At 33.2% G+C, this 41,634-nt stretch carries 40 protein-coding genes; 24 read left to right on the top strand and 16 right to left on the bottom strand.

All coding sequences use genetic code 11. The annotated features are described in order from the left end of the window. Nucleotides 1-173: 173 nt before the first annotated feature. The 9 genes from HM984_RS16165 to xrtF form a co-directional block, all read right to left on the bottom strand. Nucleotides 174-500, bottom strand: coding sequence for a DMT family transporter (locus tag HM984_RS16165; protein ID WP_179349920.1), 327 nt, complete (start codon nucleotides 498-500; stop codon nucleotides 174-176). Nucleotides 501-583: 83 nt separating this feature from the next. Beyond that, nucleotides 584-976, bottom strand: coding sequence for an ACT domain-containing protein (locus HM984_RS16160; RefSeq protein ID WP_179349919.1), 393 nt, complete (start codon nucleotides 974-976; stop codon nucleotides 584-586). Further along, nucleotides 977-1,789, bottom strand: coding sequence for a type 1 glutamine amidotransferase domain-containing protein (locus tag HM984_RS16155; RefSeq protein WP_179349918.1), 813 nt, complete (start codon nucleotides 1,787-1,789; stop codon nucleotides 977-979). Nucleotides 1,790-1,936: 147 nt separating this feature from the next. Then, nucleotides 1,937-2,500: a Crp/Fnr family transcriptional regulator gene (locus HM984_RS16150; protein WP_179349917.1), complete on the bottom strand. Its 564-nt coding sequence runs from the start codon at nucleotides 2,498-2,500 to the stop codon at nucleotides 1,937-1,939. A 172-nt stretch (nucleotides 2,501-2,672) separates the two neighbouring features. After that, on the bottom strand, nucleotides 2,673-3,044 hold the full coding sequence (locus HM984_RS16145) for a heavy-metal-associated domain-containing protein (protein WP_179349916.1): 372 nt from the start codon (nucleotides 3,042-3,044) through the stop codon (nucleotides 2,673-2,675). Nucleotides 3,045-3,150: 106 nt separating this feature from the next. Further along, the gene (locus HM984_RS16140) at nucleotides 3,151-5,388 is read right to left on the bottom strand and encodes a TonB-dependent receptor (RefSeq protein WP_179349915.1); all 2,238 of its coding nucleotides are present in this window, start codon (nucleotides 5,386-5,388) and stop codon (nucleotides 3,151-3,153) included. 72 nt (nucleotides 5,389-5,460) lie between these two features. Continuing rightward, nucleotides 5,461-5,874, bottom strand: coding sequence for an HYC_CC_PP family protein (locus tag HM984_RS16135; protein WP_179349914.1), 414 nt, complete (start codon nucleotides 5,872-5,874; stop codon nucleotides 5,461-5,463). Between the two features lie 49 nt (nucleotides 5,875-5,923). Further along, nucleotides 5,924-6,352 carry an exosortase F system-associated membrane protein gene (locus HM984_RS16130; protein ID WP_179349913.1) on the bottom strand — a complete coding sequence of 143 codons (429 nt, stop codon included), beginning with the start codon at nucleotides 6,350-6,352 and terminating at the stop codon, nucleotides 5,924-5,926. Beyond that, nucleotides 6,352-6,897, bottom strand: a complete 546-nt coding sequence (xrtF, locus tag HM984_RS16125) for an exosortase family protein XrtF (protein ID WP_179349912.1) — start codon at nucleotides 6,895-6,897, stop codon at nucleotides 6,352-6,354. Before xrtF ends, HM984_RS16130 begins: the two co-directional genes overlap by 1 nt. A gap of 93 nt (nucleotides 6,898-6,990) precedes the next feature. On the opposite strand from xrtF, the gene HM984_RS16120 reads away from it, so the two are divergent. After that, nucleotides 6,991-7,449 carry an XrtF-associated fRMsr-like GAF protein gene (locus HM984_RS16120; RefSeq protein ID WP_115807695.1) on the top strand — a complete coding sequence of 153 codons (459 nt, stop codon included), beginning with the start codon at nucleotides 6,991-6,993 and terminating at the stop codon, nucleotides 7,447-7,449. Between the two features lie 72 nt (nucleotides 7,450-7,521). On the opposite strand, the gene HM984_RS16115 is transcribed toward HM984_RS16120, so the two are convergent. Continuing rightward, nucleotides 7,522-8,775 (bottom strand): ABC transporter permease, encoded by a 1,254-nt coding sequence (locus HM984_RS16115; protein WP_179349911.1) that lies wholly within the window; start codon nucleotides 8,773-8,775, stop codon nucleotides 7,522-7,524. A 144-nt stretch (nucleotides 8,776-8,919) separates the two neighbouring features. Between HM984_RS16115 and purH the strand changes: the two genes are divergently transcribed. The 6 genes from purH to rodA all read left to right on the top strand — a co-directional run bounded on the left by purH (nucleotide 8,920) and on the right by rodA (nucleotide 16,271). After that, nucleotides 8,920-10,449, top strand: coding sequence for a bifunctional phosphoribosylaminoimidazolecarboxamide formyltransferase/IMP cyclohydrolase (gene purH, locus HM984_RS16110; RefSeq protein ID WP_179349910.1), 1,530 nt, complete (start codon nucleotides 8,920-8,922; stop codon nucleotides 10,447-10,449). A gap of 226 nt (nucleotides 10,450-10,675) precedes the next feature. Next, nucleotides 10,676-11,704, top strand: coding sequence for a rod shape-determining protein (locus tag HM984_RS16105; protein ID WP_115807697.1), 1,029 nt, complete (start codon nucleotides 10,676-10,678; stop codon nucleotides 11,702-11,704). A gap of 10 nt (nucleotides 11,705-11,714) precedes the next feature. Continuing rightward, the gene (gene mreC / locus HM984_RS16100; protein ID WP_179349909.1) at nucleotides 11,715-12,536 is read left to right on the top strand and encodes a rod shape-determining protein MreC; all 822 of its coding nucleotides are present in this window, start codon (nucleotides 11,715-11,717) and stop codon (nucleotides 12,534-12,536) included. Then, nucleotides 12,529-13,035, top strand: coding sequence for a rod shape-determining protein MreD (gene mreD / locus HM984_RS16095; protein WP_115807699.1), 507 nt, complete (start codon nucleotides 12,529-12,531; stop codon nucleotides 13,033-13,035). The genes mreC and mreD overlap by 8 nt, the downstream gene beginning before the upstream one ends. Further along, a complete protein-coding gene (gene mrdA, locus HM984_RS16090) occupies nucleotides 13,032-14,984 on the top strand; it encodes a penicillin-binding protein 2 (protein ID WP_115807700.1) in 1,953 nt (650 codons plus the stop codon). The genes mreD and mrdA overlap by 4 nt, the downstream gene beginning before the upstream one ends. A 6-nt stretch (nucleotides 14,985-14,990) precedes the next feature. Further along, nucleotides 14,991-16,271 carry a rod shape-determining protein RodA gene (gene rodA, locus HM984_RS16085; RefSeq protein WP_179349908.1) on the top strand — a complete coding sequence of 427 codons (1,281 nt, stop codon included), beginning with the start codon at nucleotides 14,991-14,993 and terminating at the stop codon, nucleotides 16,269-16,271. Nucleotides 16,272-16,360: 89 nt separating this feature from the next. Here the strand turns inward: rodA and HM984_RS16080 are convergent, their stop codons facing one another. Further along, on the bottom strand, nucleotides 16,361-18,994 hold the full coding sequence (locus HM984_RS16080) for a valine--tRNA ligase (RefSeq protein WP_179349907.1): 2,634 nt from the start codon (nucleotides 18,992-18,994) through the stop codon (nucleotides 16,361-16,363). A gap of 187 nt (nucleotides 18,995-19,181) precedes the next feature. On the opposite strand from HM984_RS16080, the gene HM984_RS16075 reads away from it, so the two are divergent. The 5 genes from HM984_RS16075 to HM984_RS16055 all read left to right on the top strand — a co-directional run bounded on the left by HM984_RS16075 (nucleotide 19,182) and on the right by HM984_RS16055 (nucleotide 23,487). Beyond that, on the top strand, nucleotides 19,182-19,607 hold the full coding sequence (locus tag HM984_RS16075; protein ID WP_020895381.1) for a DUF1573 domain-containing protein: 426 nt from the start codon (nucleotides 19,182-19,184) through the stop codon (nucleotides 19,605-19,607). Nucleotides 19,608-19,730: 123 nt separating this feature from the next. Next, the gene (locus tag HM984_RS16070; RefSeq protein ID WP_115807703.1) at nucleotides 19,731-20,921 is read left to right on the top strand and encodes a pyridoxal phosphate-dependent aminotransferase; all 1,191 of its coding nucleotides are present in this window, start codon (nucleotides 19,731-19,733) and stop codon (nucleotides 20,919-20,921) included. Then, complete coding sequence (murB, locus tag HM984_RS16065) at nucleotides 20,921-21,934, top strand: UDP-N-acetylmuramate dehydrogenase (RefSeq protein WP_179349906.1); 1,014 nt, start codon at nucleotides 20,921-20,923, stop codon at nucleotides 21,932-21,934. The genes HM984_RS16070 and murB overlap by 1 nt, the downstream gene beginning before the upstream one ends. 201 nt (nucleotides 21,935-22,135) lie before the next feature. Beyond that, nucleotides 22,136-22,669, top strand: a complete 534-nt coding sequence (locus HM984_RS16060; protein WP_020895378.1) for an RNA polymerase sigma factor — start codon at nucleotides 22,136-22,138, stop codon at nucleotides 22,667-22,669. Nucleotides 22,670-22,680: 11 nt separating this feature from the next. Then, nucleotides 22,681-23,487, top strand: a complete 807-nt coding sequence (locus HM984_RS16055; RefSeq protein WP_179349905.1) for an anti-sigma factor — start codon at nucleotides 22,681-22,683, stop codon at nucleotides 23,485-23,487. Nucleotides 23,488-23,559: 72 nt separating this feature from the next. Here the strand turns inward: HM984_RS16055 and aqpZ are convergent, their stop codons facing one another. Beyond that, nucleotides 23,560-24,246 carry an aquaporin Z gene (aqpZ, locus tag HM984_RS16050; RefSeq protein ID WP_218845066.1) on the bottom strand — a complete coding sequence of 229 codons (687 nt, stop codon included), beginning with the start codon at nucleotides 24,244-24,246 and terminating at the stop codon, nucleotides 23,560-23,562. A 222-nt stretch (nucleotides 24,247-24,468) separates the two neighbouring features. Between aqpZ and HM984_RS16045 the strand changes: the two genes are divergently transcribed. The 6 genes from HM984_RS16045 (at nucleotide 24,469) to HM984_RS16020 (ending at nucleotide 30,626) form a co-directional block, all read left to right on the top strand. Then, nucleotides 24,469-24,672, top strand: coding sequence for a hypothetical protein (locus tag HM984_RS16045; protein WP_020895375.1), 204 nt, complete (start codon nucleotides 24,469-24,471; stop codon nucleotides 24,670-24,672). Between the two features lie 6 nt (nucleotides 24,673-24,678). Next, nucleotides 24,679-25,791 carry a glycosyltransferase gene (locus HM984_RS16040; RefSeq protein ID WP_179349904.1) on the top strand — a complete coding sequence of 371 codons (1,113 nt, stop codon included), beginning with the start codon at nucleotides 24,679-24,681 and terminating at the stop codon, nucleotides 25,789-25,791. Continuing rightward, nucleotides 25,782-26,327 carry an RNA polymerase sigma factor gene (locus tag HM984_RS16035; RefSeq protein ID WP_115807708.1) on the top strand — a complete coding sequence of 182 codons (546 nt, stop codon included), beginning with the start codon at nucleotides 25,782-25,784 and terminating at the stop codon, nucleotides 26,325-26,327. Before HM984_RS16040 ends, HM984_RS16035 begins: the two co-directional genes overlap by 10 nt. A gap of 140 nt (nucleotides 26,328-26,467) precedes the next feature. Beyond that, the gene (gene lipA / locus HM984_RS16030) at nucleotides 26,468-27,340 is read left to right on the top strand and encodes a lipoyl synthase (RefSeq protein ID WP_115807709.1); all 873 of its coding nucleotides are present in this window, start codon (nucleotides 26,468-26,470) and stop codon (nucleotides 27,338-27,340) included. Continuing rightward, nucleotides 27,340-28,335 carry a type I glyceraldehyde-3-phosphate dehydrogenase gene (gene gap, locus HM984_RS16025; RefSeq protein ID WP_179349903.1) on the top strand — a complete coding sequence of 332 codons (996 nt, stop codon included), beginning with the start codon at nucleotides 27,340-27,342 and terminating at the stop codon, nucleotides 28,333-28,335. Before lipA ends, gap begins: the two co-directional genes overlap by 1 nt. A 50-nt stretch (nucleotides 28,336-28,385) precedes the next feature. Then, nucleotides 28,386-30,626 carry an ATP-binding protein gene (locus HM984_RS16020; RefSeq protein WP_179349902.1) on the top strand — a complete coding sequence of 747 codons (2,241 nt, stop codon included), beginning with the start codon at nucleotides 28,386-28,388 and terminating at the stop codon, nucleotides 30,624-30,626. Here HM984_RS16020 and lpxK read toward each other — a convergent pair. Continuing rightward, nucleotides 30,619-31,617, bottom strand: a complete 999-nt coding sequence (gene lpxK / locus HM984_RS16015) for a tetraacyldisaccharide 4'-kinase (RefSeq protein WP_179349901.1) — start codon at nucleotides 31,615-31,617, stop codon at nucleotides 30,619-30,621. The two genes, HM984_RS16020 and lpxK, sit on opposite strands and share 8 nt — an antisense overlap. A 128-nt stretch (nucleotides 31,618-31,745) precedes the next feature. Between lpxK and HM984_RS16010 the strand changes: the two genes are divergently transcribed. The 3 genes from HM984_RS16010 (at nucleotide 31,746) to msrA (ending at nucleotide 34,445) form a co-directional block, all read left to right on the top strand. Continuing rightward, nucleotides 31,746-32,840 (top strand): Nif3-like dinuclear metal center hexameric protein, encoded by a 1,095-nt coding sequence (locus HM984_RS16010; protein ID WP_179349900.1) that lies wholly within the window; start codon nucleotides 31,746-31,748, stop codon nucleotides 32,838-32,840. A gap of 2 nt (nucleotides 32,841-32,842) precedes the next feature. After that, nucleotides 32,843-33,628 (top strand): zinc ribbon domain-containing protein, encoded by a 786-nt coding sequence (locus HM984_RS16005; RefSeq protein WP_179349899.1) that lies wholly within the window; start codon nucleotides 32,843-32,845, stop codon nucleotides 33,626-33,628. A 154-nt stretch (nucleotides 33,629-33,782) separates the two neighbouring features. Then, the gene (msrA, locus tag HM984_RS16000) at nucleotides 33,783-34,445 is read left to right on the top strand and encodes a peptide-methionine (S)-S-oxide reductase MsrA (RefSeq protein ID WP_115807715.1); all 663 of its coding nucleotides are present in this window, start codon (nucleotides 33,783-33,785) and stop codon (nucleotides 34,443-34,445) included. Nucleotides 34,446-34,504: 59 nt separating this feature from the next. On the opposite strand, the gene HM984_RS15995 is transcribed toward msrA, so the two are convergent. Beyond that, the gene (locus HM984_RS15995; RefSeq protein ID WP_179349898.1) at nucleotides 34,505-35,392 is read right to left on the bottom strand and encodes a carboxypeptidase-like regulatory domain-containing protein; all 888 of its coding nucleotides are present in this window, start codon (nucleotides 35,390-35,392) and stop codon (nucleotides 34,505-34,507) included. 157 nt (nucleotides 35,393-35,549) lie between these two features. Continuing rightward, nucleotides 35,550-36,365 carry a class I SAM-dependent methyltransferase gene (locus tag HM984_RS15990; RefSeq protein ID WP_179349897.1) on the bottom strand — a complete coding sequence of 272 codons (816 nt, stop codon included), beginning with the start codon at nucleotides 36,363-36,365 and terminating at the stop codon, nucleotides 35,550-35,552. 42 nt (nucleotides 36,366-36,407) lie between these two features. Here HM984_RS15990 and HM984_RS15985 point away from each other — a divergent pair, with 42 nt between their 5' ends. After that, nucleotides 36,408-37,097, top strand: coding sequence for a hypothetical protein (locus tag HM984_RS15985; RefSeq protein ID WP_179349896.1), 690 nt, complete (start codon nucleotides 36,408-36,410; stop codon nucleotides 37,095-37,097). A gap of 171 nt (nucleotides 37,098-37,268) precedes the next feature. Here the strand turns inward: HM984_RS15985 and HM984_RS15980 are convergent, their stop codons facing one another. After that, nucleotides 37,269-38,657, bottom strand: a complete 1,389-nt coding sequence (locus HM984_RS15980) for a sensor histidine kinase (RefSeq protein WP_179349895.1) — start codon at nucleotides 38,655-38,657, stop codon at nucleotides 37,269-37,271. 153 nt (nucleotides 38,658-38,810) lie between these two features. Between HM984_RS15980 and kynU the strand changes: the two genes are divergently transcribed. Together kynU and HM984_RS15970 are read left to right on the top strand one after the other, a co-directional pair. Continuing rightward, complete coding sequence (kynU, locus tag HM984_RS15975; protein WP_179349894.1) at nucleotides 38,811-40,085, top strand: kynureninase; 1,275 nt, start codon at nucleotides 38,811-38,813, stop codon at nucleotides 40,083-40,085. 66 nt (nucleotides 40,086-40,151) lie between these two features. Then, nucleotides 40,152-41,549, top strand: coding sequence for an FAD-dependent oxidoreductase (locus tag HM984_RS15970; RefSeq protein ID WP_179349893.1), 1,398 nt, complete (start codon nucleotides 40,152-40,154; stop codon nucleotides 41,547-41,549). The last annotated feature ends 85 nt before the right edge of the window (nucleotides 41,550-41,634 follow it).

The following is a 41,634-nucleotide window of genomic DNA, read 5'->3' as shown; positions in this document are numbered from 1 at the left end:
AATCAAGTATCTTAACAATAAAACCAACATGATTAAAAATTAAAAGGTCGCCTAAATTGTTTTTAGACGACCTCTTTGTTTTAAAATAAACGGATTGGTTTTAGAAATCTTATTGACGCGATTGATGCATCTTTAAAATAAATTTAAAAGCATTAATATTCACATTAATCTGTCTAATGCGAAACCACCTTTAGCCCAACAATAGACATAATTAATGTTGAAATAAAAAACAGTCTCCACACTGTTGCTGGTTCTTTAAAAACAAAAATACCAACCAATACAGTTCCTACGGCACCAATACCTGTCCAGACGGCATATGCTGTTCCAATAGGTAATACTTGTGTCACTTTTATAAGAAGTAGCATACTTACGACTAAGCAAACCAAGAAACCAATATACCAATAGGTTGATTCATTTCCTGTGGCCTCTTTAGCTTTTCCTAAACAAGATGTAAATGCGACTTCAAAAAGTCCTGCAATTATTAATAGTATCCAATTCATTCGTTATTATTTATTTGGTGTGGTAATTTTAAATCATGTTCTTTTTAGGTCGTACAGCAAACGTTTTATCTACAGTGAATACTTTATTTAGAAAAGGCATTCAAAACCTCCATAGCTTTATCTGTATCTTTCTTATCCACAAAAATATGATCGTGATAATAAGCGGCGACAACGTTACAACTAATTCCATTGTCAGATAATGCGTTTGAAAATGCAGCCGTTAAGCCAACGGCCTCCAACGAAGAATGCACAGTAAGTGTAATCCAAGAAGCCACATAAGAATAGTCAAAATGTAATTGGTCTGCAATTCTCTTTTCTAAGATAATAGTAGTGCTTTCCTCTTCTTTAAAAGTCATTATAACTTGACTCAAATTTATTTGATCTAAATGCTCTGTTTTACAAAACACAAAATCGCCAAAATTGTGCTTTGGCTTCATTGATTTTAAAAGCATTTCTAAATTTTTCTCTCCACTCATTTACCTGTTGCTTTTAGTTAAGCGTTGTAGCTCTTTTAAGGTTGCCTGACCAACACCATGAGCAGATTGTGGATTTTGTCCCGTAACTAATCGCTGATCCGTAACCACGTGCTCAGTAAAAGGTTCTGACTTTTCGAAAATAGCTCCACGTTCTATTAATTGATCTTCTAGTAAAAACGGAACGACATCTTCTAGTTTTACTTTAACCTCTTCTTCATTGGTAAACGCATTTACTTTTTTACCATCAACAAGGTAAGATCCGTTGTTTAATTTAATATTTACAAGTCCAGCAGGACCATGACATACCGCACTAACGACACCGTTGTTTTCATAGATCTGCGCCGCGATTTTAGCTATTTCGGTATTATCGGCAAAATCCCACATCGCTCCATGACCACCTGCATAATGAATGGCAACATAATCATCTGGATTTACTTCATTCGGTGTTTTAGTGTTTTCAATTTTATTGCGGTATATATCGTTATCCCAAAATTTCTTATTGATAGAATCTGTCATATCAAAAGCATCTACAGGTGCCTTCCCTCCTTTCGGACTTACAAAATCAATATCATAGCCTGCAGTATGTAATACATCCCAAGGATGCGAAACTTCTCCTAGATAATAACCTGTTTTCTCTCCTGTGTTTCCTTTTTCACTATGACTTGTTACTACAAATAATATCTTTTTTAATGCTTTAGTTTCTGTTTTTACAGTTGAATTATCCACGTTGGTTTTACTATTATTACAGCCCACAAGAAGCGCAACAAATAAGAATAGAATAAGTGACGTTTTAACTTTTATCGTATTTGACATCTCTAAGTATATTTTAAAATTCGTTTTAGATTATTCTTTTTTACCAAAAGCTACAACTATTTTACAGCCTCCCGTGAAGAATAATAACAGAGGGCAAAATTCTTAAACATTTTGGAGAAATCATTTAACAAATGATAAAAACGACATTTATTTTAGGTTCGCTCTAATTCGGCTTAAACTAATTTGAGTTATACCTAAATAAGATGCAATATGAGATAATTGAACGCGCTGCAATAGGCTAGGATAATTATTAAGAAGTGCTAAGTACCTCTGAGTCGCATTTTCAAATTGTAAGGAAATAAGACGTTTTTCGGATTTAATAATTTCTAATTCTGCAAATTTCCGTCCCCAATTTGCAATATGACTATCTTCTAAAAAGAGTTTTTGAAGTTGTTCTGTCTTTAATTCATAGAGTTCGCAATCCTCCAGCAATTCTACATCCTCATAGCCTTTTTCATTATTGACATAACTTTGCATGGAAACAATAGGATCTCCTTCTTTACCAAACCAAAACGTGATTTGATTATCATCGGAATACGCATAGGCTCTTGCTATTCCTTTTTTAATAAAATAAATACTTTTCTCAATTTTATTGGCTTTAAATAAAATATGCCCTTTGGGAAATTTCATTTCAACTATTGATGCTTTTATTAAGTCTTTCGATATCGATGTTAGCGGGTAAATATTATCAATAATTTGGTTTATTTCCATATAGCAATACTCAATTTTTGATATTTCAAAAATAGTTAATTCTTACCTTACAAGAACTTCACGAATTTCGTTGGAAATTTCTAAACTTTCAAAAGAACAGAAAAGATTTTCATTTTTCTAAGAATGAAAAAAGAACATAAAAAAAGCCTGAATCTAAATTCAGGCTTCTAATTTATTGACCGTCTTGTTTCTCTTTTTCATGATCTTTCTTAACATCTTCATCACGGTAAAGACAGCAAGCATGTACAGAATGATATTGTTCATCAGTTGCTTTAATTTCCTTGGTATCATGCCCTACAGCAGCTACACCTTTAGAAATTTTTGTTAAGTCTGTTTTACGCTCATCGAAGATTAGTTTTAACTCATGTGTATCAACACTCCAAACTGCAGATTTTACACCTTTGGTTCTAATAGCTGCTTTTTCTATGCGCTCTTTGCACATACCACAAACACCATCGACTTCTATACTTGCTTTTTTGTTCTTGTCTTGTGCAAAAGCCAATGTCGTTACTAATAATGTAAATATTAAAATTACTTTTTTCATCTTGTTTTGTTTTTTTGTCATTCCTGCAGAAGCAGGAATCTATTCATATTAAATTTAATTTCTATTTATAATCCCGAATTTTCAGGGACACTTCTTCAGCAATTCGTTACTGTATTCTAAATCGTAAGCCTGCATAATATAGACTTCCAAAAATTGGACCATACACAAAATTACTATCAAAATTTGAACCAAATGGATTATCTGGACTTATAATAGGATTGTTTTGTCTTACATTCGTTACGTTTTCCCCTCCTAAATATACTTCAAATTTTGGAGAAAACACTTTAGTGACTTGCAAGTTTAACGTTCCTACAGTTGGTGTTTCATCTGGCAATTGATATTGCGTAGCACTTAAATCTGTACTAGGAAAACGTTGTGAACTTAACCAATTATAGGTGGCATCAAATTTCCAATGTGCACCATTAGTTTTAACTTCAGTCTCGTAAGACGTGTTTGCAAATAAGCGATGCTTTGGCACTAAAGGCTTTTCTAATTTACCAGAAGTATAATCCGTTTGAATGTCGTAATACTTGTAAGCCATTCGTAAATCGAAATGTTCAAAAACATTATAATTAAATTCAAATTGAAAACTATTAGCATAACTATCTCCTTCCAAATTATAAAAATTGACTTCATACGGATTCTCCCAATCTACAACGACTTGGTTTTGAAAATCAGTTCTATAAAAATCAAAAGTTACATCTGCCTTTCTATCAAACAGATTAAAACCTTGTAAATAGCTTACACCATAATTCCATGCGATTTCAGGATCTAATCCATAAATTTTTCCACCTGAATTTAAGATATTGATTTGTCTTGAGCTCGCGAACATATTTTGGTTTTCAGCGAAAATATTAGCACTTCGCTTCCCTCTTCCTATTGAGAATCTTAAGGCTGACTTTTCCCAAGGTGTATATCGTAAATGAAAACGCGGTGTTACAAAAAAGCCTAATCTATTGTGCTGATCCACACGCACACCAGCCGTCATGGTTAGTTTATCTAAATTATCGTATGCATACTCAAAGAAACCCCCAATAGAGTTCTCTACTCTTTCAAAATTAGTAGTGTTTACAAGCTCATCAAAATGATCATAGGTAAAACTTAATCCTGTTTTTACTTTGTGACGAGAATCCCCAATAATGGAACTATAAATTAAATTGGAATAAAAACTATTATGTTCAATATCATAAAGATTCAATCCAAAATAAGAATCTTGATTATGATGACTAAATGCCATTTGAAATCCAAGATTTTGATACGGAATTTCAGGATTCACATAACCTAATTTTGTAGTTACCTCAAAGCGTTCTGAATTAATTTCACTTCCCCAGAAATTAGTTGTTCCGCGATCTGTTTCAGGCTTAAAATTGACTTGACCAGCTTGTTTTTCATCATTTAAGTATTTCAAATTAATAAAAGAAACGAAGCCTTTTTCAGGATTGGTGTATTGCCAACGGTTCATTATATTAATCTGGTTATAGATTGGCATATCCATAAAACCATCATCATTAACATCGTGCTTTTTTTGATGTGTATTTCCGTGTAAATACAACCCTGTACTCCACTTCTCAGATACTTTGGTATTGAAATGTGTGTTAAGTTCTAAGCGTTCATTAGAACCACCATAAAGATTCACAAATAAGTTATCATCTGTTGTAGGTTTAACGAGCTCTGCATTTATTTGTCCTGCAATACTTTCAAAACCATTAACAACACTACCTGAACCTTTAGTAATTTGAATACTTTCTACCCAAGTCCCAGGAATAAAACTTAAACCATAAGCTTGAGATGCTCCTCTAATAGCCGGAATGTTCTCGGTTGCAATTAGTATGTAAGGTGAGGTTAGGCCCAACATTTTTATTTGTCGTGTACCCGTAACAGCATCCGCAAAATTCACATCAATTGATGGATTCGTTTCAAAACTTTCTGCCAAGTTACAACAGGCTGCTTTTAATAATTCTGCACTTGTAACCGTAAATGTATTTGAAGCCTCTAGATACGATTTTCGTGTCGCTTGCTTACGCGATGTAATTTCCACAGCATCTAACTCGTCACTTGCTTGTAGAACATGTTTTATATATTTGTTTTCATTTACTGTTACCGTAACTGTTTTAAAACCCACATAACTAATAACTAATTGATTATATGAAAACTTATACGGTAAAGTAAAAGTGCCGTCTTCAGCAGTAATGGCTCCTATTGAAGAATCTAACCAATATACATTTGCACCAGATAATGGCATTTCTTTTCCACTGCTTGTTTCTAAAATAACGCCTTTTAATTGATCTTGTGCAGATAACATGAGCGACAAGAACATAAATTTTATAAATAAATATTTTTTCATTTGTTTGAATTTCGGGTATAACGACTTGCACATAAGCATGTGCTTCCTTTTGTACTAAGGGTTATAACGGAATCAAATAAGGTAAACTTCATCTAAGAGATGAATATCTTCAACTAATGTTGGTGGTAAGTAATTACTATGAGGAATAACCAAGCTTGGTAGACCTTCAAAAAGATTGATATAAGAATAACTATAGGCAAATAATACCTGTTGTAGACTAAATTCTAGGTCTTCAAAAGAATTGATAGTTAAATCAGAAGGGCCTTCAATGACATCTATTTCATTTTTACAGCAGCTTTTTTCAACGACCTCTGTCTGTTCTGCTTTTGAAATATCTATGCCACAATTTTTACTTTCAGAAAAAATGGCAACATCAATTAAAACATCCCCACAAAAATGCTTATCAATAGTTAATGATAATGTAGAAAACAATACCAAAAATGATAGTGCAAAAGAAAACGCTTTATGTAGGTATGAAAATTTCACGATGCAAAGCTACAAAATTATTGAATTATAATAGGCTATAGATACATTATTAACGATTCAATTTATAGTAATAGAACGCTGGAAATAGTAGAATTAAGCCAATAGGTTGGATTAAAAAACGTCTAATATTAAAAAACAAATAGTAATCTTCTTGATTAGGATTTATTACAAAATATAAAAATGGAATCAGCAGTAAAACATAAGCCACGGCAAAAATTAATACCGAAAACTTAACGATACTTTTATCCTTAAAAATCAGACACAAAATCCCCAGTGAGATTACAGTATTTAAAACATAACGCAATGTTGTAAACAAGACTAGCTTTGCTATTTCTCGTCTTGGACTATCCAAATACAAATAATCATTTTCAAAAAAGGTTAAATAGGGATCGTAAAACAGTACGTCTTCATAAGCCCTAATTAATATTAATAACAGTAGCAATACTACTACGAAACTATAGGTGATTAATTTACGCATTAGACTTCGCTTTTTTTAGAAAATCGATTTACCCAAACCATCCAAAGTAGAAAAACAGTACCATATATTAACATTGGAAAAATAACGGTATGCAGAATTTCTCTTCTCCAAGGATAATGATATAACCCTACAGATAAAATTACAATTCGAATTAAATTGAAAGCATAAATAATGATGCTACCAGCTAATCCATACAATAAAGTGGTTTTAAACTTACCAGCAAAAGCAACTATAAAAGACAGAAATAAAATAATAATACTTATCGCATTGCAACCTTCAATAACGCGTGCTACATACTTTCCGTTGATAATAATTTTCATTGAGGGTTCATTAGGATGCGCTGTAACACTAGCCTCGTAACCCAAACCATTTAGTAAAGCATTGGTCTGTTCCGCTACCAAATTGGTTAAATAATCCGGATAAAACAAAGAACCATGAGATTCATTTAAGTACACATTATAACCGATAGTCAAAACACCATATACCGCCAGAAAAGTGACGATAAAACGGATTACAGATTTATATTTTATTAAAAGCGTCCTCAAAAAATTCCTAATGTTAGTTTGTTGTTAAATTTATAAAAACCGCATTTTAAAACAGTGTATTTTAGATACTTTTGCAAAAAGTTTTTTACACCTATGAATTTACACGACTTAAAACCTGAAATAAAATCGATTGTAGCACAAGACAACCTTAGTGTTGACGAACGCTTATTAAAGATTTGCGAAACTCTCGAAGCAAATATAAGTTATTATAATTGGGTTGGTTTTTACTTTAAAAATGGACATAAAGACGAATTAAAATTAGGACCATATGTTGGTGAACCAACGGACCACATTATAATTCCGTTTGGAAAAGGGATTTGTGGGCAAGTTGCGATAAGTAATCAAAATTTTGTGGTTCCAGACGTGGCTGCTCAAGATAATTATATTGCTTGCAGTATTACAGTTAAGGCTGAAATTGTGATTCCTATTTTCGTAAATAATGAAAATGTAGGTCAAATAGATATTGACTCTAATACACCAGACCCTTTTACTGAAGCAGACGAGCGATTTTTAGAGTTTGTTTGTAAAGAAGTTTCTTCTTTATTAAAATAAAAGCCTCATTGAAACTGTATTAGTTACAGTTTACCTCATTAATATATATTGAATATTGAGGCTGTGCGTAAATTACATTCCTGTTCGTATGGCCTCTACAGGATCTAATCGCGATGCCGCCAACGCAGGTATCACTCCAGAAATCAATCCTATTACGGAAGATATAAAAAATCCAAGTGCCATATTTTGAAGAGATAGTACAAATTCAAAGTCTTCGGTAAGATTACTTCCTATTATAGTTCCTATCCACACTAAAAACAATCCTACCAACCCTCCAACTACAGCAAGTATAACTGCTTCAAATAAAAACTGAAATAGTATAAACTTATTCTTAGCGCCTAAGGATTTCTGAATCCCGATAAGGTTAGTACGCTCCTTAACGCTTACAAACATAATATTAGCAATTCCGAAACCACCAACTAGAAGCGAAAAACCGCTAATTACCCATCCAATTAAGTTTAAACTTCCAATAATCGTATCTATAACATCTTGTAAACCAGAAATAACTCTTATAAAAAACGTGTCTATTTCATCAGGCTTTAAACCTCTTTTATTGCGCATTATTTGGGTGACTTCTGCTTTTACACCTTCAACATCAGCATCTTTTTTGGGTTTAATAATAACGATATACTTCATGAATGGATTATTATCCCCATATCTATTTCTTACATAATTTGCAGGTAGAAAAATCGAAACATCATTACTATCTCCAAATAGTCCTGAGCCTTCTTTTTTAACAACTCCAATAACTGTAAACTTCTGACCATAAAGGCGTACTTTTTTACCAATAGGTTCAAGTTCACCAAATAGTGATTTTGAAATTTCAGAACCAATAACGACAACAGGTCTTCCAGAATTAGATTCAGATTCGTTATAAAAACGACCCTTTTCAAATTCCATAACTTGAATATCGATAAACTCATGCGATACTACAACCGTATTTACACTACTTACCAATTCCGATTCGTATCTAATATTTTCGCGTTTTACATATAACTGTAAAGCCACATGCTCTGCATCTGCAATTGAAGATTTTATGGTTTTGTATTCACTGTAAGACACCTCGTCAAAGGTTTCTCTTTGCCAACGTGGCACATCTGTTGGCCCAAAAGACATATTTGCTAAATACATAGTATTGCTGTCTAACGAACTTAATTGACCTTGAATGGTTTTATCGAGAGAATCAACAGCTGCCAACACCGCTATAATAGAAAATATACCAACCGTAACTCCTAAAAGCGACAAGAATGTCCTGAGTTTATTGGTACGAAGCGCGTTTATAGCGAATGAAAAACTCTCTTTTAGTAAACGTAAATAGACCAGCATGCAGGGTTTGTTTTAAAACATTTTAAAGATAGGACGTTTTCAACACTATATTGTTACAAAAAACTTAAAGAAACTAGTTTTTCCATCGAGATTTTCTTTTTGAATATCCGTACTTTTGCAGCATCTAAACCACAACACAACATTATGAACAACAAAACCATTTCATCAGCACTAATCTCTGTATTTAGTAAAGATGGATTAGCACCAATCGTAAAAAAATTAAACGACCTCAACGTTACGATTTATTCCACAGGAGGTACTGAGAAATTCATCAAAGATTTAGGCATTAATGTCGTACCAGTCGAAGATGTAACATCTTATCCGTCTATACTTGGCGGACGTGTAAAAACATTACACCCAAAAGTTTTTGGAGGTATTTTAAATCGTCAAAATCACGAAGGTGATGTTGCTGAATTAAAAGAATTTGATATTCCGCAAATCGATGTTGTTATAGTCGATTTATATCCTTTTGAAAAAACAGTTGCTTCTGGAGCAAGCAACCAAGATATTATCGAAAAAATTGATATTGGAGGTATTTCTTTAATTAGAGCTGCTGCTAAAAATTACGCAGATGTGACTTGCGTGTCTTCGGTTGACGACTATGCTGAATTTTTAGAGTTATTAGAAACTAAAAATGGTGAAACTTCTGAAGACGACAGAAAACAATTTGCAGCAAAAGCATTTAATGTGTCTTCACATTACGATTCTGCTATTTTTAATTACTTCAACAAAAACCAAGAAATTCCAACTTTAAAAATTTCAGAAAATAACGGTAAAGTTTTACGATATGGTGAAAATCCACATCAGAAAGGCTTCTTTTTCGGTGATTTTGATGAAATCTTCACAAAATTACACGGTAAAGAATTAAGCTACAACAATCTTTTAGATGTTGATGCCGCCGTAAATTTAATGCTAGAATTTAAAAACGACGCACCAACATTTGCTGTTTTAAAACACAATAACGCATGTGGTTTAGCACAACGCGACACCTTACACCAGGCTTATGTAGATGCTTTAGCTGGCGATCCTGTTTCTGCTTTTGGTGGAGTTTTAATTAGTAATTCTGAAATTGATGTAGCCACTGCTGAAGAGATTCATAAACTATTCTGTGAAGTCGTTATCGCACCTTCTTTTTCACCTGAAGCTTTAGAAATTTTAAAAGGTAAGAAAAACAGAATCCTTTTAATTTTAAAAGATATTGAGATGCCACAAACCAACGTTAGAAGTTGTTTAAATGGTGTTTTAGTTCAAGATAGAAACAATATTACAGATACACTTGAAGGATTAAAACCGGTTACAAAAACAACGGCGACCTCAAATGAATTAGACGATTTAATATTTGCTTCAAAAATTTGCAAGCACACAAAATCTAATACAATCGTTTTAGTAAAAAACAAACAGCTATGTGCTAGTGGAACAGGTCAGACGAGTCGTGTTGATGCGTTAAACCAAGCGATTCACAAAGCACAATCATTTAAATTTGATTTAAAAGGATCGGTAATGGCGAGTGATGCCTTTTTTCCATTTCCAGATTGCGTAGAGATTGCAGACAACGCTGGTATTACTGCTGTAATTCAACCAGGAGGTTCTATAAAAGACCAATTAAGTATTGACTATTGTAATGAAAACAATGTCGCTATGGTAATGACAGGTACACGTCATTTTAAACATTAGAAAACTTCACTTTAGAACCCAAAATAGAGATGTAAACCATCTTAATTTTGGGTTCTTTTTTTTTACCAAAACCCTCAGCTCATTTATTTTACCAGTAAAGTGAAAGAAAAAACAAAAAAAGTTTAGCAATAAACATCTTTAAACATATAAATAACGTATATTTTACTACTTTTACAGATAGTCTTTAGAATAAGATACAAATAACCCAAATAATTAAGAATAGCACATGGGATTTTTTGATTTCCTAACGGAAGAAATAGCCATAGATTTAGGAACCGCAAATACACTGATAATCCACAACGACAAAGTTGTTGTTGACAATCCATCGATAGTAGCAAGAGACCGCATAAGCGGAAAAATTATAGCAGTTGGTAAAGAAGCCAACATGATGCAAGGAAAAACGCACGAAAACATTAAAACTATTCGTCCGTTAAAAGATGGCGTTATTGCAGATTTTGATGCTTCTGAGCAAATGATTAGCATGTTTATTAAAAACATCCCTGCATTAAAGAAGCGTTGGTTTAACCCTGCTTTGCGAATGGTTGTTTGTATTCCATCAGGAATTACTGAAGTAGAAATGCGTGCAGTAAAAGAATCTTGTGAACGTGTAAACGGAAAAGAAGTATACTTAATTCATGAACCAATGGCTGCGGCGATTGGTATTGGTGTAGATATTATGCAACCAAAAGGAAACATGATTGTAGATATAGGTGGTGGTACTACTGAAATTGCAGTTATTGCCCTTGGTGGTATTGTATGTGACAAATCTGTAAAAGTTGCAGGTGATGTATTTACAAACGATATCATCTATTACATGAGAACACAACATAACTTATATGTTGGAGATAGAACTGCTGAAAAAATTAAAATTCAAATTGGTGCAGCTACCGAAGATTTAGAATTACCTCCAGAAGACATGAGCGTTCAAGGTCGTGATTTATTAACAGGAAAACCAAAACAAGTTCAGATTTCATTCCGTGAAATTGCAAAGGCTTTAGATAAATCTATTTTACGTATTGAAGATTCTGTAATGGAGACCTTATCACAAACGCCTCCAGAATTAGCGGCAGATATTTATAATACCGGAATTTATTTAGCAGGTGGAGGATCTATGTTAAGAGGTTTAGATAAACGATTATCTCAAAAAACAGACTTACCTGTTTATATTGCAGAAGATCCATTAAGAGCAGTAGTAAGAGGTACAGGTATTGTGCTTAAAAACTTACCAAAATACAAAAGCGTATTGATTAAATAAGACGTAAATAATGCAACAAATTTTTAATTTTGTTATAAGAAACAAAACATTTCTGTTGTTTTTATTGCTTTTTAGTATTGCCTTAGCTTTAACCATTCAATCGCATTCTTATCATAGGAGTAAATTCATAAATTCAGCCAATTTTCTAACTGGCGGTGTTTATGGTACGATGAATTCTGTTGACCAGTATTTTGATTTAAAAACCAAAAATGATATTCTCGCTGAAGAAAATCAACGTTTAAGAGAACAATTACTTAACACTAATACTACTCTAGACTCTACATATATTGACAGCTCATATGCCAAAGAAAAATATAGAGTAACGATTGCTGATGTTTATAAAAACAGCTACTCCTCTGTCAACAATTACCTTACTTTAAACAAAGGTAAAAACGATAGTATAAAACGCGATTTTGGAGTCATTACCTCTAATGGTATTATTGGGATTATAGACAATACATCTAAAAATTATTCCACGGCATTATCTATTCTGAATGTAAAGAGTAAAATTAATGCGAAAATTAAATCTACTAATCATATTGGTTCATTAACATGGGATGGTAAATCCCCTATTTATGTACAATTAGAAGATGTATCTCAATTTGCACCTGTAAAAGTTGGCGACACAATCCAAACCGGTGGAGAATCTTCCATTTTCCCTAAAGGCATTGGCATCGGAACCATTACCAGTTTTGAAAGTGATATAAGTGGTGATACTTATAAGATACAAGTAAAATTATTTAATGACATGACTAATATTGGAACCGTTTATATAATTGAAAACATAGACCGCACCCAAATTAGTTCATTACAAAACAGTACTAATGAATAGCGTTGCAGGTATAAATATCGTTAGATTTATTCTACTACTGTTAGTACAGGTTTTGATATGTAATCATATTGATTTTTTGGGCTATATTAATCCCTACATCTATATTATATTTATTTTTCTGTTTCCTATACGAGAAGAACGATTAGCACTTTTAGTAGTCAGTTTTATGTTAGGCATGTTAGTCGATCTGTTTTCTGACTCGGGTGGAGTTCACGCAGCAGCAGCGGTTAGTTTAGCATACATAAGACCTGTGCTGTTAAAGAGCTCATTTGGTATGCTCTATGAACATCAAAGTATAAAATTTAGCACTACTGATATTGGTAGTTTAATCACTTACATTTCTTTAGGAACTGTAATTCATCATTCCATATTATTCTCGTTAGAAATATTTAACATTTCTAGCATACTTTTAGTTTTAGAAAAGACGTTATTCTCTAGTATCTTCACGATAATACTAAGTGTACTAATTATAATTCTTTTTAGCCGAAACCGAAAATGAGAAAACTTCTACTTTTAACTACTGTGATCCTTGTGGGTCTCGTTTTCATTGCACGCCTATTCTACCTTCAGGTGTATGATAATACGGCTTATAACATTTTTGAAGATAATGCTATTAGAAAAGTTTATAATTATCCTAAGCGTGGCTATGTTTACGACCGTAATGGCAAATTATTAGTGGCTAATCAGCCATCCTATGATGTGATGGTTATTCCTAGAGAAGTAGCTCCTTTAGACTCCTTAGAAATTGAAGAGTTCTGTCATCTTTTAAAAATAACCAGAGAAGATTACGATAAAAAGCTAGAAAAGGCAACACATTACTCTCCGAGACTCCCCTCTCCTTTTGTTCCTCAACTTTCTAAAAAAGATTATGCTGTTCTTCAAGAAAAGATAAGAAAATTTGAAGGCTTTTACATTTTAAAACGTTCACTTCGTTCTTACCAAACAAATATTGGCGCCAATGTTCTCGGTGATCTTGGCGAGGTAAATAGAAAAACCATTGAAAATGATGCGTATTATACTTTAGGTGATCTTATTGGAAAACAAGGTATTGAAAAAACATACGAAGAAACATTAAGAGGAGTTAAAGGCATAAAATTTATTCAAAAAGACCGATTTAATAAAAACATAGGCCCTTTTAAAGAAGGAACTCTTGATACTTTACCACAAGCAGGAAAAGATGTTACTATCACCATTGATTCAGATTTACAAGCTTATGGCGAATTATTAATGAAACACAAAAGAGGTGGTATTGTTGCTATAGATCCAAGCAGTGGTGAAATTCTCGCTATGGTAACAGGTCCTAGTTACAACCCTAATTTATTAGTTGGAAGAGAGCGTAACAAAAATTTCTCTAGTTTATTCTTAGACAAGGTTAATAAACCCACTTTTGACAGAGGTTTACAAGCGCAATATCCTCCGGGTTCTCCTTTTAAAGTGATTAATGCACTTATAGGCTTACAAGAAAATGTTGTTACTGTTAATGAAACCTTCACTTGCAGAATGGGTTATTATTATGGCAGCAGACGCTTAACGGGCTGTCACCATCACAGAAGCCCAATTGCTATGAATGGTGGTATTGCACAATCTTGTAATGCTTATTTCGTAAACGTATATCGACGTATCGTTGATAAATATGATGATGCCGGAAAAGGAATGAACGTTTGGGCAAATCATGCTAAAAGTTTTGGCTTAGGGAATTTTTTGAATAATGACTTATCCGTAGGGCAACCAGGACGTATACCTGATGGAGATTATTACGACAGACAATATGGAGATAACCGATGGGGTTCAACCTATATCGTATCTAATGCAATTGGACAGGGAGAAGTTGAAGCGACACCTATTCAACTAGCAAATATGGTCGCTGCTATTGGTAATCGGGGTTATTATTACACACCACATATCATAAAGAATATTGAAGGTGAAACAATAGATAGCAAATACACGACTCCAAAGTACACTACAATTGACAAGCAACATTTTGAACCTGTTGTTCAAGGTATGTTTGATGTTTATAATGAAGGTACTGCAAAACATATAAGAATTCCAGGTATTGATATTTGCGGAAAAACGGGGACTGCAGAAAATTTCATGAGAATAGATAGCGTTAAAACCCAGCTTACTGACCACTCTATATTTGTCGCATTTGCTCCTAAAGACAATCCAAAAATTGCGATTGCTGTTTTTGTTGAAAACGGATATTGGGGAGGTCGTTTTGCAGGCAGAATGGCAAGTTTAATGATAGAAAAATATATTAAAGGTCATATTACTAGGACTGATTTAGAAAAATGGATTTTAACCCACAGCTTAGAAGACGAGTATAAAAAACCATATTCTGGTGAGCCTTTCAAAATTAATGGTGAGGCCACACTACAGGTGATTGAAAATTATGCTACCGAAGAAAATTATCCTTTAAAGAATCAAAACCAAAGCGACGTAAAATTGTAATCTTTCATGTTAAGAGAAAATCAAAGACATTTTAAATTCGATTGGATTACCATCATTCTATTTTTACTATTACTTAGTTTTGGGTATTTCAATATCATGTCAGCCTCTCATGTTGGTGAAATAACTAGCTATTTTGATACCGATCAACTTTACGGCAAGCACCTTATATTTATTGGACTAACCTTCGTGCTTATTGTTCTGATCCTTTCATTTGAAGCTAAATTCTACGAACAATTTGCCAGCGTTATTTATTTGGTCGCCATGCTAGCACTAATAGGCCTGTTTATTTTTGGAAAGGATGTAAATGGTGCAAGGTCGTGGTATGGAATAGGTAGTATGACTATACAACCCAGTGAGTTCGCTAAATTTGCTACTGCTTTGGCTGTTGCAAAATACATCAGTGACCTTCAAACCAATATGACAACTATAAAAGATCAGCTTAAGGTTGCAGCTATAATATTTATTCCGGCTTTATTAATTTTACTTCAAAATGATGCAGGAAGTACCATCGTTTATTTGGCTTTTTTCTTTGTTTTTTATCGTGAAGGCTTACAACAAGTCTATTTAATTTTAGCTCTATCATTAATTATATTGGCCGTTTTAGCATTAAAATTCGGGATTTTAATAACCGCAATTGCGGCGGCTGTTATCATCACTATCGTTTATCTGTTTAGAAAGAAAAAAAGAGGTTCTGTATTACAACATATTATTGTACTCATCTTCACAATCGCCTTTTCTTATGGGGTAAAGTTATTCTATGAACACGGTTTAAAAGCTCATCAACAAAATAGAATTAGCCTTTGGCTGCGATTAGAAAAAGATCCCGCCAAACTAGAACGCATGAAAAAAGTAGAAGCGTATAACCTTATTCAATCAGAACAAGCCATCAGTTCTGGTGGTGTCTCAGGAAAAGGTTTCTTACAAGGCACAAGAACGACAGGTAAATTTGTACCAGAACAACATACCGATTATATTTTTAGTACTGTTGGTGAAGAATGGGGATTTGTAGGCACCAGCTTCGTTGTTATTATATTTGTACTTCTTATTGTTAGAGTTTTGTATTTAGCCGAAGCTCAAAAATCACAATTTAGTCGTGTGTACGGTTATGGAGTAGCCTCTATTCTCTTTATACATTTTACCATAAATATTGGTATGGTGATGGGATTAATCCCAACCGTAGGTATCCCATTACCCTTTTTTAGCTATGGTGGCTCAGGGCTTTGGGGCTTTACTATTCTACTCTTTATTTTTGTAAAGCTAGACAGCAATAAGATTAATGAGTGGTAAAAAAAAAGACCACTTTTACAGTCGTCTTTTTTTATATAATCTTCAAAAAAAAAACCTACAAGGTTTATAAACCTTGCAGGTTATAAGCATTACTTTAAGCTCGCTAAACTAGATTTTATAGTTTCAATTTTAGCCAATGCGTCAGCTTCTTTTTGTTTTTCTGAAGCGACTACTTGTTCTGGTGCACCTGCAACAAAACGCTCATTAGATAATTTCTTTTGAACAGATTTCAAAAAGCCTTCGGTGTATTTTAATTCTTCTGTTAGCTTTTCAATTTCAGCTTCTATATCAATACTGCCTTCCATTGGAATAAAGTATTCATTCGATTTTACACGATAAGTCAACGCACCCTCAACAGCTTCTGTTACATAATCGAAGCTCTCTAGGTTTCCTAATTTCGAAATCACTTCATCAAACGTAGGATTTACATTTTCGTTATTCACTACAGAAAAACCAATAGCATCTTTAAACGCAATATTCTTTTGTTTTCTGATGTTTCTTAATCCAGAAATGACTTCTGAAGCAAATTCAAATTCAGAAATCAAAGTGTCATTAATTGGTTTTGCTTCTGGCCATTTTGCTATAATCAAAGCTTCTTCAGGAGAACGCTCCTTTATATAATGCCAAATTTCTTCCGTTAAGAATGGCATAAATGGATGTAAAACCTTTAAAATATCTTCAAAAATAGCATTAACACTTTCTAATGTCTTGGCATCAATCGGTTGTTGATATGCTGGTTTTATAATCTCTAATAACCATGATGCAAAATCATCCCAAATTAATTTGTAAGTTGCCATAAGTGCATCACTCAATCTGTACTTACTAAAATGATCTTCAATTTCTAAAATGGTTTTCTGAAATTTAGAATCAAACCATTCTAAAGCAATTTTGCTAGATTCTGGTTGACTAATTGTATTATCAACTTCCCAACCTTGTACTAATCTAAAGGCATTCCAGATCTTGTTAGCGAACTGCTTTCCTTGCTGACACAAATCTTCATCAAACATTAAATCATTTCCAGCTGCTGAACTCAAGAGAAGTCCTACTCTAACTCCATCGGCACCATAATCTTCAATCAATTTTAAAGCATCAGGCGAATTCCCTAAAGACTTCGACATTTTACGTCGTTGTTTATCTCTAACTAATCCTGTTAAGTAAACATTTTCAAAAGGTTTTTCATCTCTATATTCATAACCCGCAATAATCATACGTGCTACCCAGAAAAATAAAATATCTGGACCAGTTACTAGATCATTCGTTGGATAATAATACTTTATTTCTTCGTTTTCAGGATTTCTAATCCCATCAAAAACACTCATTGGCCACAACCATGATGAGAACCATGTGTCTAGTGCATCAGTATCTTGCTTTAAGTCATTAGTTGTTAGTTGTTGGTTGCTAGTTTTCTCTTTTGCTAAAACTAAAGCGTCCTCCAAGCTTTCAGCAACTACAAAATCTTCTTTTCCATCTCCATAGAAATATGCAGGGATTTGTTGTCCCCAAAGTAATTGACGTGAAATATTCCAATCGCGAATATTCTCCATCCAATGACGATATGTATTTTCAAACTTCTTAGGAAATAACTTTACATCTCCAGTTTTTAAAACAGCATCAATAGCAGGTTGTGCTAAATCTTCCATTTTTAAGAACCATTGATCACTCAATCTTGGTTCGATAACCGCTTTTGTACGTTCTGATGTTCCTACTTTATTGATATGGTTTTCAGTTTTTACTAAAATACCAGCCTTTTCTAATTCTTTTGTAATTGCTTTTCTAACGACAAAACGATCTTGACCTTCGTAATGCATTCCGAAGCTATTTAAACTGGCATCCGCATTAAAAATATCAACAACTTCTAATTGATGCTTATCGCCTAAAACTTTATCATTTTCATCGTGAGCAGGTGTTACTTTTAAACACCCTGTACCAAATTCAACATCAACATACTCATCTTCAATAATAGGAATGACACGTCCACAAATAGGAACAATAGCTTTCTTACCTTTTAAATGCGTAAAACGCTCATCATTAGGATTGATACAAATAGCAGTATCTCCAAAAATAGTTTCAGGACGAGTTGTAGCAATCGTTAATTTTTCGTCACTTCCTTCAACTTTATATTCTAAATAATAAAGTAAACCTTGCTTTTCAACATGAATTACTTCTTCATCAGATAAGGTTGTTTTTGCTTCAGGATCCCAATTTACCATGCGATACCCTCTATAGATAAGACCTTTGTTGTATAAATCAACAAATACTTTAATTACAGCTTCAGACATATCGTCATCCATTGTAAACTTAGTTCTGTCCCAATCGCAAGAACATCCTAATTTCTTAAGTTGTTCTAGGATAACACCACCATATTCTTCGGTCCACTCCCAAGCATGCTCTAAAAATTCTTCACGCGATAAATCATTTTTATCAATGCCTTGCTCCTTTAGTTTGGCAACAACCTTAGCTTCTGTTGCTATTGAGGCGTGGTCTGTACCAGGCACCCAACACGCATTTTTACCTAATAAACGTGCACGACGAATTAAGACATCTTGAATCGTATTATTCAACATATGTCCCATGTGTAATATCCCAGTAACGTTTGGTGGAGGAATTACAATGGTATAAGGTTCTCTTTCGTCTGGTTTAGAATGAAAGTACTTGTGCTCCATCCAGTAGTCGTACCACTTATTCTCTATTGAAGACGCATTATATTTAGAAGGAATTTCCATGTTTGGTATTGTTTTTGTAATATAACTGCCAAAAGTACTTATAATTCCTTTTTCGAAAAATTATTAGTGTAAGAATATAGGTTTTAAAGCCAAAAATTCTGTTAAATGAAGTGTATTACATCTAATAAATTTTGTTACAAGGGAAAAAGTAACTAGTTTTGACTAATCAATTTTAAAATTAAAAATGATGAAAAATTTAATAGCAGTATTATTTGTAGGATTAATGAGTCTAGGTTCTTTTGCTCAAGAAAAAGTAGCAAAAATTGAATTTAAGACCGACGTTATAGATTATGGTACCATTGAAAAAGGTGCAGACGGAGTAAGAGTTTTTGAGTTTACGAATACAGGAGATGCTCCATTGGTAATTTCTAATGTAAAATCGACTTGCGGTTGTACAGTACCTAAAAAACCTAAAGGCCCTATTATGCCAGGCGAAACAGGTGAGATAGAAGTAAAATATGATACAAAAAGAGTAAACCCAATTAGAAAGACCATTACTGTTTTCTCTAATGCGGAAACTCCAACAGTAGCATTAAAAATAAAAGGACTAGTCGTAGATTCTAATAAGACTAGCGTTTTAGAAAAGAAAAGTAAAAGTATGCTTGAGCAATAATTGAGCATCCTCATATAAATTTAAAGAAATGAGCTTTCAATTTGAAGGCTCTTTTTTTTTATACTTTTTTTACCTTTAAACTTTAAGAATTTTCAGAACTTAGCATTTTAAAACCGATACACAATGCCATCAATATCAAATAAAGGCATCCACATGCCAGAATCGCCAATTAGAAAATTGGTCCCTTATGCTGAAGAAGCGCAAAAAAAAGGAAAAAATATTTACTATCTAAATATAGGTCAACCAGATATAAAAACTCCACAAGTAGCCTTAGATGCTATAAAAAACAACACCCTAGAAACTATAGCCTATAGCAGATCTGAAGGATCAGAGAGTTATAGAATGAAGATTGCCGAATACTACAAACGTAACTCAATAGAAGTTTCGCACAATGATATTATTGTAACCACAGGAGGAAGTGAAGCACTTTTATTTGCTTTTGGAAGCATAATGGATGAAGGTGATGAAATTATAATACCAGAGCCATTTTATGCTAATTACAACGGATTTTCAACGGCTTCTGGAGTAAATGTAGTTCCTGTAATTTCTAAAATTGAAGATAATTTCGCATTACCACCAATTGAAGAGTTTGAAAAATTAATTACGCCAAAGACTAAAGCCATATTAATTTGTAATCCTGGGAATCCAACAGGGTATTTATATTCAAAAGAAGAAATAAAACAACTTGCAGCCATTGTAAAAAAACACGATTTATTTTTAATCGCTGATGAAGTTTATAGAGAATTTGTTTACGATGGCGTAGAACATTATTCTATTTTACAAGAACCAGGCTTAGAGGAACACGCTATTATTATTGATTCTGTTTCTAAACGTTACAGTATGTGTGGTGCACGAATTGGCTATTTAGTATCAAAAAATAAAGACTTAATAAAAACCGCTTTAAAATTTGCGCAAGCACGATTGAGTCCACCTACTCTAGCACAAATAGCAAGTGAAGCTGCATTAGACACTCCACAAAGTTATTTCGATGATGTAAAAGAAGAATACGTAAAGCGTAGAAATACTCTAATTTCAGCATTAGAAAAAATCGAAGGTGTAAAAGTTGCAAAACCTAATGGAGCATTTTATTGTATTGCCGAGTTACCGGTAAAAAACTCTGATCATTTTGCAAAATGGCTCTTAGAATCTTTTGATTACAATAACGACACTGTAATGGTAGCACCTGCGGCTGGTTTTTATTCGACTCCCGGAGTTGGCTTAAACCAAATACGTATTGCTTATGTTTTAAATAACGAAAGTTTAAAAATTGCCGTTAAAATCTTAGAGGAAGCACTAAAAGTATATAAAGACTAATGACGATTATCAGCAATGCTTCTTTAAAACCTTTTAACACCTTTGGTATTGATGTTAAAGCACAATCGTATTGTGATATTAGCTCTATAGAAAACCTAAGTACTGTTTTAAGAAATAATGATAAATCTCCATTATTTATTTTAGGCGGAGGAAGCAACATGTTGTTAACTAAAGATATTGAAGCGCTAGTACTTCATATTAATTTAAAAGGTATTGAAGTTATTAGTGAAACTGACAACTCAGTTATTGTAAAGGCAATGGCTGGTGAAAACTGGCACAACTTTGTGCTTTGGTGTTTAGAGCACAATTTTGGAGGTATTGAAAATTTATCCTTAATCCCAGGTAATATTGGTACAGCTCCGATTCAAAACATTGGTGCTTATGGAGTTGAACTTAAAGATGTTTTTGTGAGTTGTGAAGCGTTAAAAATAGACGACCAATCTGTAAAAACATTTTCAAAATCTGATTGCAACTTTGGCTATAGAGAATCTATTTTTAAGCAAGACCTAAAAGGGCAATATATAATTACAAGTGTTAATCTTAAGCTTACGAAGTCTAAGCATAAATTACACACAGATTACGGAGTTATTAAAAATGAATTAAACGCTAATGGCATAACTGAACCAACAATTCAAGATATTTCAAACGCTGTAATTGCAATTAGACAAAGTAAATTACCAGACCCGAAAGAGATCGGTAATAGTGGTAGTTTTTTTAAAAATCCTATTATTTCAGCTAAAGCGTTTATTGAATTAGAACGTGATTTCCCAGATGTGCCTTCTTACAAAATATCAGATGAAGCCATAAAGGTACCTGCTGGATGGTTAATTGAAAAAGCAGGATTTAAAGGCAAACGCTTTAGTGATTATGGCGTTCATAATAAACAAGCCTTAGTCTTGGTTAATTACGGAAATGCAAGTGGGAAAGAAATCTTTGAATTAGCACAATTAATTCAAAAAACAGTAAAACGATTATTTAATATTACCATCGAAACCGAAGTAAATATCATATAAAACAAAAGTCACAATTTTCATTGCGACTTTTGAATTTAGAATAATTTTTTTTTGTTTGAAAACGCTATTAATCAACCCCTAACGGAGATAAAATTATTCTAATACTTTATATTGAGCACCTATATGGTGTATTTAATTATATTTACGTTCAGAAAATTGATTTGGACGTTTAAAACATCTAAGACATAAGACTTTAACACTTTGAGTATAACACCTACAGAACAAACTATTATCGCCTATCTTCAAAAAGGAGATAAGCGCGCTTTGAATTTACTTTATGAAAACTATTCTAATAGTCTTTATGGTGTTATCTTAAAAATTACAATTAATGAAGAAGTTGCGCAAGATGCCTTGCAAGAAACCTTTATTAAAGTATGGAAAAATGCTTCAAAGTACGATCCTTCTAAAGCAAAACTATTTACTTGGTTGTTTCGTATTGCAAGGAATACAGCTATAGATAAACTACGAAGTTTTAATAATCGATTTCATAAGGAAGTCCAAATTGAAACATCTAACGTATATATCTTACCAACAACAAATTTTAATCAAGATGTCATGGACATCAAAGAACATGTTGGGAAACTAGAAGAAAAATATCAAATTGTGTTAGACGCCTTGTTTTTTCAGGGGATGACGCAACAAGAAGCAAGTGATGAATTAGACATTCCGCTTGGTACTATTAAATCTAGATTAAAAATAGGATTGCGAGAACTTAAAAAAGTCTATAATCCATAAATTATTTGATCATGGAAAACAAATTACACAACTTTTTAAATTCTAACCTACTTAATAAGTATTTGGTTGGAGACACTTCTTTGGAAGAATCTAAAGAAGTTGAACACTTTATTTCTACTTATCCAGAGGTCGCTCAAGCTTACGAAAAACTTCAAGATAATTTAGAAATTGTAACAAAAGCAGGAGCTGTTGAAGTTCCTACAAACATTTTAGGAAACATTTTAGAATCCTTAGAAAAAACTAATCAGACTAACGTAGAAGAAACTAAGGTAATTCCATTAGTACAAAAGCGAAAAACGGCTTGGTATAGTGTTGCAGCGAGTGCAGCAGCTATATTATTTGCAGCAACTTCGTTTATGCTTTATCAAAAAAACATACAACTAAATAGTGAAAACAATGTTGTTGTTGAAGAAATTTATGACCTAAGAAGTGATATTGAAAGCAACAACTCTAAATTAGACGAGCTATCTAGAGAATTATTAAAACTTAACAATCCAGATTCTAGAAAGTATGTTATTAATGGTAATGATCGTGCTAAAAACTTAAAAACAGTAGCGTACATTAATCCTGTTGAAAAAACATCTATGATTGATGTTATTACGTTACCGCAATTACCTAAAGAGCAGCAATACCAAATTTGGGCAGAGCTACAAGACCGAATGGTTAACTTAGGTATTTTAGACGAATCTGATCGTAAGTTGAAACAAATTCCATACATGGAAGATGCATTAGCTCTTAGTATTAAGATTGGCACTAAAGGAGATAATGCCAATGAAAACGACACTGAAGTGGCTGAAATTTCTTTAAAAGAAAATTAAATTTAGTTAATTAATCCAAAAAAGAGGCGCAATTAAAATTGCGCCTCTTTTTTTGTTCAAAATCGAAAAAGATTAGGCTTTCTCAAATAAGGTTTTGTGGATTAAACCACCAATAATAGCACCTACAATTGGAGCCACCCAAAATAACCAAACTTGCGATAAATAAGCGCCATCAGCAAATATAGCCTGACTTAATGATCTTGCAGGATTCACTGATGTATTTGTTATTGGGATACTTATTAAGTGAATTAACGTTAGAGCCAATCCAATAGCAATTGGAGCGAAACCCTTAGGAACTTTCAAACTTGTACTTCCTAAGATAACAATTAAAAAGAAAGCTGTTAAAACAACCTCTGCGACCAAAGCAGACATCATACTAAAGCCACCTGGCGACAACTCATCATAACCATTGGCAGCAAAACCACCTACTCCATCAAAACCAGTTTTACCCGACACTATTAGATATAAAACTCCAGCGGCAGCAATTGCCCCAACCACTTGGGCCATAACATAACCTAATACATCTTTAGCTTCAAACTTTCCTCCAGCCCAAAGACCTATTGAAACCGCAGGATTAAAATGACCTCCTGAAATGTGACCAACAGCAAAAGCCATTGTTAATACCGTAAGACCAAATGCTAAAGCAACACCTAGAAACCCGATGCCTAATTCAGGGAAGCCAGCAGCAAATATAGCACTACCACAACCACCAAATACAAGCCAAAATGTTCCGAAGAACTCAGCGAATAATTTTTTCATAATTCTTTGTTTAATTAGTTAGTAAAAAATATTTATTTAGTGATAAGACACTTATAGAACAAGTTAAGTCACACCCAAATAACTATAGAATAAATGTAAAAACATTATCTTTGCATTAAATTGAAACATTGAAGTGTAGCATCTTTAATTTCAGATTAAGAATCAAACTGAAATTGTTAAAGATGTTCCATCTGGAAATTAATAACTATTAGATCTCAACAGATGAAATTATTATTACTTACATTAGGATTATTAGCTTTAGCCGTAGCAGGAATCGCAATAAAAATATGGGCAAAAAAAGACGGTAAATTTGCGGGCACTTGTGCTAGCCAAAACCCAATGCTAAATAAAGATGGTGAAGCTTGTGGTTTTTGTGGAAAATCACCTGAGGAATATAAAGATTGTAGCGAACCTCAACATTCTTAGGCATTAATGACCATTCCCTCAATACTATGTTATGCATTTATTGCAGTTGTTAGTATTCAAGTTACATATTATCTTAGTTTTATTTTCGCTTTCAGCATCAAACGTGCCGAAACGCGACTCAAAAAACACATGCCAGTTTCGATTATAATCTGTGCAAAAAATGAAGCTAAAAATCTAAAAAAGAATATTCCCTTAATATTAAATCAAGAGTATTCAAATTTCGAAATTGTTTTAGTTAACGATAGTTCGTTTGACGACACATTAGAAATCATGAAGGCTTTTGAAGCTGAAAATAATAACATCAAGCTTGTTGATGTAAAAGTTAATGAGGCCTTTTGGGGAAATAAAAAATACGCATTGACTTTAGGCATAAAAGTCTCTAAACACGATTTCTTAGTATTTACGGATGCTGATTGTACACCGAACTCTAAAAAATGGTTAGAACAAATAAGCAGCAATTTTTCTAACGAGAAATCTATTGTTTTAGGTTATGGAGCTTATGCTAAAAAGAAGTTTTCATTCTTAAATAAACTGATAAGGTTCGAAACCGTAATGACTGCATTACAATATTTTTCATACGCTAGTATGGGATCACCTTATATGGGGGTGGGCCGTAATATGGCATATAGAAAAGACCTATTCTTTAATAATTGCGGGTTTAATAGTCATATGTCTCTTAAATCTGGTGATGATGATTTGTTTATTAATGAAGTCGCTAATACATCAAACACATCGCTTTGTTTCACAAAAGAAAGTTTCACTGTTTCGGAACCTAAAACAACGTTTAAAGCATGGATTCTTCAAAAAAGAAGACATATTAGTACGGCTAATTTTTATAAATTGAATCATAAAGTCTTATTAGGAGTATTCTATATGACTCAATTATTATTCTGGATTTTTGGAATTTCACTTTTAATCATAGGGTTTTCTTGGCCATTGATTGTATCATTAATCGGCTTACGCTTTGTAATTCAATGGTTATGTTTTGGATTTACAGCAAAAAAGTTTGAAGAAACAGATCTTATTATTCTTATGCCAATTTTAGAATTATTTCTTATTACTACACAATTAAGTATCTTTATAGCTAATATGATATCTAAGCCAAAACATTGGAAGTAAAAGAAGCCATAAACAAAGCCAAAGACAACAACCAAATTGCATTCAATTTTCTCCTAGACACGTATTGGAATGACGTTTATGCATTTCAACTAAAACGTACCTTAAATGAAAATGACGCTGAAGATATTACCATTCAGACCTTTTCTAAAGCTTTTGATAAGATTGACACTTATAATGACGATTACAAATTTAAAACTTGGCTTATAACGATTTCTAAGAATATTCATATTGATTTAGTTCGAAAACAGAAAAACACAATCAATAATACCTCTAAAGATAACGAAAATCACTATTTTGATATTATTGATAATTCGCCCACGCCAGAAGATAAGATTATAACAGAACAAAATCTTGCCAACCTTTTACGAGATATAAAAAAGCTAAAGCCCCATTATCAGGAAGTTATAAACTTAAGATATTTCAGAGAATTAAGTTATAAGGAGATTTCAGAAGAACTTAACGAACCTATTAATAACGTTAAGGTAAAACTTCTTAGGGCAAAAAAATTACTAGCTGCTATTATTACTAAAAGCTAAGACTCCCAACACATAAACACATTGAATAATTTACCGCTTTCAATCGCGATTAATTTGTCTTTCATATTTGCGTCTCTCGCTTTCAGAAGACTATTTTAATTATTTACTTTGTATCTTTGTTTCTTGAAATTTATAATGGCATGGAAACGAAAGTTGCTTCAAATATTTTACCACAACGAAAGCCTAAATGGTTAAGAGTAAAATTACCTACAGGTAAAAAATACACAGAACTTAGAACTTTAGTAGACAAGTATAAACTAAATACTATTTGTACCTCTGGAAGTTGCCCAAACATGGGAGAATGTTGGGGAGAAGGCACAGCTACCTTTATGATTTTAGGAAACGTGTGTACACGTTCTTGTGGCTTTTGTGGAGTAAAAACCGGACGACCAGAAACGGTTGATTGGGATGAACCAGAAAAAGTAGCCCGTTCTATAAAACTAATGCAAATTAAGCATGCGGTTTTAACAAGTGTAGATCGAGACGACCTTAAAGATATGGGAAGTATTATGTGGGGAGAAACGGTAAAAGCAGTACGCCGTATGAATCCGGACACCACGTTAGAAACACTTATCCCTGATTTTCAAGGCATAGAAAAACACATTGATCGTATTATAGATGTGGCTCCAGAAGTCGTTTCTCATAATATTGAAACTGTTAGACGTTTAACTCGAGAGGTTAGAATACAAGCAAAATACGACCGTAGTCTTGGGGTTCTAAAATATTTAAAATCACAAGGACAACGCAGAACTAAATCTGGTATTATGTTAGGTTTAGGAGAAGAGCGCGAAGAAGTAATTCAAACACTTCACGATCTCAGAGACCATGACGTTGATGTTGTTACGATTGGTCAATATTTACAACCAAGTAAAAAGCACTTACCTGTAAAACAATTTATTAATCCAGATCAATTTAAAGAGTATGAAGAAATTGGATTAGAATTAGGTTTTAGACATGTAGAAAGTAGCGCGTTAGTAAGATCTTCTTATAAAGCTCAAAAACATATTAATTAATGATTACTATCGCCATCAACGGTTTTGGCAGAATTGGTCGTCGTGTTTTTAGGCTTGCCATGGAGCATCCACAAATACAAGTCGTTGGTGTAAATGATTTGGCTGATACAAGAACCCTAAGTCATTTATTAAAATATGATAGTATTCATGGGGTTTTAAAAGCGCCAGTTTCATTTGATGACGAGCATATTATTGTAAATGGCATTTCAATTCCACTCTATAGAGAGTCGCATCCAGAAACGTTAGACTGGTCAAAAGTTCAACCTGACTTTGTTATAGAATCCACAGGGAAATTTAAAACAAAGGCAGAACTACAGCATCATATTACAAATGGAGCTAAACGTGTTATTTTATCGGTTCCTGCTCTTGAAGATGATATTAAAACAATTGTTTTAGGCGTAAACGACCATAGCATAGATGGCACAGAAACCATTTTATCTAATGCGTCTTGCACAACTAATAATGCTGCACCAATGATTTCCTTAATAAAGGAGCATTTGGGTATAAAGCAAGCCTATATAACGACAATACATTCTTACACTACAGATCAAAGTTTACACGATCAGCCTCATAAAGATTTAAGGCGCGCGCGAGCTGCGGGACAATCTATTGTGCCAACAACTACAGGAGCTGCAAAAGCTTTGACTAAAATTTTTCCAGAGTTATCCGATGTTATTGGAGGCTGTGGCATTAGAGTACCTGTTGCAAACGGTTCTCTGACCGATATAACCATAAATGTTAACAAACCTACGTCGATAAAAGAGGTTAACGAAATCTTTAAAAACGCGGCAAATAATAAGTTAAAAGGCATCTTAGAATACACTGAAGACCCTATTGTATCTATCGATATTGTTGGTAATCCGCACTCTTGTATCTTTGATGCACAGATGACTTCTGTAATAGGTAATATGGTAAAAATAGTAGGGTGGTATGATAATGAGACTGGTTATAGTTCAAGAATTCTGGATTTAATCTGCAATTTAACCGACAAATAATCACTTTTATCGAATAAATAATTATATTTGCTCAAATCAAACTGAGCTTAATGTCCCAGATTAAATACTACATATTTGTTTTTTTTACATGTTTTTGTAGTGTAATTTTCTCACAACAAGACGACGTAGAAGATGAAGACATACTCGTGTTACGACTTCAAAATCGTTTAGACCAAGCTACATTAGACAATGATCGCGGCAATTACTATAACGCTAAAGACAACTTAGACAAAGCATTAGCTATTGCAGAAAAAATTGATAACAAGTCTAGTCAAGGTAAAATTCACACCAAAATTGCTAAAGTCCAGTTTTTAGTTAACGAGAAAGACCAAGCTAATATTTCTATTAATAAAGCCATTCAACTTCAAAGAGATAACAATGATTATGGTAATCTTGCCATAACTTATAATATTAAAGGTGTTATCCATAGTACCGAAGAAGAGTATGAAAATGCATTAGAATATTTCATTTCCGCAAAAAATCTCTTTGAACAAGAAAATTTAGAAGAATACACTTCTGAAGTCACACTTAACGAAGCCAAGGTTTTCATCTTACTAAAACGTTACGAAGAAGCTAAAACTCAGCTTGAAAAAACGATAATTATAGCTAAAAAATACGATCAAAATCGTCGACTAAGTAGTGCATTAATTCAAAGCGGAAAAGTTTATTGCGCACTAAAAAATCCAAAAATGGCACTATCTCAAACCGAAGAAGGTTTAGCCATAGCACAATCACTAAAAAATATAGAGAATATAAATGAGGCTTATTTAACGCTAAGTGATATTCATGAAAAAAACGAGGATTACAAAAATTCTCATTACTATATTAAAAAGCACATTCATTTATCAGACTCAATATTAAACATTAAGCGAGAAAACTTAGTGCCAGGAATATCTGGTCAAAATATTAGTAATTATAATGATGCTAAAAACGCACAGCTAAAAGCACAAATTGATGAAGTAAAAGCGGATAGTGCATTTACCAGGATTACAACCATACTAAGTATTGCATTAATTACAATCTTATCATTATTAACATTATCATTATACAAAAACAATAACATAAGACTGAATACCAACACGATGCTTCATAAAAAAAATGATGAGCTTATTGTTGCAAAAGAAAAAGCAGAATTAGCCTCTAAAACGAAAGCTAATTTCTTGTCTACAGTTACCCATGAGTTACGTACACCATTGTATGCTGTAACAGGACTTACCAATATGTTATTGGATGAAGAACCTTTAGATCATCAAATTCCGCATTTGAAATCCTTAAAATTCTCAGGAGAATATCTATTAACGTTTATTAATGATATTCTTCAAATTAATAAAATTGAAGCCAATAAAGTTGAAATTGACCCTGAACATTTCAACCTTAAAAATAAATTAGAAAACGTAATCTCAGCACTTAGTAATTCAGCTAAAGATCAGGATACTCAAATTCATTTTGAGTACGAAAAGGGGTTGCCTGAAACATTTGTTGGTGACCAATTAAAGATTTCCCAAATCTTAATTAATCTACTTGGAAATGCTATTAAATTCACAAAAGATGGTGACATCTGGGTGAGAGCGTACAAAATTGATCTAAAAGACAATATATACAATCTTCGGTTCGAAATTGAAGATAATGGTATTGGTATTACAAAAGAAAAACAAGATCACATGTTTGAGAGTTTCTCTCAAGGCTCTGTGCAGATCAACAGAAAATATGGCGGAACTGGTTTAGGTTTATCTATTGTAAAAGGACTAATTCAGATTCTTAAAGGAAAAATCTACTTAAAAAGTGAGCTAGGTAAAGGCACAACATTCTTTTTTGAAATTCCTTTAGAATATGATAAAAATGCAGACAAACTCGAGGTAGTAGAAGTTATAAAAGTTAATAAGATGGAAGGATTGGATTTAAGTAACGTTAAGATTCTCATTGTAGAAGACAACAAAATCAATCAAATGATTACTAAAAAGATTCTAAATAAAATGAATCTATATTGTGATGTCGTTGATAATGGAGAAGCAGCAGTAGAAAAAGTTAAAGAAGTGACATACGATGTTGTTTTAATGGATATTCATATGCCAGGTATTAGCGGATTAGAAGCTACAAAAATCATTAGAACATTTGATAAAGAGCTTACCATATTTGCACTAACAGCTGTGACTTTAGAAGACAAAATGCACGAGTTTGGTGATGCTGGTTTTGATGATATTATTTCAAAACCATTTAAACAAGAAGATTTCGAAGACAAATTGCACGCAGCACTTTCTGGAGAAAAAATAATATCTAGCTTCTTTAGTTAACAAAACCTCTAACAGCAGCATTAAATTGCGCTGCTTTATCTATTTTTATTTCAATAGGTAAGTAATATAATTTTTCTTCCAAACTGCTATAACTACGTAATCGCACATAATCCTTTTCCGTTGTAATAATTAACCCTTTTGATTCTAAATTTGCGATATCAGACGCTCTAAAATCATAATGATCACTAAATTCTAGATGATCAAATTTCAAGCCTTTTTCAGCTAAAAAATCAACTAAAGGTTTCGCATTCGCTATTCCTGTGACCAATGTAAATTTAGGCAGTTTACTTAACTCTTTAGAATCTAATTCTGATAGCACTTCTGAGGCATAATCCACATAACTAAAAAACAACTGTTGGTGGTTTTTAATATTTAACTTCGAAGCAATGATCTCCTTCTCTGTTTCCGAAATATCCTTTCTACATTTAGTAACTACAATTAAATCTGCTCGTTTAGCACCAGATCTTGGCTCTCTTAAATTACCTGTTGGCAAAACGATATCTTTGTAATAAAGATTATTATATGCCGTTAAAAGGATATTAAAACCTGCTTTTACTTTTCTATGTTGAAAAGCATCATCTAACAATATAACTTCGGGTTTCGGATTTAAGTATCTAAGTTTAGAAATACCATCTTGTCTGTCTGCATCAACTGCAACAGTAATACCACTAAATTTTCTATAAAACTGAAAAGGCTCGTCACCAATAGTATCTGCACTAGCGTTGTCATTTGCTAAAACAAAGCCTTCTGTTTTACGTTTATAACCTCTACTTAATGTAGCTAGTGAATTGTCGTCTTTTAAAAGTCGAATTAAATACTCAATCATTGGAGTTTTACCTGTTCCACCCGTACTGAGGTTTCCCACGCAAATCACCGGAAAGTCATAAGATTTAGACGATTTATAACCAACATTAAACAACCAATTTCGTAACCAAGTGATTAGATAATAAAACGGTACAATAGGAAACAATATGATGCGGATAAACTTCATGTGTTTTTATTTATAGCATATTTTTGCCACATGGAACATCACAATAACCATAGTGTTTTAAAGGCAAAATAGAGGATTGATGTTTCACGACGACTAAATTATATTATTTTTGAAACAAATATACACTTATGATCATACAAGACGTAATTAATCACTTGCACAACTTAGCTCCGTTAGCTTATGCCGAAGATTTTGATAACGTAGGACTTCTTGTTGGAGATAAAAATGAAAACGTTTCTGGTATTCTTGTTACATTAGATACGCTCGAAGCAGTCGTAGATGAGGCCATTGAAAACAATTGCAATCTTATAGTAAGCTTCCATCCTATTATATTTTCGGGTTTAAAAAAACTAACTGGTCAAACGTATGTAGAACGCGTCGTCATAAAAGCTATTCAACATAATATCGCCATATTTTCTATTCATACCGCACTAGACAATGCACTTCAAGGCGTTAATTCAATTATATGCGATCGATTAGGATTAACAAACAAAAAAATCTTAATTCCGCAATCGGGCACTATAAAAAAACTACAAACCTATGTCCCAAAAGCAAATGCAGAGGCTTTAAGAACTGCTTTATTTAATGTTGGGGCTGGAAGTATTGGCAATTACGAATCGTGCAGTTTTAATATTGAAGGAGAAGGCACATATTTAGGAAATGAAAATTCTAATCCTGTTATTGGAAAAAAAGGTGAGTTACATACAGAAAAGGAAATGGCAATTTCAGTAACATTCAAAAAACATTTAGAATCCAAAGTATTAAAAACGCTTTTTGAAGTACATCCCTATGAAGAGGTTGCTTATGAGGTTACAACCTTAGAAAACACCAATCAACATATAGGTGTTGGCATGGTTGGAGAGCTAAAAAATGCTATGGAAACCGAAGATTGTCTAAATTTTATAAAAAACAAAATGAATACGGAATGTATAAGACATTCAAAATCTTTAAATAAACCTATAAAGCGCATTGCTGTTTTAGGCGGTTCTGGCAGTTTTGCTATTTCGGCAGCAAAAGCGGCCAATGCTGATCTTTTAATCACGGCAGACCTTAAATACCATGATTTTTTTAGTGCAGAAAACACAATTGTATTGGCCGATATTGGACATTATGAAAGCGAGCAGTTCACAAAATCATTTTTAGTAGACTATCTCTCGAAAAAAATCACTAATTTTGCAATCATTTTATCAAAGACAAATACAAATCCGATAAAGTATCTATAATTATGGCAAAAAAAGCTGAAGTTTCTGTTGAAGAGCGGTTAAGAGCACTATATGATTTACAATTAATTGACTCTAGAGTAGACGAAATAAGAAATGTCAGAGGAGAACTTCCTTTAGAAGTTAGAGATTTAGAAGACGAGGTTGAAGGACTTAACTTAAGAATGGAAAAGCTAAATGATAGCCTAACTATTATTGATGATGAGATTAAATCTAAGAAAAACTTAATCGAAGAAGCTAAGACTTTAATTAAAAAATATAGTGAGCAGCAGAAAAATGTTAGAAATAACAGAGAATACAACTCACTGACTAAAGAAATTGAATTTCAGGAATTAGAGATTCAATTAGCTGAAAAGCACATTAAAGAATTTAAAGTTCAGATAGAGCAGAAAAAAGAAGTTATTTCTGAAACTAAAGATCGTTTAAAAGACCGTACTGCGCATTTAAAGCACAAAAAAGGAGAGCTTAATGAAATTTTGAAGGAAACTGAAAAAGAAGAAGACGCACTGAATAGTAAGTCTGAAGACTTTAAGAAGAAGATTGACGAGCGTTTAGTTAATGCTTACCAAAGAATTAGAAACAACGTTAAAAATGGTTTAGCTGTTGTTGCTATTGAACGTGGTGCATCTGGAGGTTCTTTCTTTACAATTCCTCCACAAGTACAAGTAGAAATTGCTTCTCGTAAGAAAGTAATTACTGATGAGCATAGTGGACGTATCTTAGTTGATGCTGCATTAGCTGAAGAAGAGAAAATAAAAATGAATAAATTATTTGCTAAACTTAGCAAGTAAACATTCACTACATAAAATACCTAAGCCTTTGCAATCGCAAAGGCTTTTCTTGTTTAAACAGGTCTAATCATTTTTCTTTTAATATAATTTTAAAACTATTATATTTAAGGAAATGTAACTTTATACGACTACTTAAATAAAGAAAAATTAAAATATGAAAAAGTTACTAAGCATTTTAGCGATTACCATACTGTTCAGTTGTCACAATCAAGCACAGACAAACTCTAAACAAAAAGCAGTCATCGATGCAGAACCTGTAGTTGTACCACTAAAAGATGGAAAAGCAAAAGCCTATTTTGCGAGTGGGTGTTTTTGGTGTGTTGAAGCCGTTTATGAAAGCGTAAAAGGTGTTGAAGAATCCATATCTGGCTATGCTGGCGGACATACAAAAAACCCAACTTACGAAGCGAGTAATACTGGTAGAACCGGACACGCAGAAGCTGTAGAAATTATTTATGATCCTGAAGTGGTAAGTTTTGCAACTTTAGTTGATGTCTATTTTGGATCACAAGACCCAACACAAGCTAATGGACAAGGACCAGATCATGGTTCTCAATATCGTTCTATTATATTTTATCAAAATGATGAACAAAAGAAAATCATAGAAGATAAAAAAGCGGCTTTAGCAAAAGAATTAGATGCTACGATAGCAGCCGAGGTTTATCCGTTTCAAAAATTTTGGATTGCTGAAGATTATCACCAAAATTATGAACGCTTACATCCTAATCAAGGTTATATAAGAAACGTATCTATTCCGAGGTTAAATAAATTTAAAGCTAAGTTTCCTGAGTTGCTTAAAGACGGTGGAAAGCATTAATGCTAAAAAGACCTGTCAGGTTTTGAAAACCTGACAGGTCTTAAAATATTTTAAAAATCCTATTCCAAAATATACTCAACCTCAACACCTATCATTGGATTTAAAACTCCCACTTTAGTGCGTTTAGGATTTTTATACTCAATAGATCCGTCTCTCCAACCTGAGTTATGATAATTAGACCACGTCTGTAACGTCTTATCCTCTGTAAATGTATACCTGTACATGGGACCAAAATAAGCGTACTTTTTTACTGTTCCATGTGTATTAACCATTTCTATACCGACACATATTCCATTTTTAGGAAACAGAATACCAAAACCTTCAACATTAACCCATAATCTGTATTTTTTATTTTTAGGTTGAACGTATATATTTTCATTATACATTAATTCCCCTGGTGCATTTGCAATAGAATCAAACTGATAAAATTTCACATTAAAAGTGGCAATATATTCGGCATCATTTCTCTTTTTTAGGTTGATATAAACCCCATTTACTTTTCCTGTTTTGTTTTTAGGATTATCAATTAAAACTGCGGTTTCATATCCAATTAAAGACGTCACACTCTGATTGCCCTCGCGCTGCTCCCCTAAAATTTCCTTTTTACCATATTTTAATTTTTTACTAGAAATAAGAACCTCATCTAAACCTTCTGTTTTAGGCGCTAGCAAAACGTTATAAATTAAATGATCTTTAAACAAATTGACGGGTATAAATTGAGACTCATACCCTATTGTTGAAACTTTTAAAGTATCCGTGTCAATATTTTTGATAGGCAACTTAAAACTTCCAAATTCATCTGAGTATGTGCCTTTCCCATTCTTTAATACGATATTTGCGTATGTTATGACTTCACCTGATAAAGCGTCTTTTACAATACCTTTAAGTGATTGGGAATTACAAAAATTTACCGTTATTAAAAAGAATATGAGTTTTAATGTTTTCAAAATTGATTTGATTGATTTTAAAATTAGAATAGACCTGCTAGATTAGTCAAACCTGCTAGGCCTTCAATGTTTCATTAATGCATTTAGTTTACTAAAGCAGACCTACAAGGTTTTGAAAACCTTGCAGGTCAAACTCAGAGCACACGATTTTTCCCTTTTAGGAATTAAAAGGCTTCTTTTTGGTAGCCTTAATTTCAAAAATCATAGGAAATAATTGATTTTTCATCTTATACATCCCAGATTCCGTTTTTATTAAATCTGGAAATACATCATAGGGACTTTCATCATGCTCTTTAAGATAATCAATTTGCAATCCTGCTTCAATAAGTGAATTAACAACTTCGCTTAAGCCATGATTCCAACCATACTCTTTACTTACCATTTTTGAATCTTGGTTAGCATAAGTCCCTTCATATTCGTCATAAATCACTTCGTCTTGACTGTAATGATATGTCATTTTTGGTTGCCCATCTACATAATCAAACATCCATGCAATAGGATGAAATTCTACAATGTAAAATGTTCCACCAACCTTTAAGCGTTCAGCAATCATTTTAGCCCAAGGTTTTAAATCTGGCAACCAACCAATAGTTCCGTAACTCGTAAATACAATATCAAACGTCTCAGAAATATGTTTAGAGGTCTCTAAAACATTACAGCACACAAATTCTGCATCGAGTTGTAATTCGGTGTTTAATTCCTTTGCCAATTTCACACCTTCATCACTCAAATCTACACCTGTACACTTTGCTCCCATCCGACTCCAACTCAACGTATCTTGACCAAAATGACATTGCAAATGCAACACTGATTTCCCTTTTACATTTCCTAAAGCGTTCAACTCATAAGACATCAATGACGATTTTCCCTTTTTAAAAGCATCGATATTATACATTTCACTTTGAGCATGGATGGCTACTTTTTTGTTCCAAGTGGCTTTATTAACTTCAAAATAATTAGCGTTGTCATTCATGGTTGATTAATTTAGCGTGTAATTTACTATATCTTTTTTAATATGAAATCATTATATCTAGGTCTCATCTGTCTGCTACTTGTTTCTAGCTGCAAATCTGAGCCAAAACAAACAAGCTTAAAAGTCGAGACAAAAGAATTATCAATAGCTGAAAAAATTGCAAACGCCCATGGTTTTGAACAATGGAAAAATGTGTCTGAAGTCAAATTCACCTTTCAAGTAGATACCGATACTAGAAATGGAAAAGGAAGATCTTGGTCTTGGTATCCTAAAACGGACGAAGTGCTTTTTGAATCTTTATATGGAGAAAAAAGATATTCAAGAAGTGATATGGATAGTACACAAATGGCCAATGACAGAGGTTTTATTAATGATAAATTCTGGCTTTTGGTTCCTTTTCAATTGGTATGGGATACCTCTGCTACAATTTCTGAACCAACAAAAGCACAAGCTCCAATTAGCAAGGCAGAATTAAACAGGATAACACTTACCTATTCTGATGAAGGCGGTTACACGCCAGGCGATGCTTATGATATTTTTTATGATGAGCAATTCATTATAAGAGAGTGGGTTTACAGAAAAGGAAATTCAGCAGAACCATCGTTAACTACAACTTTTGAAAACTACAAAGATTACAACGGTATTAAAATAGCGACAGATCATAAGCAAGAAGGTGGCAACTGGAATTTGTATTTCACTGATATCAGTATTACTTTGGATGATCAGAAATAAGACTGTACTTTTGCTACCTATAATGTAAGATTCGTGTTCTAAGTTTTAACTTAAAATGCATAGCTTACATTTTCCGCCTTAGGGCGCCTATATATATTTAAAGCACTTCAATTTTTATATTGAAGTGCTTTTTTTTCAGCAGAATACTTATAAAATCATTAATTAAGCAGGCTAAGTGTTTTTCATATCCATAGCTATAGAAAAACTGAAGGCAGTGCCTACACTGATTTCACTCTCCAGCATTAAATCTCCTCCCAGCATCTCAACATATGCTTTTGATATAGAAAGTCCAATACCAGAACCATGAAGCGCTTGTTTATTAGCAACATCAACCTGATAAAAAGGAATAAAAATAGTTTCTATTTTATCTGCTGGAATACCAACACCTGTATCTTTTACGTAAAAATTCAATTGAGAAGTATTACGATCTAAACTACAACTAAGTAAAATACTATCTCCTTTTGACGTATACTTCAACGCATTTTCAATTAAATGATTTAATACAGCAGTAAGCTTTTCGTTATCCGAATTTATTTGAAGATCTTTTTCGGAAATGAAGTTAGTTAAAGTAAACTGAACCTTTTTTAATTCCGCTATCGGCAAAAACGCTTTATAAATAGCCTCTATACTGGCGTTAACCTTAAACAACGATGTTTTAACTGTCATAAGTCCGGTTTCAATTTTAGATATATTTAAAATATCTGTAATAACATCTAACAACTCATTACCACTACCTTCAATTACCTTAACATATTCTTGGTACTCATCATCGTCTTCATGGTATCCTTTTAGAAGTTCAGCACTACCTAAAATGCCATACATTGGTGTTCTAATCTCATGACTCATATTGGTCAAAAACGCAGATTTTAACTGATCAGATTGCTCTGCGCGCTCTTTTGCAATAACCACATTTTTATGTTTCTCAAGAAGCTCTTCTTGTAAATCATTCTCCTTTAACAACGCATTGTGCAGACGATCTATTAAAAACGAAACTGAAAGAACAGTAAGTAAACCAAAAAGCACATTATTAATAAAAACCACAAACAATACCTCTATTGGAGACTCTGTAAAAAACCGAATATCTATCCACTTAGCATAATCAATGAATAATACAATCCCATAAAATATTGCAGATACTATAACAGAATTAACACCAGCTTTTTTTCCACTATAAAGTGTTATTAAAACACTTAGCATAAAGAGTAAAATTGTGCCACTACCATTAAGCCCTAAATCAATAATTAAAGCAAAAGACAACACAAATAAATTGACAGAAAATATAGTTTTCTTTGTGGTGAAACGCATGCGTTTGTTAAAAACCAAAAACAACATAACTAAAACAGCTACGGTATCTATAACAAAAACAAACCATTTATCTAACACAACAGCCATACCTGCACTTGGGATATAAGACAATAAGCTTAAAGCAAGTGTTAATATTAAAATTGAAACAAACAATTTATCTCTAAGATATGATAAATCATCTGTTTCTTTTTCATTAGAAAAACCGCTATACTTAATATACCATTGGCGATAGGACAACCAAAGTTTTTTTAGCATATACAAAATAATTGTTGACTCTAAATTTAGCCAAAAAAAGATGCACAAAACTATTTAATTCTTTTTAATTCCCTAGTACTTTCTACATTAATCGATTACCTGAAATATCATATAATTATGCTATTTTTGTTACAAACCGAAAAACCTTTCAAATTGTCCAACTACCAACTAGGTCTTGACTACGCAAAAAAACAAGACGCCTTAGACGAATTATCCCAGTATAGAACACAATTTCATATCCCAAAAGACAAACACGGAAATGAACTTATTTACCTTTGTGGCAACTCTTTAGGTCTCCAGCCAAAATCAACAAAGTCTTATATCAATCAAGAATTAGAAGATTGGGCAAACCTTGGTGTAGAAGGTCATACTGACGCTAAAAATCCTTGGTTACCTTATCATGAATTTTTAGCTGAAGCAACAGCAAAACTGGTTGGAGCAAAACCAATTGAAGTGGTCACCATGAACTCTTTAACGGCTAATTTGCATTTTATGATGGCGTCTTTTTACAAACCAACTAAGGAACGTTATAAAATTCTCATAGAAAGTGATGCCTTTCCTTCTGATAAATATGCTGTAGAATCGCAATTAAGACATCATGGCTATGATGACAAAGAAGGTTTAATTCTCTGGAAACCAAGAGAAGGTGAAGAATTACTAAATTATGAAGATTTAGAAGCTATACTAAAAACACACGGTAACGAGATTGCACTGATAATGATTGGTGGTGTCAATTATTACACGGGTCAGTTTTTCGACTTTAAACGTATTACAAGCCTTGGTCACAGTTATGGTTGTAAAGTCGGATTTGATTGTGCACATGGTGCAGGAAACGTTAATTTAGACTTACATAATTCTGGAGCCGATTTTGCCGTTTGGTGTACTTACAAATACATGAATTCTGGACCAGGAAGTTTGTCGGGATGTTTCGTCCATGAGCGACATGCTTACGACAAAGACCTCAACCGATTTACAGGTTGGTGGAGCCACAACAAAGACACACGTTTTAATATGCGACATGAATTTGATGTGTTACCTGGTGCCGAAGGCTGGCAATTGAGCAATCCTCCAATTTTATCAATGGCTGCGATTAAAGCGTCTTTAGATATGTTTAATGAAGTTGGTATTGATAAGATCATTAAAAAATCAAAAAAACTAACGGGTTATTTCGACTATTTACTGAAAGACTTAGGAGAAGACACCATAAGAATTATCACACCAGAAAATCCTGATGAGCGTGGTTGCCAACTCTCCATTCAAGTTTTAAAGGCTGATAAATCATTACACGATAAATTAACCGAAGCCGGAGTCATTAGCGATTGGAGAGAACCAGATGTTATAAGATGCGCACCTGTACCACTGTATAATTCATTTGAAGATGTTTATTTGATGGTTGAAAAAATGAAAGTTATTTTGAATAAAAACTAAATGTCACCTCGAACGCAGTCGAGAGGTCAAATTAGGTCTCGACTGCGCTCGACCAGACAGAATACTATGAAGAAACAAGAAAACATACTAATCATCGGGGCAGGACTTTGCGGAAGCCTATTAGCATTAAGACTAGGGCAAAGAGGCTATAACGTCACTGTGTACGAAATGCGTCCAGATCTAAGAACCACAGACATATCTGCCGGTCGCTCCATCAATTTAGCATTTTCGGATCGTGGAAACAAAGCCATGAAACTCGTTGGTATTGAAGATAAAGTGAAAGCATTATGTATTCCTATGAATGGCAGAATGATTCACGATAAAGAAGGCAATACGTTTTTATCTAATTACAGCGGAAGAGATTATAAATATATCAATTCAATTTCTAGAGGTGAACTCAACGGTTTACTTTTAACTGAAGCCGAAAAGCACGACAATGTCACCATTCATTTCAACAAGAAATGTAACTCTGTAGATTTCGAAAAAACCACAGCCTTATTTCAAGATTACAATTCTAAAGAAGAGTTTATTGAAGATGCAGATTGTATTATCGCCACAGATGGAGCTGGCTCAGCATTACGAAAAAGCTATTATTTAAGTAATAAATTCCTATTCAGTTTTTCCCAAGAGTATTTAAGTCACGGTTATAAGGAATTAACCTTTTTACCAAAAGAAGATGGTGGTTACAAAACCTATAAAAACGCGTTACACATTTGGCCAAGAAGTAGCTTTATGCTTATTGCTTTACCAAATTTAGACGGTAGCTTTACAGTCACTTTATTTTTAAGTTACAACGAAGGCGAATACAATTTTAATAATTTAACCACACCAGAAATCGTCACAGAATTCTTCCAAAAAGAATTCCCAGATGCTTTAGAAATCATGCCTAATTTGGTAGATGATTTTTTCGAAAATCCAACAGCCGCTTTAGGAACCGTAAAATGTTCCCCTTGGCATTATAAAGGCAACACCTTATTAATGGGGGATTCAGCACATGCCATTGTGCCATTTTATGGTCAAGGCATGAATGCCTCATTTGAAGATGTGGTTGAATTTGATAAAGTACTAGACCAAAATCTTGACAATTGGGAAGCTACATTTGAAGCTTACGAGAAAAACAGAAAGAAAGATACAGATGCCATTGCCGATTTAGCTATTGACAATTTCCATGAAATGAAAGGTCATGTTGCGAATCCAATATTTCAAGAAAAACGAAAAATTGAAATGGCTTTAGAAAAAGAATTCCCAAATCAATATTCATCAAAATATAGTTTGATTACCTTTAATGAAAACATTGGTTACAGACAAGCGATGTTAAGAGGTAGAGCTCAAGACAAGGCTATTTTGAACATGTTGACGGATAAAATTATGTCATCAGAAGATGATTTAAAAGACATTTTAGAAAAAGTAAACGTAGAAACGGAAGCGATTTTAGAAGATGATCGGATTGCGGGATTGCATTAGCAGTTAGCTGTTAGCTGTTAGCTGTTAGCTGTTAGCTGTTAGCTGTTAGCTGTTAGCTGTTAGCTGTTAGCTGTTAGCTGTTAGC

Source organism: Winogradskyella pacifica (assembly GCF_013403915.1).
Lineage (GTDB): Bacteria > Bacteroidota > Bacteroidia > Flavobacteriales > Flavobacteriaceae > Winogradskyella > Winogradskyella pacifica.
The sequence above is the reverse complement of the archived record's forward strand: the minus strand, read 5'-3'. Positions and strand labels throughout refer to the sequence as shown.

What these genes read in the sequence shown, in the direction of transcription:
- HM984_RS16165 (WP_179349920.1), bottom strand. Translation starts at nt 500, where the DNA reads ATGAATTGGATACTATTAATAATTGCAGGACTTTTTGAAGTCGCATTT.
- HM984_RS16160 (WP_179349919.1), bottom strand. Translation starts at nt 976, where the DNA reads ATGAGTGGAGAGAAAAATTTAGAAATGCTTTTAAAATCAATGAAGCCA.
- HM984_RS16155 (WP_179349918.1), bottom strand. Translation starts at nt 1,789, where the DNA reads ATGTCAAATACGATAAAAGTTAAAACGTCACTTATTCTATTCTTATTT.
- HM984_RS16150 (WP_179349917.1), bottom strand. Translation starts at nt 2,500, where the DNA reads ATGGAAATAAACCAAATTATTGATAATATTTACCCGCTAACATCGATA.
- HM984_RS16145 (WP_179349916.1), bottom strand. Translation starts at nt 3,044, where the DNA reads ATGAAAAAAGTAATTTTAATATTTACATTATTAGTAACGACATTGGCT.
- HM984_RS16140 (WP_179349915.1), bottom strand. Translation starts at nt 5,388, where the DNA reads ATGAAAAAATATTTATTTATAAAATTTATGTTCTTGTCGCTCATGTTA.
- HM984_RS16130 (WP_179349913.1), bottom strand. Translation starts at nt 6,352, where the DNA reads ATGCGTAAATTAATCACCTATAGTTTCGTAGTAGTATTGCTACTGTTA.
- HM984_RS16120 (WP_115807695.1), top strand. Translation starts at nt 6,991, where the DNA reads ATGAATTTACACGACTTAAAACCTGAAATAAAATCGATTGTAGCACAA.
- HM984_RS16115 (WP_179349911.1), bottom strand. Translation starts at nt 8,775, where the DNA reads ATGCTGGTCTATTTACGTTTACTAAAAGAGAGTTTTTCATTCGCTATA.
- purH (WP_179349910.1), top strand. Translation starts at nt 8,920, where the DNA reads ATGAACAACAAAACCATTTCATCAGCACTAATCTCTGTATTTAGTAAA.
- HM984_RS16105 (WP_115807697.1), top strand. Translation starts at nt 10,676, where the DNA reads ATGGGATTTTTTGATTTCCTAACGGAAGAAATAGCCATAGATTTAGGA.
- mreC (WP_179349909.1), top strand. Translation starts at nt 11,715, where the DNA reads ATGCAACAAATTTTTAATTTTGTTATAAGAAACAAAACATTTCTGTTG.
- mreD (WP_115807699.1), top strand. Translation starts at nt 12,529, where the DNA reads ATGAATAGCGTTGCAGGTATAAATATCGTTAGATTTATTCTACTACTG.
- mrdA (WP_115807700.1), top strand. Translation starts at nt 13,032, where the DNA reads ATGAGAAAACTTCTACTTTTAACTACTGTGATCCTTGTGGGTCTCGTT.
- rodA (WP_179349908.1), top strand. Translation starts at nt 14,991, where the DNA reads ATGTTAAGAGAAAATCAAAGACATTTTAAATTCGATTGGATTACCATC.
- HM984_RS16080 (WP_179349907.1), bottom strand. Translation starts at nt 18,994, where the DNA reads ATGGAAATTCCTTCTAAATATAATGCGTCTTCAATAGAGAATAAGTGG.
- HM984_RS16075 (WP_020895381.1), top strand. Translation starts at nt 19,182, where the DNA reads ATGAAAAATTTAATAGCAGTATTATTTGTAGGATTAATGAGTCTAGGT.
- HM984_RS16070 (WP_115807703.1), top strand. Translation starts at nt 19,731, where the DNA reads ATGCCATCAATATCAAATAAAGGCATCCACATGCCAGAATCGCCAATT.
- murB (WP_179349906.1), top strand. Translation starts at nt 20,921, where the DNA reads ATGACGATTATCAGCAATGCTTCTTTAAAACCTTTTAACACCTTTGGT.
- HM984_RS16055 (WP_179349905.1), top strand. Translation starts at nt 22,681, where the DNA reads ATGGAAAACAAATTACACAACTTTTTAAATTCTAACCTACTTAATAAG.
- aqpZ (WP_218845066.1), bottom strand. Translation starts at nt 24,246, where the DNA reads ATGAAAAAATTATTCGCTGAGTTCTTCGGAACATTTTGGCTTGTATTT.
- HM984_RS16045 (WP_020895375.1), top strand. Translation starts at nt 24,469, where the DNA reads ATGAAATTATTATTACTTACATTAGGATTATTAGCTTTAGCCGTAGCA.
- HM984_RS16040 (WP_179349904.1), top strand. Translation starts at nt 24,679, where the DNA reads ATGACCATTCCCTCAATACTATGTTATGCATTTATTGCAGTTGTTAGT.
- lipA (WP_115807709.1), top strand. Translation starts at nt 26,468, where the DNA reads ATGGAAACGAAAGTTGCTTCAAATATTTTACCACAACGAAAGCCTAAA.
- gap (WP_179349903.1), top strand. Translation starts at nt 27,340, where the DNA reads ATGATTACTATCGCCATCAACGGTTTTGGCAGAATTGGTCGTCGTGTT.
- HM984_RS16020 (WP_179349902.1), top strand. Translation starts at nt 28,386, where the DNA reads ATGTCCCAGATTAAATACTACATATTTGTTTTTTTTACATGTTTTTGT.
- lpxK (WP_179349901.1), bottom strand. Translation starts at nt 31,617, where the DNA reads ATGAAGTTTATCCGCATCATATTGTTTCCTATTGTACCGTTTTATTAT.
- HM984_RS16010 (WP_179349900.1), top strand. Translation starts at nt 31,746, where the DNA reads ATGATCATACAAGACGTAATTAATCACTTGCACAACTTAGCTCCGTTA.
- HM984_RS16005 (WP_179349899.1), top strand. Translation starts at nt 32,843, where the DNA reads ATGGCAAAAAAAGCTGAAGTTTCTGTTGAAGAGCGGTTAAGAGCACTA.
- msrA (WP_115807715.1), top strand. Translation starts at nt 33,783, where the DNA reads ATGAAAAAGTTACTAAGCATTTTAGCGATTACCATACTGTTCAGTTGT.
- HM984_RS15990 (WP_179349897.1), bottom strand. Translation starts at nt 36,365, where the DNA reads ATGAATGACAACGCTAATTATTTTGAAGTTAATAAAGCCACTTGGAAC.
- HM984_RS15985 (WP_179349896.1), top strand. Translation starts at nt 36,408, where the DNA reads ATGAAATCATTATATCTAGGTCTCATCTGTCTGCTACTTGTTTCTAGC.
- HM984_RS15980 (WP_179349895.1), bottom strand. Translation starts at nt 38,657, where the DNA reads ATGCTAAAAAAACTTTGGTTGTCCTATCGCCAATGGTATATTAAGTAT.
- HM984_RS15970 (WP_179349893.1), top strand. Translation starts at nt 40,152, where the DNA reads ATGAAGAAACAAGAAAACATACTAATCATCGGGGCAGGACTTTGCGGA.